Raw genomic sequence first — 54,648 nt, forward strand, 5'->3', positions numbered from 1 at the left:
GCGGCACAGGGCCGCGGCTCCGGCTCAGACGACGAGCCCGTCCATGTGAGGGACGCGGCACTCCAGCAGGAGGACGGCAAGTGACCACTCACTACCTGGTGCTCTCCGCGCTGCTGTTCGCGATCGGCGCCGTCGGTGTGCTGGTGCGGCGCAACGCGATCGTGGTGTTCATGTGCGTGGAGCTCATGCTCAACGCCTGCAACCTCGCGTTCGTCACCTTCGCCAGGCAGCAGGGCAACCTGGACGGCCAGATCATCGCGTTCTTCGTGATGGTGGTGGCCGCGGCCGAGGTCGTCATCGGCCTCGCCATCATCGTGATGATCTTCCGAACCCGCAGGTCCGCGTCGGTGGACGACGCCAACCTGCTGAAGTACTAAGAGGTGGCCGTGGAACCCGCTGAGATCATCCAGCATTCCGGGGGCGTGATCGGAGTCTCCTGGCTCATGATCGCACTCCCGCTGCTCGGCGCCGCGGTCCTGCTGCTGGCCGGGCGTCGCTCCGACCGCTGGGGTCACCTCCTCGGCGTCGCGATGTCCCTGGGCGCCTTCGTGGTGGCGGTCGTCGCCTTCGTCGAGATCCTTGGCCTGCCCCCGGCCCAGCGCCGCCTGGGCGTCCCGCTCTACCAGTTCATCCCCGGCGTCGCCGACATGGGGCTGCTGATCGACCCGCTGTCGATCAGCTTCGCCCTGCTGATCACCGGTGTGGGATCGCTGATCCACATCTACTCGATCGGCTACATGTCGCACGACGTCGACCGGCGCCGGTTCTTCGCGTACCTGAACCTGTTCGTCGCGGCGATGCTCCTGCTGGTGCTGGCCGACAACTACGTCGCCCTGTTCATCGGCTGGGAGGGCGTGGGCCTGGCCTCGTACCTGCTCATCGGGTTCTGGCAGTTCAAGCCCTCGGCGGCGGCCGCGGCGAAGAAGGCCTTCATCGTCAACCGCGTCGGCGACTTCGGCCTGCTGATCGCGATCTTCACCGTCTTCACGACGTTCGGCACGGTCGCCTTCAGCGACCTGACCGGTGAGGTCGTCAAGGGGGCGATCGCGTCCGGCGGCGCCTCGCAGGGCACGATCACCGCGATCGGCCTGCTGCTGCTCCTGGGCGCCTGCGGCAAGTCGGCCCAGCTGCCGCTGCAGTCGTGGCTGCTGGACGCGATGGAGGGCCCGACCCCGGTCTCGGCCCTCATCCACGCGGCGACCATGGTCACCGCGGGCGTCTACCTGGTCGTCCGCTCGGGCGCGTTCTTCGAGGCCGCCCCGACCGCGCAGCTCGTCGTCACGATCGTCGGCGTGGCCACGCTGCTCGCCGGTGCGATCATCGGTTGCGCCAAGGACGACATCAAGAAGGGCCTCGCGGGCTCGACGATGTCGCAGATCGGCTACATGATGCTCGGCGCGGGCCTCGGCCCGGTCGGCTACGCGTTCGCCATCGCGCACCTGATCGGGCACGGCTTCTTCAAGGCCAACATGTTCCTCGGGGCGGGCTCGGTCATGCACGCCATGAACGACGAGGTCGACATGCGCAAGTACGGCGGGCTGTTCTCGGTGATGAAGGTCACCGCGGCCACCTTCATCGTCGGCTACCTCGCGATCATCGGCTTCCCTCTGCTGTCCGGTTACTTCACCAAGGACGGCATCATCGAGACGGCGATGCACCACAACCCGATCCTGGGCTGGCTCGCGGTCCTGGGCGCGGGCATCACCGGCTTCTACATGTCGCGGATGGTCTTCATGACCTTCTTCGGCAAGAAGCGCTGGGCCGACGACGCGCACCCGCACGAGTCGCCCTCGGTGATGACCGTGCCGCTGATCCTGCTGGCGATCGGCTCGATCTTCCTGGGCGCCTTCATGATCCTGGACAACCGGCTCATGACGTTCCTCGCCCCGGCGGTCGGCGCGCCCGAGAAGCTGCCCGAGTTCCACTTCGTCAGCCCCGCCGGATTGACCACGCTCGCGCTGGTCGCCGTCGGTGCCGCCTTCGCCTGGTTCCGCTACGGTGCCGCCGAGGTGCCCCGGGTCGCCCCGCGCGGCTCGTTCGTCACCACCTTCGCCCGCCGTGACCTGTACGGCGACGCGCTGAACGAGGCGCTGTTCATGCGCCCCGGCCAGTGGCTGGCCCGCATCGCGGTGTTCTTCGACAACCGCGGCATCGACGGGCTGGTCAACGGCCTGGCGGCGGGGATCGGCGGGACCTCCGGGCGGCTGCGCCGCATCCAGACCGGCTACGTGCGGTCCTACGCGTTGTCCATCCTCTTCGGTGCCGCCGTGGTCGTTGGCGCGCTGCTCTACGTAGGGAACATGTGATGCCCTGGCTCTCGACCCTGATGGCCGTGCCCGTTCTGGGCGCGGTGGGTGTCTCCCTTGTCAAGAGTGACAAGCTCGCCAAGCAGCTGGCCCTGGTGGTCTCGCTGGTCGTGCTCGCGCTGACCGGCGCCATCGCCGCGCAGTTCAGCCCGGCCTCCCCGGCTCGCTTCCAGTTCGTCGAGGTCTACGAGTGGATCCCGCGCTTCGGCGTCCACTACGGCGTCGGCGTCGACGGCATCGCCCTGGTGCTGATCGCGCTGTCGGCGATCCTCGTGCCGATCGTGATCCTCGCCTCCTGGCACGACGCCGACGGCTCCGGGGCCGAGGCCCCGCCCAAGCGGTCGGTGAAGACCTACTTCGCGCTGCTGCTGGTGCTGGAAGCGATGATGATCGGCGTCTTCGCGGCGACCGACGTCTTCCTGTTCTACGTCTTCTTCGAAGCGATGCTCATCCCGATGTACTTCATGATCGGGTCGTACGGCGGGGCGCAGCGGTCCTACGCGGCCGTGAAGTTCCTGCTGTACTCGCTCTTCGGCGGCCTGCTCATGCTGGTCGCGGTGATCGCGCTCTACGTGGTCGCCGGGAAGAACACCTTCATGTTCCCCGAGCTGATCGCGGCCGTCCAGGACCCGACCACGCAGAAGTGGCTCTTCGCGGGCTTCTTCATCGCGTTCGCGGTCAAGGCGCCGCTGTGGCCGTTCCACACCTGGCTGCCCGACGCCGCCGCGCAGGCCCCGGCCGGCGCCGCGGTGCTGCTGGTGGGCGTGCTGGACAAGGTCGGCACGTACGGGATGCTGCGCTTCTGCCTGGAGCTGTTCCCCGAGGCCTCGAAGTTCTTCACCCCGCTGGTGATCGTGCTGGCGGTCGTGGGCATCGTCTACGGCGCGATCGTGGCCATCGGCCAGACCGACATGAAGCGCCTGATCGCCTACACCTCGATCTCGCACTTCGGCTTCATCGCGCTGGGCGTCTTCGCGATGACCCCGAACGCGGGCGCGGGCGCCACCCTCTACATGGTCAACCACGGCTTCTCGACCGGCGCGCTGTTCCTGATCGCCGGCTTCCTGATCTACCGCCGGGGTTCCAGCCGGATCGCCGACTACGGAGGCGTGCAGAAGGTCGCCCCGCTGCTCGCGGGCACCTTCCTGATCGCCGGCCTGTCCGGGCTCTCCCTGCCGGGTCTGTCCACGTTCGTCAGCGAGTTCATGGTCCTGCTCGGCACCTACCAGCGCTACCCGGTTCCGGCGATCATCGCGACCAGCGGTGTCGTCCTGGCGGCCGTCTACATCCTGTGGATGTACCAGCGCATGATGACCGGCGCCCCGAAGGAGCCGGCGTACGCCGTACCCGGTTCCCCCGGGGAGGCGGCGCACGTCCTGCCCGACTCCCCGAAGGAGCCCGGCTCCTCGAAGAAGCCGGCGCTGAGCCTGCCCGACCTCAACCGGCGCGAGATCTTCGTGGTGGCCCCGCTGGTCGCGGTGCTCCTCGTGCTGGGCTTCTACCCCAAGCCGGTGCTTGACGTGATCAACCCCGCGGTGGACAAGACGCTCAGCAGTATCAACATCGAACAGCCCAAACCCGCCGTGGCGGACCAGAAGGGGGCCGGGCAGTGAACGACGCCATCATCCAACCCCCGACGATCGAGTACGCGCTGCTGTCGCCGATGCTGCTCGTGTTCGGCGCGGCCATCATCGGCGTGCTGATCGAGGCGTTCGCGCCCCGCTACCTGCGCAAGTCGATCCACATGCCGCTCACGCTGCTGGCCCTGGTCGGCGCGTTCCTGATGACCGTGCTCAACGCCGTCAACGGCCTGCCGGACGCCCCGGCGGCGATGGGCTCGGTCGCGGTGGACGGTCCCTCCCTGTTCATCTGGGGCATCATCCTCGTGCTGGCCCTGGTCAGCACGCTCCTGATCAACGACGAGGAGCAGTTCGTCGCGCAGGCGGCGGCGGTGCCGGGCAGCCCCGACGAGGAGGACGCGATCCTCAGCGGGTACGCCCAGACCGAGGTTTACCCGCTGCTGCTGTTCTCGGTCGGCGGCATGCTGCTCTTCGCCTCCGCCAACGACCTGCTGATCATGTTCGTCGGCCTCGAGGTCATGTCCCTGCCGCTGTACCTGCTCTGCGGCCTGGCCCGCCGTCGCCGCCTGCTCTCGCAGGAGGCCTCGGTCAAGTACTTCCTGCTCGGCGCGTTCTCCTCGGCCTTCTTCCTGTACGGGATGGCCCTGATCTACGGCTACGCCGGGTCGGTCGACCTGCGGGCCATCAGCGACTCGCTCAGCTCGGTCAGCGGTCAGGAGACCCTGCTGCTGATCGGCACCGCGATGCTCGGCATCGGCCTGCTCTTCAAGATCGGAGCCGCGCCGTTCCAGGCGTGGAAGCCTGACGTCTACCAGGGCGCGCCCACCGCGGTCACCGCCCTGATGGCCTCCACCGTGCTCGTCGCGGCCTTCGGAGCCGTTCTCAGGGTCTTTTGGGTGGCTCTGGGTGGCCTTGAGTGGAACTGGAAGCCGGTCATGTGGGGCGTCGCGATCCTGACGATGATCGTCGGCGCGGTCCTGGCCATCACCCAGACCGAGATCAAGCGCATGCTCGCCTACTCCTCGATCGCGCACGCGGGCTTCCTGCTCACCGGCATCGTCGCGGTCGGCGCCGCCGAGCAGAACGCCCAGGCCCTGTCGGCCATCCTGTTCTACCTGGCCGCGTACGGCTTCACTACGGTCGGCGCCTTCGCGGTCGTCACCATGGTCCGCGACGCGGGCGGCGAGGCCGGGCACCTGTCCCGGTGGGCCGGCCTGGGCAAGCGATCCCCGGTCCTGGCGGGCATCTTCGCCTTCTTCCTGCTCGCCTTCGCCGGCATCCCGCTCACGAGCGGTTTCTTCGGCAAGTACGCCGTCTTCTCGGCGGCGGTCGCCGGGGACGCGCTGCCGCTCGTCGTCGTGGGTGTGGTCAGCTCGGCGATCGCGGCGTTCTTCTACGTCCGCGTCATCGTGCTGATGTTCTTCAGCGAGCCTGCCGCCGACGGGCCGTCCATCGCGGCTCCCACGGTGGGCACCTCGGCTGTGGTCGCCCTCGCGGCAGCGGCTACGGTAGTGCTCGGGGTCTTCCCGCAGCCGGTGCTCGATCTCGCGGATCAGGCTGCGTCCGCGCTGTTCATTCGCTAGAGGAGTAACGTTTCATGGCTGCGCCACCGGTTGTTGATCTGCCGTTCGTCGACGAGCGGCTGGCGCAGGACGTCGCGACCGGACTGGCAGAGGTCGAGAAGCTGCTGCGGTCCTCGGTGCAGAGCGACGACGCCTTCGTCACGGAGGCGTCCAAGCACCTCATCGAGGCCGGCGGCAAGAGGTTCCGGGCCATGCTGGCCCTGCTCGCCGCCCAGTTCGGCTCGCCGCAGGCCGCGGGCGTGGTGCCCGGGGCCGTGGTGATCGAGCTGACCCACCTGGCGACGCTCTACCACGACGACGTGATGGACGAGGCCCCGGTCCGCCGGGGCTCCCCGTCGGCGAACGCCCGCTGGGACAACACCGTGGCCATCCTGACCGGCGACTACCTGTTCGCCCAGGCGTCGGAGATCCTCGCGGACCTCGGTGCCGACGTCATCAGGATCCAGGCCCAGACGTTCTCCCGCCTGGTGCGCGGCCAGATCCGCGAGACCATCGGCCCCCGCCCCGGTGACGACCCGGTGGCCCACTACATCGGGGTGCTGGCCGACAAGACCGGTTCGCTGATCGCCACCTCCGGCCGGTTCGGCGCCATGCTCAGCGGGGCCTCGCCCGAGGTGGTCGAGCGGCTGACCCGGGCCTGCGAGGCGATCGGGGTGGCGTGGCAGCTCGGCGACGACCTGCTGGACGTCGCCTCAGAGACGGTCGAGTCGGGCAAGACTCCCGGAACCGACCTGCGCGAGGGCATCCGGACCCTGCCGGTGCTCTACGTCCTCGCCTCGGACGCCCCCGAGAGCGCCCGCCTGCGCGAGCTGCTGGCCGGTCCGGTGGCGGAGGAGGACATCGAGGAGACCCTGGGTCTGCTCCGCGCCGACCCCGCCATGGGACGCGCCCGCGCCGAGCTGCTCGCCTGGGCCGACCGCGCCCGCGAGGATCTGGCGAGCCTTCCCGACATCCCGGCCCGTGCCGCCTATCTGGCACTGTGTGACTACGTGGTGGAGCGTTCCGGCTGACCGCGGTTTGTCCGGCATCGTTTTCCCGACGCTGTTCCCTCGGCTCCCTCGGCGCCGTTTTCCTGGCGCCGTGTGATCACGTCGTGATGGTCCGGCCGGCCGTCGCCCGCCGGGCGGTGTGCGACCGCCTCGTGGAGTGGTCCGGCCGGCCCCGTTAACCTGGAACCGTGCGACCACGTCGTGAAGCGTTCCGGCCGGCCATCGCAGGCATGATCATCCGGCTCTTCCACCCGGTCCGACCGGGTCTATCGTATGTTTTTCACGATATTTATTGCATGTAAAAGCAAATATTGTATGTGCATGTAGACTCCTGCCGATAGAACACTCCAGGAGGAATCACCATGTCGTGGGATCGTTTCGCCCTCTTGCACGCGCGCGTGGAGGCGGAGTTGACCAAGGCACTCCAGCGCGGACACGGCCTCGGGCTGTCGGAGTACCGCGCGCTGGGACGGCTCGCCACCGCCCCCGGCGGCTGCATGCGCATGCAGGAACTCGCCGAGTCCGTAGGGCTCAACCAGAGCTCGGTGACCCGTCTCGTCGCCCGCCTCGAGGAGGCCGGGATGACCCGGCGCGACCTCTGCTCGGACGACCGCCGCGGCGTCTACTCGGTGATCACCGACGAAGGGCGGACCCGGCTGGCCGCGGCCACGCCCACCTACGAGCGCTCCCTGGCCGCGGCCCTGGAGCAGGCCGGCATCGACCCGGACCTCACCCCGCTGGTCCTCGCCGTCCGCGGCTCCTGACCCCCGGTTGACCCCCGGTCGCCTCGGCGCGGTCACTTCGCGGCCCTTGGCGCCACCATGTGGCGCCAAGGGGTCTTATGCGGGTTCTTGTACGGGAACGGGATCAGGGGCCGCCCGGCGGGCCTGGGCGGCCGTCCGGAGGCTGTCCCAGGTGAAGACCGACAGCGCCAGCCAGATGACGCCGAACCCCAGCCAGCGGCTGGGCGGCATGACCTCCCCTATGACGAACACGCCGCACAGGAACTGCAGGATCGGGGCGATGTACTGCAACAGGCCGATCGTGGTGAGCGGTATCCGGATCGCGGAGGCGGTGAAGCAGAGCAGCGGGACGGCGGTGACCACACCCGCCCCGGCCAGCAGGAGCGCGTGGCCCGCCCCCGCGTTGCCGAACGTGCTCGTCCCCTGCTGTCCCAGGTAGACCAGGTAGCCCAGTGCGGGGAGCAGCAGCACCAGCGTCTCGACCGTCATGCTCTCCGCCGCGCCCACCCCGGCGATCTTCTTGACCAGCCCGTACGTGCCGAAGCTGGCGGCCAGCACCAGCGCGATCCACGGCGGGCGCCCGTAGTCGACGGTCAGGATGACCACCGCCGCGGTGCCCAGCCCCACCGCGACCCACTGCCACCGTCGCAGCCGCTCCTTCAGCAGGAACACCCCGAAGAGCACGCTGACCAGCGGGTTGATGAAGTAGCCGAGCGCGCTCTCGACCACGTGCCCGCTGTTGACGGCGTAGATGTAGAGGCCCCAGTTGACCGTGATGATCATCGCTGCCAGGACGAGGAGGCCGAGCTTCCGCGGGGTGCGCAGGAGCTCGCGGAACCAGGACCAGTGGCGCCGTACCGCCAGGATGGCGACGACGGCGACCAGGGACCACGCGATGCGGTGTGCCAGGATCTCCAGGGCGGCCGAGGGCTTCAGGAGCGGCCAGTACAGCGGGAACAGACCCCACATGCTGTAGGCGGCGATGCCGTACAGAACTCCACGGCGCGTTTCAGGCATGATGCCTATCTTCGCTCCTTACCAGATTTAATACAATTTAGTAGTACTTTCCGCTCTGTTAAGAGAGTCTTACGGGAACACGGGGAGGTCGCCGACGGTTGCCTCCTGGTGAGAACGTGTCAGGAGGAGGTTCACAATGGGCTGGTTGTTCGGCAAGGACAAGACGACGATGGTGTCCCCGGAGAACGCGCTCCCGGGCCGCCCCACGCCGATCACGGCACCCGGCCGCCACGCGGTCCTCGACGCCCCGCTCGCTCCGCCCTACCCCGAGGGAAGCGAGATCGCCGACTTCGGCCTCGGCTGTTTCTGGGGCGCCGAGCGCATCTTCTGGCAGACCCCGGGTGTGATCACCACCTCGGTCGGCTACGCGGGTGGCTACACCCAGAACCCGACCTACGAGGAGGTCTGCACCGGCCAGACGGGTCACACCGAGCTCGTCCGCGTCGTCTTCGACCCTGCCAAGGTGTCGTACGAGGAGCTGCTGCGCGTCTTCTGGGAGGCCCACAACCCCACCCAGGGCATGCGCCAGGGCAACGACGTCGGCACGCAGTACCGCTCGGCGATCTACTTCCACTCGCCCGAGCAGGAGAAGTCGGCCCTCACCTCACGTGACGCCTACCAGAAGGTGCTCACCGAGTCGGGCTACGACCCCATCACCACCGAGATCGCCCCGGCGGGTGACTACTTCTTCGCCGAGGAGTATCACCAGCAGTATTTGTTCAAGAACCCGGGCGGCTACTGCGGGATCGGCGGGACCGGGGTGTCGTGCCCGGTGGGGCTGACCTCCGGCGAGGCGTAGACCTGCGGGTTTGGTTAGATCCTGGCCCTTGATCGCCCGGCGCGTCCGGTGCGGATCTCGGGCCAGAGCCGTTTCCGGCGACAAGTATCACTACAAGGGCTAGGAGCGGGACGGTAGCCTGGTCCGGCGGCCGATCGGTTGGCCCCTCCAGATCATCGAGGCGGATCATCGCAGCCCCGTATCGCGGTAGTCGTAGCAGTCCACGCAAAGGGGTTGCCCCACTTGGGGGGCATCGCTGTCATGGCGTGCGCCGCGGCTTTCCGGTCGCCTGTGCTCGCGCACCGGACGATCACGCCGAGGACGGCACGGCAACGGCTTGCCGTTCTCGCCTGACCGGTGTGCGTGGACCACACCGAAGGACGGGACGGTGAAGGTGGCGAACATGCGAGGATGCCCGCTCACCTCCTCGGGGACGCCCTCACCACCGTCGCCGGCCCACAGTCCGAGGATGTCGCGCTCACCGTCGAGGGTGACCGCCATCGCCACATGGATCGGCCGGTTGGCAACCTGACCGTCACAGATCTTCACGTGGATCGCATCGATGAAGATCACCGGGCAGACCGGATCCAAAGGCCGGTTCTGCCGCTCGGCCATACCGTCGATGACCTTGCCGGTGATGGCGGAGATGGTCTGCCTGGACACCTGTGCGCCGTAGACCTCGGCCAAGTGCGCGGAGATCTCCCCGGTGGTCAGCCCTTTGGCGGCCAGCGAGATGATCATCTCATCGACGCCGGACGGGCGCCGCTGCCGTTTGCGGAAGTTCTTCGGCTCGAAGCTGGCGTCCCGGTCCGCGGCACCGCGATCCCCACCGGTCCCACGTCGGTGATGACGGTCTTGGTGCGGGTGTCGTTGCGGGTGTTGCCGCTGCCGCGTTTGGCCGCCTCGTGCTTGTCGTAGGCGAGGCGGTCGGTGATCTCGTCTTTCAGCGCCGACTCCAGGACCAGTTTGGTCAGCCGGCCCAGCAGCCTGTTCTCACCGATCAGATCCAGTCCTTCGGCGCGGGCCTGGTCGACCAGTTTGCCACCAGTTCGCGATCCGAAGCCTCGTTGTTCCGCGTCACCGCGGGCTCCTCCAAGTCCATCGCTGCGGATGACTGGATCACGGTACTCGTCACAGGTGTCTCCTTGATCAGGAGTTACACATTGTTTGTGCAGTCCCACGGCGGAACAGTCCGGCTGCCCGCAATGTGTAGCGATATAGCTACATCGATGGTCGTTAAGTATCACAATGGAACGGTGAATAAGCGTTCAGGAAGCCGTTGGCGGCCAATTGGCGCCTTTTTCGCTCTTGGCATCCTGTTAGCCGTTTTCGGAGTCGTGTTGCGGGCGGGGGACCTGTCGACTGCGGCCAACATCGCTCAGTTGGTGTCTTTGCTGCCGATAGCTGCCAGCGTGATCGGCTGGGCCCGCAGCAGAGGATCGGAGACTGAGGTCCCGACTGATTCCTCCACTGATTTGGCGGCGTTGGTGCGGACGATAGGTGAGGCGACGGATCGTGTCGAGCAATCTCTTGATCGTCAAAATCGCCTGGGTGCGGGGTTGCTGGAGATCCGGGATCGGCTGACGCGGGCGGCGTCTCGTTTGGCGGCGGAGCGCGAGTCCCTGAGCGGTGAGCTCGCCTCTCGTCAGCCGGGCGCGAGATCGGCGGGCCTGGGCGAGGGGGAGCGTGAGCGGCTGAAGGTCGAGGTCGGGCGGTTGCGTCGGGAGTTGCGGGATACCCAGGATCGGTTGGAGGCAGCCGAGCGGCTTCGTGTGGAGGTTGAGAGGCGGCTTGCCAGGGCGGAGGACCAGCGTACGGAGGCCGAGCGGTTGCGCCGTGAGGCTGTGGAGCAGGCCACGCGAGCTCGGCGCCATCTGGAGGAGTCGGACGTCCGCCCGACTCTGGTGAGTTCATCGCGGGTGGGGATGACGCGGCCGAGTATTGAGGCCGTGCCGCTGTTGGGGGAGACCGACCAGCAGGCGGCGGCGGAGATCCTCGGTCATGTCGATCAGATGCTTCGTGATGAGGCGACTGCGCTGGATGAGGTTGGTGAGGAGCTGGCACGAAGTGCTGATGCCGTTGGCGGGTTCGCATCGCCTCCCACGCCTGGCACTCGGCAGAGTGGTCACAGAGACAGCCGTTTCGCGTTTCGCGTGATTCGTCCACTGAGTGTAGGCGTAATTTTAATTAGTGCCGGCGCTGTGCTGGTCGCCGCCTATCTTCTACGGTTTCCCATCGGCTTCCCGGAGTCGGACTCGACGACGGGCAAGCGTCCTGGAAGCGCGGATCCGACTACGACTCAGGTCTTGCCCTGGACCTACACCACCGGCGGCGACATTCACTCCGTCCGAGCGGTCGCCGGCGGCCTGCTCTACGTCGGCAGCGCCGACAACAAGATGTACGCCCTGGAGGCGGCGACCGGGAAGGTCCGCTGGACCCACACCACCGGCGACATTCACTCCGACCCAGTGATCGCCGGCGGCCTGGTCTACGTCGGCAGCGCCGACAACAAGGTGTACGCCCTGGAGGCGGTGACCGGCAAGGTCCGCTGGACCCGCACCACCAGCGTCGTCCACTCCCTCCTGTCAGTTGCCAACGGCCTCGTCTACGTCGGCAGCGCCGACAACAAGATGTACGCCCTGGAGGCGGCGACCGGCAAGGTCCGCTGGACCCGCGGCATCGGCGGCACATTTGCCTCCAACCTGGATGTCGCCAACGGCCTGGTCTACGTCGGCAGCGCCGACAACAAGGTGTACGCCCTGGAGGCGGTGACCGGCAAGGTCCGCTGGACCCGCACCATCGGCGACAGCGTCCCCTTACCGGATGCCGTCAGCGGCCTGTTCATCGGAAGCGCCGGCGGCCTGCTCTACGTTGGCAGCGTCGACGGGAACGTGTACGCGCTGGACGTGGCGACCGGGAAGGTCCGCTGGACCCGCACCATCCAAGACGTTTACTCCGGCCCGGCGGTCGCCAACGGCCTGCTCTACATCGGCAGTTTTGACGGGAATGTGTATGCCCTGGACGCGGCGACCGGGGAGGTCCGCTGGACCCACAGTATTGGCGGCGACGTCGCCTCCACCCCCTCAGTCGGCAACGGCCTGGTCTATGTCGGAAGCACCGACAACAAGGTGTATGCCCTGGAGGCGGCGACCGGGAAGGTCCGCTGGACCCACACCACCGGCGGCAACGTCGCCTCCACCCCGTCAGTCGCCAACGGCCTGGTCTACGTCGGCAGCGCCGACAACAAGGTGTATGCCCTGGACGCGGCAACCGGACCCGGGTAAGCACCGGTCGAGGTCGGTGATGCCTCTGCGCGCGGGCGGCGCCGGCCCGGACCGGCCGAAGAGCCGCAGCCGGGCCAACTGGCCGACCGGCGCGCGTGCGGGGCGCGCAGCGGTCTGCGCTCGCGATGCCGACAAGCTGAAATGCCTGATCCAGGCCATCGAGTATCGCGAGCAGGGGCATCAGAACATTCAGCTGTGGATCGACAGCTCGCTCGCCGCGTTGAAGACGGCGTCCGCGAAGCGCCTCGCGGACGAGGCGCTCAGCACGGGCTCGCTGGAGTGGATGACTCGCGTCCTCAACGGAGATTGAGACACCTGACACTCATCGAGGATCGAGCTCTTTTCGACTGGCAGGGCTATGACCAGTGTTTTGCTACTTCCAGTAGTAAGATGATTCCATGAGTATGCCTGAGCGGGAGTTCGCTCCGGGAGACGGGCCGGCCGCCAAGGTCAGTGTGTCCCTGAGGGCGGGTAACATCCGCGCCGTCAAGGAGCGGGTCGGGGCCCGTGGATTCTCCGCCTATGTCGACGCCGCCGTGGAGCGCCAGATCGAGCGGGATCTCCTGGAGGAGGCCCTTCAGGAGAATGAGGCTGCTTCCGGTCCGATCCCCCAGTCCTTGCGTGACGAGGCGGCGGCGCTGTTTCGCCGCGTCAGGTCGGCGCCCGAACTTCAGGAGGAGGACGGGTGACGCGTGCACGGAGCAGGCTGAGCGCGGGCACTGTGGTCCTCGACTGTGAAGGGCTCGTGAAGTGGTGCGAGGCCGACCGGAGGGTGACCGCGTTCGTACGGGAGGCCCAGGACAACGATTTTCGGGTTGTGGTCAGCGCGATGACACCGATCGAGGCGCTCGACGTTCGCGTCAAAAGCGATCGCCTCAGGTGGTACCTGTCACGCCTGAAGATCGAGCCTGTGACCGAGGACATCTCGTCACGGGCGATCGAGCTTCTCCGGGACGCACGTCTGCATGGTCACAAGTACGCCATCGACGCCGTGGTCGCGGCTACCGCGCTGAGCTCGGTGCGCCCAGTCGTCGTTCTGACATCCGACGATGACGACATGGGCAAACTGTGCGGGAAAACCGTGGAGGTGGTCCATGTTTGAGACTGCCTGCGAGGTGACCGCCGGGCGCTGACGTCCGGAACCATTTTTCCACGGCGGGCACGGCGGCTAGCGCCGAGTGGAAGTTTCACGGCGGGGCGGGGCGTCCCGCCACCGGGCGGAAGTGGTCTTCGCAGGAGACGAGCGGGGACGGGCCGGCACGGAAGGATCATGCCGTGGGCAACCGGTTGCCCGGATTTTGCGGCTGTATAAGGATTCTCGCGTGACTGATCGCGCGCCCGCCGGGCCGGTGGAGATTACGGAGCCGGAACCGGCCGACACGGAACCCGGCGCACGTCCCGGCAAGACTTCCAGCGAGACTTACAGCGAGACGACCGGCGAAACTTCCAGCGAGACGACCGGCGAGTCAACCGGTGAGGTGGCCGGGCGGCGGTGGGTGCCCAGGTTCCTGACCGACCCCGGCGACCGGCTGGCCCTGCTCCTCTGGGCGCTGTCGCACGTCGGTGTGCTGATCTACGCCTACCTGGCCGGCCCTGGCCGGACCACCGACCCCTTCCTCAACCGGTTCACCCGCTGGGACGCCGAGAACTTCATCGCCATCGCCCAGTTCGGCTACGACGGCCCCCCGGGCATGCAGGACGCCGAGAAGCTGCCGGCGTTCTTCCCCGGCATGGCGATACTGATCAAGGCGATGTGGCCGGTCGTCGAGGACGGCCGGCTGGCCACGATGATCATCTCGCTGGTGGCCAGCGCGGTGCTCGCGGTGGCGCTGTCGCGGCTCGCCGAGACGTACGCGGCAGGCAGCGGCCGGTACGCGGTGGCGGCGCTGTTCCTCAGCCCGTTCGCCGTGTTCCTGTACTCCGGCTACTCGGAGGCGCTGTTCCTCGCCCTGGCCGTCTCGGCGTGGTTGCTCGCCAGGAACGGCCGCTGGGAGGACGCCGCGCTGTGCGCCACCGGAGCCGCCACGGTGCGCATCTCCGGCCTGTTCCTGGCCTTCGGGCTGCTCGTCATGTTCCTGGTGGCGGAGAACGGCCGCAAACGCCCGGGCGGGTGGCGCCTGCTGCCCTGGCTCGCGCTCCCCGGTGTGCCGCTCGTGCTGTACAGCGTCTACCAGTGGACCCGCACCGGCGACTGGCTGGCCTACAACTCGGTGCAGGACCGGTTCTGGGGCCGGCACGCCGTCTGGCCGTGGGAGGCGCTCGCCAACACCTGGAGCATGTCCGACGACGTCGCTTCGCTCACCACGTCCTACTACGAGGAGATCATCTCGGCCGCGGTGCTGCTGGTGCTGGCCGGCTGCCTCGCGGTACGGCGCAAGTGGCCGGAGTTCGCGTACATCGCCCCCCAGGTGCTGTCCTTCCTCACCCTGTCGTCGTTCTACATTTCGATCGGCCGGGGGTCGCTGACCTGGTTCCCCCTGTGGATCGCCATCGGCGTCGCGGGGGTGCGAAGACCCTGGGTGTGGCTGGTGAGCATGGCCATCATGATCCCGGTCATGGCGATCAACACCGGGAACTTCACCACCGGCGCGTGGATCGGCTGACACCGCCCGCGCCCGGCACTCCGCCCGCGCCCGGCGGTCCACCGGCGGGCGTCAGGGCGGGCGCGGGGCGGCGGGTGCCGTCAGGGCCAGGAGGAGTCCTGCTCGGGGTCGCCACCGTCCGCCGACCACGGCAAGACTCCCAACCGCATTATTCGGGCGGTGCGGTGCTGGTCGTGTTCTTGTCGCTGCTTCGGCGTGATGAGACGGACCGTTATGCCTTGGCGCGGAGGACGCTGCGTCCGGTTGGATGGGGCTCATGACTGCCCATGACGTGGCCCGGCTGTTGCCCGATGCCCCGGTGCTTCGCGACGCGTGCCGGTCCATGGCGGTGCTGGAGGCCGTCCTGAGTCCGGAATGGTCCAGCCGCTACCACTTCTTCGGCGCGGGCTGGAGCCCCGGGGAGGAGATGGCCTCCATGGAGAACGGCTCCGGAGACGAGTACTCCATCGTCTTCTCGGCGGCGGGCGCCTACATCCGCGGTTTCGACCATGAGGCGGTGATGAGCCCGTACGGCAACGACGGGCCGTGGCCGGGGGTGCTCGACTCTGTTCCCGAGGTCTTCCGCCACTGCGTGGCCGAGCCCGCGTTCTGCGACGAGGACGGCATGCCGGTCGTGACCGCCTGCCTGTGGCGCGAGATCGGCGATGACCGCTGGCGGGTGGGCGAGATCGACTACCCGGACGGCGCCGGCGACCCCGACGGCGCGACGCACCTGTTCGCGCGGCTCGTCGACCCGTCCGCGGAGGCGTTCCAGCGGTTCGCCGAGGACTACTACGACATCCCCGTGGACCTCGACGCGGTACGGCACGTCTACGCCCTCCGCCCGTTGACGCAGGCGGTGGTCACCGCGCTGAACGCCGACCTCACCATGCAGGACCTCGCTGAGGACCTCACGGCGGCCCGGTACCCATCAGCCGCCGGTTGAGAAGACGGTTCGCCCATATGGCGGTGATCGTGCAACGGCTCACGCTCTTCGATCTGGACGACACGCTCGTGGACCTGGACGAGGCCATCACGTCGCCGCAGTTCCAGCGGGAACCGGAGGCGGCGCCGAACGAGGAGGTCACCGCCGACCAGATGCGTGGTGTTCCGGAGCCGGCGGCGGAGATGGTGAGCGGCGCGGTCGGCGAGTACGAGGAGAAGACCAGTCTCGAAGCCATCTGCGCCCGGGACGCCGACAAGCTGGAATGCCTGATCCAGGCCATCGAGTATCGCGAGCAGGGGCGCCAGAACGTTCAGCCGTGGATCGACAGCTCGCTTGCCGCGTTGAAGACGGCGTCCGCGAAGCGCCTCGCGGACGAGGCGCTCAGCACGGGGTCGCTGGAGTGGATGAATCGTGTCCTCAACGGAGACTGAGACACCTGACGTTCATCGAGGCTCGAGCTCGCTCCGACTCGCGCGGCTACAGCTCGCCGTGCTGCGGACGGCCAGGCTCGCTCTGTTTTCGGAAAGGGCGGGGAAGCCAGGGGAACCTAACGGATGCTTGCTTCGTCGACAGACAGCGGAGCCCTGGCCGGCATGGTCTTACGGAGGGTGTTTGTCGACCGCATGTCCCTGAGAAGGCGCTGCCGACGTCACTTACGTTTATTTCGTTTGTTGCGGATACTGCGAAGAGGAGGTCGTGATGGCAGATGTGCAGGCGAAGCGAGTTCAGCCCGGGAGCATCGACGCCGAGATGGCCGGTCGCGCCGTACGCCGGATCAAGGACTACCTCATGCAGTATCCCGAGCAGTCGGCCGTGCGGGTCGCCGGTGAGCATGGGGGTGAGGACCCGTTGGTCTTGCCTCGCGGGGCCGTGAGTCTGCTCGCTTTCATCCTCTGGTCGAAGGGCTGAAGCTTCCCGACCCGGATGACCGGCATGTGCCGGCCGCGGCGATCAAGGTGAGAACGCAGATCATCGTCAGGTCGAACCTCAGGGGCTTTCCTCCAGAGCACCTGGCGTCCTGGGACATCGAGGCGAAGTCTCCCGATGGCTTCGTACTGGACCAGATCGACCTTGACGGGCGAGTCGTCTGGGCCTGCGTGCAGTAGATCGCGGACTCGCGCACCAGCTCGCCGGAGACCGTGGACGATGGGCTCGAGGCCTTGGAGAAAGCGGGCCTCGTTGAGTCGGTCGCCGCTCTTCGAGCCGGCTAGCCGGTCACCGTGGCGTGCAGATGGTGGCGAGCCGTGATTTATCGCCCGAATCGAATCGCTATCACCGGCAGTACCTGTACAAGAACCCGGGCGGCTACTGCGGGATCGGCGGCACCAGCGTCAAGCTGGGTGACCCGTCCGATTGGCTCGGTGATCGAGGCGCTCGGCCTCGATGATTGTCATTCTATATAGTTTTCTATATAGTTTTTGCATGGCTGTTCTTCATGACGCGACCGAGCTCACGGTCACCGAGGCCGCGCAGCGCGGAGTGGCTCGTCTGGTGGCTGATGCGGAGCAGGGGGCGGATCTGGTGGTGACCCGTCGGCACCAGCCGGTCGCAGCGGTTGTGAGCATGCGACGTCTCAACGAACTGGAAGAGGCCGCGGCCGATCTGCGGGATCTGGCATTGGTTCTCGTCAGAGCCGCCACCGACAGCGGACGGCGGACGTCGATTGACGATGTCCTTTCCGCTTTCGGGCATACCCGTGAATCGCTGGCCGTGCTCCCGGATGACGACGAGTAGCGATGCCCGACGTCGTATTCACCGACCCGGCCGTTGATGATCTTCGTCGGATCGGCCCGGACGCCGTACCCGAGGTCCTGAAAAAGATCCTCCTGTTGCTGGAGAATCCCGAGGCCGGCTACCCGCTGGGCGGTGAGTTGACCGGGTTCCGCAAGCTCGTCGTCGGACGAAACACGTGGCGGGTCGTCTACCGGATCACCGACGACAAGGCGGTTGAGATCTGTGAGATCTGGGCGGTCGGAGAAAGGGCCGACGCCGAGGTCTACGCCGAAGCCAAAGCGCGAGTCCAGGCGGCCGGCGGTTCGCGTCCTGACGTTGTGCGCCTCGGCGAGGTCATCGACCGTTTGGGAACTCTGACCGATCGTATCCATGTCGACGAGACGCCCGCGCGAGAGCCTGTTCCTGACTGGCTCGCCGATCGGTTGATCTATACGGTCGGCATGGCCCGCGAGGATGTGGCCGCACTTGACCTGGAGGAAGCCGTCGATCTCTGGACGGAGTTCCGCTCGGGACCGCGTTAGTTCGTCGTCGTCGTTCACGGGCTGGAACCGTGTACGGCGAGAGCCGTCCGATGCTGGGCTACTGCGACGACGGTGACACCAACGTCAAGCCAGGTGACCCATCCGAGTGGTCCTGTCCGACGGGCCTGATGGGCTCGGAGAAGTAGGCACAGCAGTGGGGAGATTCTCGTGCGGACTCAAGGCGGTACCGAGGACACCTGCCTCTTCGGCCTCATGGCCGGCGAAGTGTGACCTGACACGTAGCCTGGCCCAGGAGCGTCCCACGATGGTCTTGAGCTGTCGCCGTCCCCGGTGATGATCTTTACTGCAGGGTGTATCTCAGCCGATGAGGCGTTTGCGCCAGTCGAGGGGAGTGATGGTGATGGTCTGCCGGGGATCACCGTTCCACTCCACCGGAAGGCCGGTTTTCTTGAGTGCGGCTACGATTTCTCGGCCAATGGACGCCGTCGTATCCAATGAACCGTCGAACCTGCCGTACAGGAGTGCCAGTCCGTGGCCGGCTGCGGCCGAGTCCGTGCACTGGCTATGGAAGTAGACATAGCCGCGGGCATCCGGTGAGCCGGCCACTGCGATCTCCGCCTGACCGCAAGTACGGCAGCAGGCGAAGTTCTCCCTTGCCGTGATGTCTGTGGCTTCCAAGGCGGTGAAGGCCCGGCTGAGCAGTTCCGGGTCCTTCTCCCCCTTCCAGGAGGCTTGCTCCTCGACGCGCTCCAGCCACATTCGGTCCACTAACCGGCGTGCCTGTTCGGGAGAGACCGGTCGGCGGTCTCCTGACACGAGATAGTCCTGTGCGATCTCGGCCAGTTGTGCCCGCGTCGCGTAACCGCCCACGATCACTTCACGGATGCGCGCATCGAGCCTCTTGCGCTCGTCCTCGTCAAGTTCTAGAGGCGGTAGAGGTTCGGGGAGGCCCAGGTCCAACGGGGTCCAATTCAGTCCGGAGCCCCATTCGTCCTCCAGGCACGCCCAGCGGGTCATGGCCGTGATCACCGACTCGGGCCTGTCGAGTATCGCCTGGAAGTGCCGGTCGGGTGCCCCGTCGCGGTGTTCCAGCACATAGTCGCCTCCATCCTCGTGCCATACCTGGATGAAGACTTCGGGTAGATCGGGAATCCGCTGGACGACCAGGAACCTATCGTCCTGACCGCCCAGCCGGTTGACCAGTTCGGTGAGTTTCCCGGCGCTTGCCCGGACGTGCCGGTGACCGTCCTCTGTCAGTACGGTGATCGCGAGCATGCCGGTCACTCTGACACAGAGCGCGGACAGGTGACCAGCGCCCAGAGGAGCGGAAGCGCTTGCCGGGCACACGGCTTGCGGAGATCGTCGACTACCCGGCGTCGGTTTGTGATCGGAGGGCTCTCGCGGAGAGTTCCCTCATGGCGCAAGCCACCGAACAGCTACTGCGGCCTCAGGGGGATCGGGATCGGCTGCCCGGTCGGTCTGACCTCCGGCGACGCGTAGCCCTGCCGGCTCGATCAGATCCTGGCCCTTGATCGCCCGGTGCGTCCGGTACGGATCTTGGGCCAGAGTCGTTTGCTTCGACCTCAGCAGGCCGGTGCGCACGGTCTCGTAGGGGCGGTTCAGCCTTCGTACGGATGCGTCGGCGGTTGGAGCTGCTCGGGTGGTGCGCCGTAGGCCTCCGCAGGAGGAACGGCCGTGAGCGCACCGGCCAGCTGGGGCAGCGAGGAGACGACGGCCGAGCCGCCGGTGACGGCGAGATGCTTGCGCTTGGCGTGTTTGCTGACCACGCCGATCGCCTGGGTTCCGGCGTCTTCCGCCGTGAACATGTCCTGGGGAGACAGGCTGACCAGCGTGCAGTCGGATGGTTTCGCACCGAGCGTCTTCACCGCCTGCCGGATGAGGGCGACACCGGGCGGCTCCTTTGAGGAAGGCCATCGCTGTTCGCGTCCGATGACCGGCCCGGCCAGGTGCCGCAGACCGTGCGCGTCGAGGTAGGTCTCCATGGCTGCGTGGCAGGTGTCTCCCACCACGACGACGCGCCTGCCGCTGGCTTGGCAGGCTTGCAGTACTTTGTGCATCCCCGGCGTGGGTGTGGCCGTTGTGGCCGCTGCTATCTCTGCGTTCCGGACGATCTCCTCGGCTTCTGTGCCGTAGGCCAAGCCGGTGTGGTGGGCGTATGCCAGCATCTCCAGCGGGTCGGTCACGATGGAGGTCAAAAGCGACATCCGGTGTCCCCGATCGGAAAGCCGGGCTCGGATTCTTTCGGCGATCACGGCAGTGTCCATGCCGGCGAAGAGGTCGCAGACCGTGCCGTCGAAGGGGAGGAGCACTGCGCGGGTGTGTTCCAGGGCGCGGACGACATGGGGGCGTACCCTCGTACTCGCCAATCGAAGCCCTCCTGACCATGGCGTCACGGCCGATCGTATGTGTGCGACCGTACGACCTCGGAAGCGTTCGGGCGAGCGGTGTTCGGCGACGCCGCTTGCACGGTCACACGCCATCAGCCCCCGGCAACCGCCGACCACGGCAAGACTCCCAACCGCATTATTCGGGCGGCGCGGTGCTGGTCGTGTTCTTGTCGCTGCTTCGGCGTGATGAGACGGACCGTTATGCCTTGGTGCGGAGGATGCTGCGTCCGGTTGGATGGGGCTCATGACTGCCCATGACGTGGCCCGGCTGTTGCCCGATGCCCCGGTGCTTCGCGACGCGTGCCGGTCCATGGCGGTGCTGGAGGCCGTTCGCGTGGCGATGAACATCGGGTGGCACCGGGGTCTCATCTCGGGGCGCCGGGCAAACGGGAGTGGTGGCGGATCGCCTACACGCACGAGGGCGAGGTGGCAGGTATGGCGATTCCCTCGGCCACGCCGTACAGCGTGAACGTGGGGTATCTCGGGGTGGTGCCGGAGTTGCGGGGTCGCGGTTACGTGGACGAGGTGCTCGCCGAGATCACCCGCATCCACGCGGCCAACGGAGAGACGCGCGTCACCGCCACCACCGACGTGGGCAACGCGCCGATGGCGGCAGCGTTCCGGCGCGCCGGATATCGCAACACGGAGATCCGGATCAACCTCTCCAACGACCTCCGGCCCTGAGAACCGCTGCCAGGAGCGAAGCGCCGACACCAGCGGCATCGGTGAAGCCTCAGTTGATGATTGACGGATCAGTGCCGGCGACGAGTATCGCTACAGGGTCAAGGCTGCCCGCCTGCGGCGGTTGGCGCGCGTCGCGGCGGTCGCCGGCCACGCCGCGGCTCTCCGGCCGGTCGCGGCCACGCCGCCCACGTGCATGACCACCGCCACGAAGGACCCGAGACGGCGAAGCCCAATGACGGAAGGGACATCAACTCCGGTATCGCATTTCCAGCTCGTCCATCGCGAGGTCCCAGAAGGACCGGTAACGCTTGGCGCCGGCCAGCCATGGCGCGAGATACCAGGCTTCCCACTCACCTTCAGGAGTTTTGACGTGGGGGTTGAGGAGAACGACTCCGTCGTCCCAATATCCGGCCAGAAGGGTGTCGGGCACATACTCCCCTCTCATGTCGCCGGAGACTTGCTCGTGTCCGTAGACGAAGTAGAGCTCGTCGGGCACGCTCCATGAGTTCTCGGGCTTGGGTTCCGACCAGCTCCCGGCGACCGAGGGGTCGGCATCACGGAGCCAGCCGACTTCCTCGATGCGCAGCAGGCGGCAGTCGTCGTCGCCGCCCCACCCGTTGGCGAACAGGAGAAACCGCCGGTAACTCGGCGGCAGCTCCACACCCAGCCGCTCTTCAAGCTCGCGGACCTCTGCTTCGGTAGCCGGAGGATACAGATCGCCGAGTGGGCTGACCGCCGGGTGATCGGAACCCCCGGTCACCGGACGCCTTGCGGGGAAGCGTTCAGACCATGCGTACTGGGCGCTCATCGTGAAGAGGACATCCCCGTTTCGAGTGGCTGCCGCACGTGCGGCACGAAGTTAGGACTGCCCCTCCCGACGACCTCCAGGTGTGGGGCACACACGAGACGATCAACGTACGGCATCTGTCGATGCTTGGCATCCCCGCAGGTCACGCGGCACAACGGTCGCACGTCGAGCCGGCTCGTCCAGGAAGACGGTGAGGATCCCGCCGATCCTCCGGGGCGGAGCCGACGCTGCGTGAGCTACGGGCGCAAGCTGTCAGGCTCGTGGAGCACTCTGTCCGCCAGACGGTGCGGGAACATACGTTTGACGCTGTCCGCGTAATCCCCACCGTCGGCGGGTTTCCTCACTTGATCTCCGTCCACCCGCACCGGCATGGAGACGCCTCCCGATGGGACGTCGGCCGTTGGCGTCATGCTGCAGGTTGCCCAGGCGAATGATGAAGAACCCTCTTTGCCGAGCAGCCGGACATTGCAGGTACCCGGGCCCCAGAGCAACTCGTCCGGCAGGCGCGCGGCGAGGCGTTTCTCCTCGGCCTGTACAGCCGGCGTGTTGCGGTCAGGCAGCCGGTAGGGCGGCTCGGAGCAGCCGGACACCACCGTGACCATCACTCCGATGCCGACGATGCCGACGATGTATCGACGATACATACTCCCGATGATGTCATCTCCACACCGCACACTCGTGAGGTCTCCGACACTTGGCACAAGCTGAGCTTCCTCCCGTAGGACGGACGACCTCACGGGACCTGGGCCGAAAGTACGCCCTGTCGGTGGACGATCGGCCGGCGCAGGTCGGACCGTTCTCCCGATGAGCCGCCGGCGTCTCGGCCGTCACGATCGGGTCATGACCGATGAGCGCTCGACGGGACACTTCCCGTCCCCCCGGTTGCCGCGAAGCGGCCGGTCGGCGGATGACCGGAACGCGGCGGGGGTTTTCGCCGTCCGTGGCCACGACGTCGCCACGGCCTCCTCCGGCAGGCCGGGCCGGCTCCTGCCCGCCGCGCTGATCCTGCTCAGCGCCGTTCCGCTGATCGCCGGAGCCGCCCGCCTGACCGAACTGACAGCCGGCGCGGAGGTCACGCCGGGAAACGCACGGTTCTTCGCGACGCCTGTGCCGGTGGTGCTGCACATTCTCACCGTCAGCGTGTACAGCGTTCTGGGGGCTTTCCAGTTCGACCCCCGCTTCCGCCACCGGAGGCCGGGCCGGCACCGCGTCGCCGGGCGGGTCCTGGTCCTCTGCGGCATCGCCGCCGCGCTTTCCGGTCTGTGGATGACGCTGTTCTATCCCCGGCCTGACGGTGACGGTGATCTCCTCGCCGCGTTCCGGCTCGTGTTCGGCTCGGCCATGCTCCTGGCCATCGTTCTCGCCTTCGCCGCGATCCGGCGGCGGGACATCGCCCGGCACCGCGCCTGGATGATCCGCGGTTACGCGATCGGCCTGGGCGCGGGCACGCAGGCGCTGACCCACCTGCCCTGGTTCCTGATCTTCGGGACGCCCGGCGAGTTCCCCAGGGCACTGCTCGTGGCCGCCGGCTGGGTGATCAACCTCGCCGTGGCCGAATGGTTCATCCGCAAGCGTCCGATCGGCCGGGGCCGCATCTCCGCGAGCCGTACCGCCGCGGGTGGTCTCGCCGGCAGGTGAAGGCGGCACTTGGTGTCCGACGAGCTCCGGCACGCTTGCGGGATGTCCGCTCCGGGCCGTGGGAACATCGTGCGGGAAATCCTCCGAGACCGCTCGCGAGGTGACCGGGCGCGCTCTCCGGCGGGCCTCGCCGGCTCACGCCGCGGCCGGGCCGTGCGACCCTGACCGTCGAAGGTCTCTAGCCGTCGCCTGACCCGTGCCTTCTTCGCCGCCGATCGCTCCGGCTGAAACAAACCGCAAGCGCCAGCAGCGTCAACAGTCCGCTGAGCACATAACTGTCCGTCAGCAACATCAGCCACATCCCAGCGTGGGACGGATATATCAGAAGTATCGCCAGGGCGATGTATCCAGGCAGGAGAAAGACGAACCACAAGAACCCGACGCCCACCTTCTCAAGCGTGGCCTCTGTGCGCTGAGCGCGCTGTGCCCAGAGCACCAGGAGTGGTATGCACCAGACCCAATGGTGCGGCCAGGAAACGGGTGAGACAAGCAGCCCCACGATGGCGCAGGCGGTGATCCCGGCGAGCTCGCCCGCCTTCTTCGCGGTCCGTGCGGCGACCAGAAGCCCACCCGTGCCGACTACCGCGCACAGGGCGAGCCACAAAGGCACGGTGGGCCAGGAGCCGGGCATGAGCATGAGCACGCCGCGAAGCGATTGATTGAAAAAATCCGCACCCTGCTCGGCGGCCACCCGTTGCGTGTCGAAAAATGCGCCGCCCCAGTAATCGCGTGAATCGGCCGGCAGCAGCAGGAAGCCGAGGACCACTGTGCCGAGGAAACCGAGGCCGGCCATCAGGGCGGCCCGGAAACGACGCGTGACGAGAAGATAGGGGATGAATATCAGTGGGGTGAGTTTGATGCCGGCGGCAATGCCCGTCCCTATGCCGCGCCATTTTTCCTTGCCGTGCGTCAGATCCACAACTATCGCCAGCAGCAGAATAATGCCTATTTGCCCGTTCCACAGCGTGAGCGTCACCGGGTACAGGGGAAGTATCGCGACGACGGCCAGCAACGTGTGAGTCGCCCGGCGATCACGGCGCTTCACCGTGGTACGGCCGATGAGAACCCATATCACCGCCTCGAGGGCGAGTATGGAGATCAGCACCCAGAGGGCGACGGCGATCTCCATTCCGACCAAGGCGAGAGGCGTGAACAGCATTGCCGCGAACGGCGAGTAGGTGAATTTCAGCCACCTTTCACCTACGACCAGGTCGTAGACAGAGGTACGCCGCAGTACCGCCGCTCCGCCTTCCCGGTAAACCTCCAGATCGATCCAGCCCTTCGCGTAGATCGCGCTGAAGGCGAAGGCCGCCAGCGCGCCACTCAACGCGATCAACACTCCACATGCCATCTGGAAGGAGCCGCCATCTTTTTTGCCCGAACGAATTCGCGGACCGGCTGACACCGAAGAAAGCATGGCGACTCCAGACTTGGCTACGCTGCACGCTAGCCACGCCGGCTTGTCCAAAGCTTGTCGCGCTTCGCCTGTGCCGGCCGTTCGCCGGTCAGGGCTCTGGCGTGACGCGGGCTCACGGGGAATCCCTCCGCCGGCTCCGGGGTGGCCGTTGACGCCGGTACCGAGCGTGCGAACCCCTGGGGCTCCGGGAAACCAAGGTCATTGTTCTCTGTTGGAACGTGACATATGTTCCGGACAGACACCGCCGATACCAGGGAGAAGTCGTGCCCGAACTCGTGGCTCCCCAGCTCGTCGTCAACAGCCGGATGATCTACTTCGGCTGGGTGCCGGCCGACCCCGAGGCCGTCGCGGCCCTGGTCCCCGACGGTCTGAAGCCCATGGCCAACCGGCAGGTCTTCATGAACCAGTACGTCGTCGACCGGCCCGAGCAGACCTCGGGCTTCGGCGCGTACTCGCTCACCTACATCGGGCCGGACCTGGAGGACACCTACGCTCCCGACGGCGTGACCCCCGGCCGCTGGTGGACGCACTACTTCAACTCCAGCGAGGTGGTACGCGAGTACGCGGCCGCCCGAGGCGTGCCCGCGAGCGTGGGCCGTACCACGATCGAGGTCGGGGACGGGAAGCTGGTCGCGACGACCGAGTCGGACGGTGTGCCGGTGATCCGCGCGACCGCTCGGGTCGGTGAGACCGGTACGGCGGTCAACCGCGGCCAGCTGCGCTACATCACGGAGGTCGACGGGCAGCGGCACAGCGGGCTCTATCCGTTCGTGGCCGAACCGGTCGACCCGTTCGAGGTCGTGTCGCTGGAGTTCCTGGAGCCGGGCCACTCCGTCTACGCTCTCCGCCCCGCCGATCCACTGCAGATCGTGTGGGGCTTCTACTCGCCCCGGTCGTCCTTCACCTATCCCGGCGGGGAATCGGTGATGGCCTGACGCCCGTCACCGGGGGAGCGGCGAGGCCGGGCCGCGGCGGCCGGTGGGAACTCGGTCCCACCGGCCGCGACCTAGTCCTCTGAACGACGTCCCCCGCGCATGACAGGGCTGCGCGTCCGGGGTTCCTCGGGGTCGGCCGGGACGTGGAGGAGGGCCAGCAGGCGGCGGCGGAGGTCGCTGAAGCCGGGTACGTCGACGGAGCGGGGACGGCCGAGATCGACCTCGATCTCCTCGGCGATGCGGCCCCTGTCCAGGACGAGGATCCGGTCGGAGAGAAGGAGCGCCTCCTCCACGTCGTGGGTGACGAGGAGGGCGGCGAAGCCGTGCCTGGCGCGGAGCCTGCCGAACAGGGCCTGCATCTTCAGCCTGGTCAGCGCGTCGAGCGCGCCGAAGGGCTCGTCGAGCAGGAGCAGGTCCGGTTCGCGGACCAGCGCCCTGGCGAACGCCACGCGCTGGGACTGCCCGCCGGACAGTTCCGACGGCCAGGCGTCACGCCGGTCGGCCAGCCCCACCTCCTCGAGGGCCGTCGTCGCGCGCTCCTGGGCGTCCCGGCCGCGGACGCCCAGCGCCACGTTGTCGGCCACCCGTTTCCACGGCAGCAGCCGGTGCTCCTGGAACACGACGGCCTTCGACCCGGAGGTCGTGAAGTCGCCGGAGGCCTCCTCGTCGAGGCCCGCGAGGATCCGCAGGAGCGTGCTCTTGCCCGATCCGCTCTCTCCGAGCAGGGCGACGACCTCGCCCCGTTCGATCCGCAGGTCGACGCCGTCCAGGACCGTCGTGCCGGCGAAGACCCGGCGTACCCCGGTGGCGGCTATGACGCCTGCAGGCCGCGTCGCCATGACAGCGTTCTCCTTTCCGCGGTGCGCAACGCCAGGTCGGACAGCAGGCCGAGGGACGCGTACACGACCAGGCCCAGCACGACGATCTCCGTCTGGCTGAAGTCGCGGGCCTCCATCATCATGAAGCCCAGGCCGCTCTGCCCGTTGACCTGTTCCCCGACGACGAGGCTGAGCCAGCCCGCGGCGAACGCCAGTCGCAGGCCGAGGAACAGGGACGGCATCGCGCCCGGCAGCACGACGTGCCGGATCCGCTCAAGGTGGGTGAGGCCGCAGGTCCGGGCGGCCTCGACCAGTCTCTCGTCGATGTCGCGGATGCCGGCGTAGGTGTTGAGATAGATCGGGAAGAACGCGCCCAGCGCCACCAGCGACACCTTCAACGACTCCCCGATGCCCACCCAGATGATGAGCAGCGGGACGAGTCCGAGGTGCGGCAGCATCCGGGCCGCCTGGACCGGCGGGTCCACGAGGTCGTCCCCGATCCGGAGCAACCCCGCGAGCGCGCCCAGGACGAGGGCGAGCGAGCCTCCGATGAGCAGCCCGAGGGCGGCCCGCTCCAGGGATTCCAGCAGGTGCTGGCCGAGGGATCCGTCCAGGGACAACCGCCAGGCCGCTGCCGCGATCTTGCTCGGCGGGGGGAGCTTGTCGGGCGAGAGGAGGCCGAGCTGCGCGGTGGCCTCCCATCCGGCGAGCAGCACGATCGGTGTGATCAGCCGCCGTGGCCTGAACCTCACTTCAGGACGTCCGAGAAGCTCGGGTCGACGAGGCTCTTGACGTCGACCTTGCCGGGAATGAGCGCGAGGTCGGCGAAGCCGTCCGCGATCTGCTGGAGCTCGTCGCCGATCGTGGCGTCCACCTGCGCGAGCGGCTGGGCGCTGCGCTCCAGGGCGCGGCGGGCGACGTCCTCGGGGATCTTCAGCTCGGGGGCGAGCAGCTTGACGCGCTCCTCCGGGTTGGCGATGCCCCAGTCCGTGACCTCGCGGTAGACCTTCAGGTACTCACGTACCAGGCCGGGCTTGTTCCGCAGGGCTTCGGGTGACACCAGCAGGTACTCGCGGTTGTTGGCCAGGCCGGTGGCGTCGGCGAGGACCTTCACGCCCGGCTGCTCGGCGAGGGAGAAGTACGGGTCCCAGATGATCCAGGCGTCGACCTGGTCGTTGTCGAACGCGGGACGGGCCTCGGCCGGCTTGAGGTACTGGACCTCGATATCGGTGATCTTCATGTCGTTGGCCTCGAGCAGCTTGACCAGCAGCCAGTTGACGTTCGACCCCTTGTTGAGCGCGACCTTCTTGCCCTTGAGGTCCTTGAAGGAGGTGAAGCCGTTCTTCTCCTTGACCAGGACCGCCTCGCCCTTCGGCACCGGCTCGGAGGTTGCGATGATCTTGAACTTGGTGCCGCCGGCCGCGGCGAAGATCGGCGGCGCCTCGCCCGTCTGCCCGATGTCGATGGCACCGGCCTTGATCGCCTCGGTCAGGGCGGGACCGCTCTCGAACAGCGACCAGGAGGCGTTCGGGGCGAGCCCCCTGGCCTTGAGCAGGCTCTGCCCGCCGAACCGCTGGTAGCCGACGCGCAGTTGTTCCTTATCGGCCTTCGTCTCACCTCCTCCGCAGGCGGTGAGGCTGCCGATCAGGATGAGCACGCCAAACAAGGCAACAACGCGGCGCATAAGGGGCTCCTCGGGGAACGAAGCAAACGGCCGCAAGTATGCCTACTAATCCTACCTTTTGTATAGGGTTAATGGACAGGCGGTCCGGACCCCACGAGCGGGGCGACGGCGTCCCGGGGGTGGCGCGGCAGGCGGCCGAGCTCCACGGCCCGGGCGGCGACACCGAGCATCCGGGGTGCGACGACCTCGGCCACTTCCTCGTCTTCCTCGTCTTCCTCGTCTTCCTCGTCTTCCTCGTCTTCCTCGTCTTCCTCGTCTTCGGCGTCGGTCGGCGCGAGGTCACCGGAGCCGCCCTTGACCGGGTGCGCGGGCAGGCCGTCTGGGCGGCGGCCGGTATCGTCCTTTATCGGGCCGCGAGTCCTCCGGCTCGCCGCTGACTATGGGAAACACGAGGGAGAAGGCGATGGACACCACCGCCGACCGGATGGCGGCGGCGTACTTCGACGCCATCGAGTTCCTCTGCGGGGTGACGCCGACGGGCTGGTACGCCGAGCGGGGCACCGCCCGTGCGGCGGTGACCGGCGCGGGCGTCGCGACGTTGAACGCCGCCTACGACACGGAACCGGAACCGGATCGCGAGTCGCTCGACGAGATGGCGACCGAGGTCGGCGGGCGGGGCGTGCCATGGTCGATCATGGTTCGGGGCGAGGCGGGCGGCGAGATCGCCGACCTCGCGGCCCGGCACGGGCTGGCCGAACGCAGTGATCTGTGGTTGCTGGCCTGCGCCACGGGCGACGTCGTGTTCCGGGCCGACGCGGCACGGCGAAAGCCGGTACGCCAGGTCGGCGCGACCGAGAGCGACCTCTACACCGAGGCTCTCACCCAGGGCTTCGAAGCTCCCGAGGGCGTCTTCGGCTCGTTGATGGGCGGCGGTGTGCTCGACGCCGGCCCCGTCACCGGCTATCTGGCTGAGGAGTACGGACGGCCCACCGGCACCGGGCTCGGGATCCGGGGCCCCGGCGTGGTCGGCGTGTTCAACATCGCCGTCGTGCCGGACGCGCGGAGCCGTGGCCTGGGCCGGGCGATCACCGAGACCGTGCTGCTGGACGGCGTCGCGGCCGGAGCGGGCGAGGCCTACCTGCACACCAGCGCGATGGGCCGGCCGCTCTACGAGTCGATGGGTTTCCGCCCCGTGGAGAAATGGACCGTGTTCGAAGCACGGTGACGGACGAGACCGTCCAGCCGAGGAAGAGGATCGAATGAACTTCAGCGAGAGCGTGCGCTCGGCCTTCCGGCGCGGTGAGAGCGACGCCGTGGTGCGCATGAGCGAGGCCGAGATCGAGCGGGCCCGGGCGGCCGGCGACCCGGCGGGCGAGGTGGAGGCCCGCTACAGCCTGGCCCGGGTCGCCATCCGCGGCGGTGACCTGCCAGGCGGGGAGGCCCGGGCCCGCGAGGCGCTCGCGGTCGCGCTGCGCTCCGGTGACCGTGGCCTTGAGGAACGGCCCAGGCACGTGCTGGCCGCCGTGGCGCGCATGTCCGGCGACCTGCTGCGCGCCCGGGATCTGTACCGGGAGAGCATCGCCCTCAACGAGGCGCTCGGCCGGCCCGAGACGGTCAACTCCGAGTATCACAACCTCGCGTTCTGCGAGCTGGGCCTGGGCAATCTCGACGTGGCGGGGAAGCTGTTCGCCGAGGGCCGTGAGCGGGTGTTCCGCAACGGCTGGGCCGACTTCGTGCCGTACGTCTGCGTGGCGGGCGCCGCGTACGCCTCGGCCGAGGGCGATCACGCGAGGGCGGCGCGGCTGGCCGGAGTCGCGGACGGCGCGTTCGCGTCGCTCGGCCAGGTACCGGATCCCGACGACGCGGCCGACCTCGCCAAGGTGCGCGCCGCCGCCGTCGAGGCGCTCGGCCCGGACGCCTTCGACGAGGAGCACGCGCGAGGCCGGCTCCTCGATCCGCGTGCGGCCTTCGCCGACGACCGGCGCTGACGCGACGGTCCTTCGCCGACCGGCGGGATCGCGCGGGCGTGGGCGACCGGTGCGCGGGGGCCGTCGGTCGCGATGGAACAGCTCGGGTACGTCCTTCACCCGCCGATCGTCCTGTGGTCCGGCGTGCTGGGCCGGCGATGCCTGCGTGCCGGGTGACCAGGGCGACGCGGCTCGGGCGCCGGCTCCGGTCAGCGCGCGATCAGCCGGCCTTCCAGGGGAAGCACGGTGGTCCTGGCGACCCGGCCGTTCTTGATCCAGAGAATCCGGGTGGAGCCTCCGTCGGTGGTGGCGAGTTCCGGGACGGTGTCGCCGTCCACGTCGAGCAGCGCCACGTTGGCCCCGCCCTTCCCGACCCAGTCCGGCCGGCGCGGCCCGGTGGCGGAGCCGTACAGGAGGGCGACCTCGCCCCGGCCGCGAGCTCCCGCGACGAGGTCGGTGTACCCGTCCTTGTCGACGTCGCCGGCGGCGAGCGAGCCGGCGTGGTCGTTGGCCGGGTCGCTCGTCCCGGTGATGCCGGGCAGGGCCAGCGTCTTCAGCCGGTGCTTGTCGACGCCCGCGGGACCGCCTCGCAGGACGAGAAGCCTGCCGGTACCGATTCCGACGATCACGTCGGCGTGCTTGCCGCCGTGGAAACGGCCGACCCGCACCGACCAGCCGAACGGCTCGCGCGTGCACCTGGCGGTGTTCGCCTTGTTGTCGGCACCGTCGGGACCACCCGCGCACGCCTGTGTGTCCATGGTGCGACCGTCCACGTTTCCGCTGGTCACCATGGTGTCTCCGGTGGTCGTCACGCCTCTGGCCGACCCCTTGAACACGTGGACGGCCCCGCCGATGTCGTATCCCGGCCGTCCGGACGGCGCGGTGACCACCAGGTCGTTGTATCCGTCTCCGGTCACGTCGCCGGCCGCCAGCGCGGCGCCGAAGAGGCGGCTGTGCTGGCTGAAGCCGACCACTCCCGGCGTGTTCTCGCTGAGCCTCAGTGCTCCGGAGGAGGTGAGACCGCGGCGGGAGCCGTACAGGACGACGACGGCGCCGCCGTGCGTCGCCGCGCCGTCCAGCGTGGTCTCCGGCGCCCCTACGGCGAGGTCGGTGTAGCCGTCGCGGTCGAGGTCGGAGGTGGTCAGCGCGTTGCCGAAGCCGTGGCCGGTGCCGAGCCGGGGAACACCGCCCTGGCCGGGGGTGAATCGGCCGGTCCTGCCGACATAGCCGTCCGCGCGCCGGCCGTACAGGACGGTGACCGTGCCGCCGGCGCCGACCGCCACGTCCGCGAGGCCGTCCCCGTCGAAGTCGCCCGTCGACAGCGCGGTCGCGTGCTGGTCCCGGACCGCCGCCCTGCCCTTCAGCGGCTGGATCGTGAGCGGACCGGCGCCGCCCACCACCAGGTCGGCCCCGCCGTCCCCGTTGACGTCCCCGCGGACGGAACGGGGAGGAAACGCGGCTCCGGTAGCGAGCACGGCCGCCAGCACTATGACCACTATGCGAGGGGACATGCAGGGATGGTACGGGAAGGTCTCGTCCATGGGCAGGGGTATTGAAACGTGGTCCGGCGCTCACGACCGGTCGGCGGGCCGCGGGGGTGCCGGTGCCCGGATCAGTCGCGGACGGCGCAGAGGAGACGGTTGTTGCCGCGCTGCCAGAGGGTGCCGATCTCGGCGAACCCGGCATCGCGGAGGGCGTCGACGTGTTCGGAGAGCAGGGAGGACTCCGAGCCGTGATGGTCGGCGCCCGCGGTGGTGCGTGCGGTGCGGAGCTCGGCGAAGGCGGGATCCGCGTCGACCGCCTCCCACCACTGGCGCCAGCCCTCGGGGTGGCCTCCGGCGAACGCGCGCCGGGTCTCCCGGTCGTGCACGGTGCGTTCGAGGCGGGCGAGGGCCGGAGTGGTGTCGTCGGTGTCCATGTGGTCGCCGTTGAGCAGGAGCCCGCCCGGACGCAGCACGGTCGCCAGCTCGGCGTACATCTTCCGGAGGTCCGGTCCGGAGATCCAGTGCAGCGCGGTGGTGCTCACCGCGACGTCGGCCGGCCGGTCCAGGCCCAGGGACCCGGTCCATCCGGGGGTGCGCAGGTCGAGGGAGACGAAGGTGAGGTGCGGGTAGGCGGCCCGGCCGAGGCCGAGCAGCAGGGGGTCCGCGTCGACCGAGATCACTGTCGCCCCGGGCAGCCGTTCCAGGAGGCGGGCGGACAGCGAGCCCGGTCCGCAGCCGAGGTCGACGACCAGCGGATCGGGGCGGTCCGTCGCTTCGACGGCGTCGATCAGCGCGGTGAAGCGCTCCTCGCGGTCGGGCAGGTAGCCCTCCTGCTGGCGGTCCCAGCGTGCGATCCACTCGAGTGCGGCATCGTGGGTGAGCACCATAGTCTCCTTGTAACTGCCGTATAAGCTTATGACAGTTACAAGCTAGAACGCGAGGATGTAACTGGTCAAGTGGATTTCAACAGTCACGCTGATGCGATCGTCCGGGTGGCGGTGGGGTTGGTCAACGAGCTGACCCCGGGAGAGAGGCGGGGCCGCGACCTCCCGCCGCCGCGAGATCTCGCCGCCGCCGCCACGGAGGGTCTGCGCACCGGATACCCGGGCCATCGGGAGGTCACCGAGGTGGAGGCCGGTGAGCTCGTCGAGATCGCGGCGCGGCTGCGCACGGTCTTCGACGCCGTCACGACGGGAGACGTCGACACCGCCGCCCTGCGGGTCAACGCTCTTCTGGAGGAGACCCGGGCCCGGCCGATGCTCGAACGTCACGACGGGGAGCCGTGGCACCTGCACTTCCACGGCCCGGGTGGCACCATGGCGGGCGACTGGGCGGCGAGCTGTGCCACCGGTCTCGCGATCGTGCTGGGGAGCGAGTATCACGACCGTCTCGGCGTGTGTACGGCGCCGCACTGCGACCGGGTCTACGTGGACGTCTCCCGCAACGGTACCCGCCGGTTCTGCGGCACCAGCTGCCAGAACCGCGTCAAGACCGCGGCCTTCCGCGCCAGGGGCAAAGGCCCGTGAAAGCGCGCTCCCGACGGCCGCCGATCGCGGACCACGGGCGCCGGGACACCGGGCAGGCCGGGTGCGAGGCCGAACTGCCCGGTGTCCCGGCAGGCCGGGTGAGAGACCGGCACGCGGGCGCGTTCACCTTTTCGCTCGAACGATTTCGAGCGTGAAGCCGAGGGTTCATATTCGAGACGGAGCCGTGATCTTCCTTTGGAAGGATTCCCTTCCCCTCGCTGCTCATCAAAGTCAAAGACGCGAACTACACCTCGGGCGGTGAACTGGTCGGCAGGCTGCCGCTGGGCAAGAACTGGGTGCGCAGCCGGTGGCCGGAATCCAGTCCCGCGGATGTCACGGTCGATCTCCTCCATCCCGGCACGCTGCGGGCGCTGCTCGCAACCGCCTCCTCCGTCGGCCCACGTGCCGCCAAGGGCACCGTCCGCACCTCCAAGATCCCTGGTCTGCCCTTCGGCGGTCTCCCGTCGGAGCGCGGCGAGAAGGTCGCCTGGGCGCTCTGGTTCGACGCCAAGGGCAGGGTCACCCGCCTGACCACCACGACCTCCCAGCAGACGAACGACGACTACGAGCTGGGCCTCAGCTCCGACCTGCGCTTCACCGGCTGGGGCGCCAGGGTGACCATCGAGCCGCCGCCCGAGGACCTGGTCGTCGAGGCGGAGGACCTTCCCGAGGTCGACCTGTTCGGGGAGTCGCCGATGACGATCGAAACCCCTCCGAAGGGAAACTGAGGTCCGGGGCGCACCGGCCCCTCGGCGGTCCGCCCCTACCGGTGATCGGGAAAGCACGTCGGCCCATCGGGTGATACCCCATGACCGACATTCGCTCCCGAGAGGTCCTCGATGACAACCACGCCGGTCGAACGACCGCCAGAACGGTCGCTCGACGACTTCTCCGCGGTCTTCGACGCATACTTCGGCGAGATTCACGGCTACGTCACCCGGCGACTCGGCCCCGGACATGCCGAGGACGTGGTGGCCGAGACGTTCCTGACGGCGTTCCGCAAGCGAGCGCGGTACGACCCCGCCAGGGCCGGCGTCAGAACCTGGTTGTACGGCATCGCCACCAACCTCATCGGTAAGCACCGCAGGGCCGAGGTCCGCGCGCTGCGCGCCATGAACAGGTACGGCCCCCCGGCCGACTCACCCGGCCACGAGGAACGGGTGGCGGACCAGGTCAGCGCCGAGAGCCTGCGCCCCGCGCTCGCCGAGGCCATCGCCCGTCTCGGGCGGGGCGAGCGCGACGTACTGCTCCTGACGGCCCTGGCGGGGCTGAGCCACGAGGAGATCGCCGCCGCGCTCGGCATCTCCTACGGCACGGTCGGCTCGCGGCTGAGCCGTGCCAGAAGCAAGATCCGCGCCGCTCTGGGTGCCGACCCGACGAAGGAGAATCATGGATGAGCTCACCAAGGTCCGTGAACTGTACGGCCGGCCCGCCCACGACCCGTTCGCGATGGCGAGGGTGCAGGCACGCGTGCACGCGGCGACCAGGCGGCGCCTGCCATGGCGGGCCGGTGTCGCGGGACTCGCCGCGGCGGCCGCGGTCGCGGGGGTGATCCTCGTGCCCGGCCTGGACACCTCCACCCCCGCACTGCGCCCCTCCCAGCCCGGCACGGCCGCCCTGTCCGGCCCCTCGATCCTGCTGGCCGCCGCGACCAGGGCCGAGGCCGCTCCCGAGGGCGCCTACTGGCACGTCAAGCGGCTGAACACGATCCGGTGGGCCAGGCCGTACGGCAGGAAGGGCGACACCTATCAACTGGAGAGCTCCACCATCACCGAGGACTGGATCTCCGAGGAGGGCCGGGCCTGGACCGGCTACAGGAAGCTGGCTACGCGCCCCCTCGATGTGGAGGCCTGGCGCCGCGACGGCTCGCCGACCGAATGGAAGGCGGAGCGCGGTGACTCCTCCGTCTCGCCGGGCGAAGGGAGGACGGAGTACGGCGCCTTCTCCACCTCGCCGGGCGAAGGGCATCTGGGCTCGTACAAGAACAGGAAGAAGTTCCGGTTCGGCGGCGAGCAGCTGACACTGGAAGAGGTCAAGGCGCTGCCCGCCGACCCCGAGGCTCTGAGGAACCGGACGCTGGAGGCCATCCACGTCGGGGTCGAGCGCTCCGCGGACGACCACCTGCCGATGGCGCTGGCGTCACTGCTGTACGAGCTGCCCGCCTCTCCTGAGGTGCGGGGCGCCGCGTACCGGGCGCTGGCGGCGCTGCCCCTCGTGCGGGCGGAGGGCCACACCAGGGACCCGCGAGGCAGGCCGGGCGTCGCGATCGCGTTCCCCGGCATGTACGACCGGTCCACCCCGAACAGGTTGATCATCGATCCGGACACCTCGATGGTGCTGGCCTTCCTGAACGCCGGCGTGCCCGGCGGGAGCAACGGCACCGAGGTGGTGCTGGAGGCCGGCTGGACCGACTCCGAGCCGGTGGCGCCCTCGGCCGGGTAGGGGATGCCCGTGCCCGGCCACGGATGCGGGGCACGGTGGCCGGGCACGCTCGCGGTTCGCGGGCGACCGGCGAGAATGAGGTCGTTTTCGCCGAGCTCAAGGCCCGGTCATCGAGCCGGCCGGCCTCAACCCGGTGCTCAAGGAACCGGAGGGCCGGGCGGAACCCTGTCCCGCTCGGCTCCGGTGGCCAAGGTCGCGGTACGACAGGCCCGCGGGCCTGTCACACCGCGGTGGACGCGGCGAAGGCGGCGATCGCCCGGGCGAACTCCTCGGGCTCCTCGAGGTGGCCGAAGTGGCCGCTGTCCTCCAGGATGAGCAGCTCGGAGCCGGGGATCAGCTTGTCGAGCTCGTGGGCCCAGCGCACCCCGCAGATGACGTCGTACCGGCCGACGATCACCAGGGTCGGCGTGGTGATCGCCCCCAGTAGCTCCCGGTCGTCGACGACGTCGGGGGCGAGGTGCTCGTCGAGGCCCGAGATGTGTGATCCGCTCACCGAGGCCCTCATGGGCGCGAACTCCTCCGCGCGTCCCCAGTAGTCGGCGAGGTAGGCCGGGAGCAGCCCGCGGATCGTGGCGGTGAACTCCTCGTCGTTCGAGATGGCGGGGATCGACCCGAAGGCGTCGAGGACCTCCTGGAGCTCGGGGTTGCCCGCGTTCCTCCGGGTGAACTCCTCCAGGTTGCGCATGGCCTCGGCGAAGTGCTCGGCCCCGGTGACCGGTGCGCTCTCGTACAGGATGATCCCGGCGAGCCGGTCGGCGTGGCGCAGGGCGTAGTGCTGCACCACGAAACCGCCGTACGAGTGGCCGAGGAGGTACACCTTCGGGAGCGCGAGGTGGCCGATCAGGTTGTCGAGGGCCTCCGCGTAGCGGTCCCGCGTGTAACCGTGGGGGTGCGTCTCGAGGCGGCCCGATCCGCCCGTGCCGATCGGCTCCACGTACACCATGGTCAGGTGCCGCTCCACCGCCGGCATCCTCATGTACTCCCAGAACACTCCGGGGCCACCGGAGTGTGCCAGGCACACCGGTCCGGTGCCGTGGACGTGGTAGCGCTGGACGATGCCGTTCAGGTCGAGGGTGTGGGTGCCGGGCGACAGCGGGTTCGTGCCGAGGGCGTTCATGGGATCTCCGGTCTTGTGGTGTCGTCACTGACACCGACAGGACGCGGGGGCGGCGGGTAAGTTCGATCCGGCCCCTGTGATCGTGGTCACAGCCGTGGACGCGGGCGGAGCCGCCGTTCCGTGCTCGGGCCGGTTCGTTCCGCGCTCGGGCCGGTCCGTTCCGTGCTCAGACCGGTTCGTTCCGCGCTCAGACCGGTCCGGAGGGCCGCGGGTCGTGAAGGGCCGTTCCGGAGGGCTGCGGATGGTAGAGCCGCAGCTGGCGCACCCGGCCCTTGTCGAGGGACATGAGCCAGGTCACGGCGGGCGGGCAGTGTTCGGGGCTCTCCGCCGGATTGACGATGTCCATCTCCCAGATGGTGATGTCACGGCTGGCGACCACGTGGGCCAGGTGCTGGCGGACCCCCGCCTCCAGATCGCCCTCCATTCCCCTGAGCAGGAATTCGCGCCCGATCCTCGGGCGCTCCCCGCTGAGCAGCGCGACCTCCGGCGACCACCGTTCGGCCAGGACCTCGGCGAACCTCCCCCGCACGGCCGCGTCCAGGGTCTCCAGGGCCTCCCGGCGGCTCGCCGCGGCCAGCTCGGCGGCGTCGCCGTGCGCCGAGTCCGCGGTCGCCCGCAGGGCCTCGGCCAGCTTGGCCCTCCCCTGGCTGAGCCGGCTGCGAACCGTGCCCACGGGCACCGCGCAGGCCGCCGCTATCTCCTGGTAGGACGTGATACCGCTGCTGAAGTGCCGCAGCATGACGGCCATCCGGACGGGCGGGGGCAGCTCCTCGATCGCCCGCCAGATCCAGTCGCGCAGCGCGTGCCGTTCCAGCGCCTGCTCGGGGGTCGCGTCGGCGGAGGGCGGCGCCGGCTCGTCGAGGAACCGGACGTCGTGGACGGACCGGAGACGCGTCCGGCACGCGTTGCGGACGATCATCCGCAGCCACGGCCCCACCGCCGCGGGGTCCCGGACATCGCCGATCCGCCGCAGCGCGACCAGTGCCGCGTCCTGTACGGCGTCGTCCGCGTCCGGCCCGTGCCCCAGCAGGCTCAGCGCCACCGCGCGCATGCCCGCCTGGTGGCGCTCCAGCAGCAGCCCCAGCGCCGCGACGTCCCCGGCCTGGGCGGCGAGGGTGAGTTCCGGGTCCGAGGTCCCGCCGGGCGTCATGCTGGTCCACCTCTTGCTCCGGCCGCTCCCACCGCTCTTGCCGCTCCACGGTCCGGCCGATGCCTCTCGTGGCCGCGATCCCGCAGGTGGCGACGGCCGCATCCATGATCGTCGATCGCCCGTGCTCGGTCCCGCACGGGCGCCCAGCATACTTCGGGGTGCCGGATGCGCCGGGCATGTTCCGGGGTGCCGGATGGTGATCGTCGTACGCGTGGTGGGCCCGTTGCGTCAGAGCGTGACGACGACCTTTCCCGGTACGTGTCCCTTCTCCTGGTATTCGACAGCCGCCCGGATCTCCTCGAACGGGTAGAGCCGGTCGATGACCGGGGTGATCTTCCCGGCCTCGATGAGCTCGGTGAGCGTCACCAGGTTCCTCTTGTTCTCCGTGCATCGGACCACGTCCGTCCTGACCGTCCGCTGGGACACGAACGGCGCGGTCGCGAGGGCCGAGACCATGTGACCGACGGGCCGCAGCCATCGGCCGCCCGGTCCGCCGACGATGACGTAGGCCCCTTTGGGAGTCAACGTCCGGCGGCAGGCCGACACCGGGCGGCCCCCCGCGACGTCCAGCAGGAGGTCGTAGCGCCGCTCCTTCCGGGTGAAGTCCTCCTTGGTGTAGTCGACGACCTCGTCGGCGCCGATCGACCGGACCATGCCCACGTTCCCCGGGCCGCAGACGCCGGTGACCTCCGCGCCGAACGCGCGGGCGATCTGCACGGCGAACGTCCCCACCCCTCCCGAGGCGCCGTTGACGAGGACCCGCTGCCCCGGCTGGATCCGTCCGTCGTCGCGCAGGCCCAGCAGGGCGGTGCACGCCGCCATCGGCACCGACGCCGCCTGCTCGTACGACAGGTTCTTCGGTTTCGGCGCCAGCTCGTCCTCACGGACGCACACGTACTCGCCGAAGCCGCCCTCCTCGAGCAGCGCGAACACCTCGTCGCCGGGGCGGAACGCCGTCACTTTCGCGCCGACCGCCTCGACCTGCCCGGCCATGTCGGCGCCCAGGATGCGGAGCTTCGGGGCGCGAAACCCCAGGGCGCCGGGCATCAGGCGCGCGACGTACGGCTCGCCTCTCATGTTGTGCCAGTCGTAGGGGTTGACGGAGGTGGCGCGCACCCGGACGAGCACCTCGCCGTCGCCGGGGACGGGTGTGTCGATCTCCGTCAGATCGAGGACGTCGGGGGAGCCGTACGAGCGCAGGACGAACGCTTTCAACGCATTCTCCTCATCCATCGCGGGTGGGATACGGGTCTGCCGGGGCGCTCTGCTCGCGAACCGGCGTCGTGGCCGGTGGCGGTGGATCGGAGGCGTCGCCGGCCAGGTGGCGTCGAGGATGTCTCGTGCCACGAGAACCACGGTAGAAGCCCCCCGCGAGGGACTCATCAGCCGAAAGTACGCCCGGTCGATGGACGATCGGCGGGCTCCGGGCGGGCCGTTCCGCCGATGGATCGCCATCAACCGGGCCGTTCCCCGCGCCGCCCGGCGGCGCCGCGCGCGGCTCAGTTCCTGACGCGTTTGGTCTCGTAGGCCCACATGGCGATCTCGACGCGGTTGCGGGCACCGAGCTTGGCCATCAGGCTCGCGATGTGGGACTTGACGGTGCTGAGGGAGATGTGGAACTCGTCGGCGATCTCGCTGTTGGTCCGCCCCCGCGCCACGGTGACGAGGATCTGTTCCTCACGGTCCGTGAGCGCCTCGACGGGGTGCAGCGAGGGTGAGGCGGGCCCGGTCTCGGCGAAGGCGCCGAGCAGCCGCGCGGTGACGCTCGGGGCGATGAGCGCGTCACCGCCGGCGGCGGCGTGGACGGCCTGGGAGAGCAGGACGGTGCCGGCGTCCTTGAGCAGGAAACCCCGGGCGCCGGCCCGCAGCGCGGCGTAGACGTACTCGTCGAGGTCGAACGTGGTGATGACGACGACGGCGAGGGGGTCGTCGACGCCCGGCCCGGCGAGGAGGCGGGTGGCCTGGATGCCGTCGAGGCCGGGCATGCGGATGTCGAACAGGCACACGTCGGGACGCAGGCGCCGCGCGAGCTCGACGGCTCGCCGCCCGTCGGCGGCCTCGCCGACGACGTCGATGTCCGGCTGGGCGTCGAGGATCATCGCGAGCCCGGTGCGGACGATCTCCTGGTCGTCGGCGACGAGCACCCGGATGCTCATGCCGCCACCCCGGCCCGGGGCAGTACGGCGGTGACGGTCCAGCCCCGACCGGGGTCCGGGCCGGCCTCGCAGGTGCCGCCGAGCAGCTCGGCGCGTTCGATCATGCCGATGAGCCCGTATCCCGGCGGCGCGGGCGGGCGGGCGGAACCGGTGTCGCCGTCGTCGCTCACGCGCAGGCGCACCGACGTGTCGTCGGCGGTGACGCGGACCTCGACGCGGGTGGCGTGACGGGCGTGCCGCAGGGCGTTGGTGACCGACTCCTGGGCGAGGCGGTAGATCGCGGCCTCGACCGACGGGGGAAGGTCGCCGAGGTCGTCCGGGATCTCCACGTCGACGGACGGGCCGGACGTGCCCCGGCTCGCGAGCTGCCGGAGGTCGGTGACGCGCCGGCCGGGTGCCAGGTCGGCCGGCTGGTCCCGGCGCAGGACGCGGACCATGGCGCGCATCTCGGCGAGGGCGCGCGACGCCTCGGCCTCGATCACGTGGAGCGCGTCGGTCGCGGCGTTCGGCCGCGACGCCGACGTGGCGATGCCCGCCTGGGCGCGGATCGCCATCGCCGAGACGTGGTGGGCGACGATGTCGTGCAGGTCGCGGGCGAGCTGCTCGCGTTCGAGCATCTTGACCTGGTCGAGCTCGCGCATCCTCGCCCGCGCCCGGTACCGGAGCGCCCCGCCCAGGGCGACGGCGGAGAACGTGACGGCGAACGTGGCGACCACGTCGGCGGGGGCGAGGCGGTCGGAGACGATCGAGAGGTGGATCGCGACGAGCATGATCGCCAACCCGATCACCGCCTCGCGCCCGGACCCCCACCGGACCAGCGCGTACACCACGAGCAGCAGATAGCCCATCGTGTACGTCTCCGCGGAGTCGCCGCCCGTCAGCAGCGGGACGAGGCTCGTGGTGCCGAAGACGATCATGACCACCGGCAGCGGTCTGGTCCGGCGCCACAACAAGGTGGGGACCAGCCCAACGGTGACCGCCACCGAGACGACCCGCCACGGAAGGTCCGGCCGCAGCACCCCTTCGAGCAGCGCGATCGGCACGAGCACCCCCACGAGCGCCCAGTCCCGCCACACCCGCCGCGGCGGGTCGGGGGGAGGGGGCTCGTCCCACACGGAGCGAACGAGAGGGAGCACCTCCTCATGGTACGAGAGCCCGTATCACTCTGTACCGGCCCAAAGTACGAGAGCATGCTCCCGGTTCGGCGGTTCGGGGGTCGCGACGCAGCCCGTACGGCTCCGGGGGTCGCCGCTACCCCGCTGCGGGGTCGATGCCGTTCACGACGGCTCTCAGGCCGGCCACCACCTGGGCCGCGGACGGGGCCTGCTCGGGATCGAGCAGCCACTGCGTCATGACGCCGCCCATCAGGGCCAGCTGCACCGTGCCCAGGGTGCGCGTCACGTCGTCGCCGACCGTGTCCTCCGGGACCCCGGCCAGGATCGCGGCCAGCCCGCGGCGGCCCTCGGCCTGGCCGCGAGCCAGATGCTGCCGCAGTTCGGGATAGTGCTCGGCCTGCAGGAGCGCCTCGAAACTGGCGATCCACAGCGGCCGGTGCGCGGTGAAGGACTCGATGATCCTCGCCCACATGGCCTCGTACTGCTCGGCCGGGGTCGCGCCAGGCTCGGCGTAACCGGACAGGGTGCGGCCGGTCTCGGTGCCCCACTCGTCGATGGCCTCGATGAGGGCCGCGTTCAGCAGCGCCTCGCGCGAGCCGAAGTGGTAGCCGATGGCGGCCATGCTGACCCCGCCCGCGGCGGCCGTGATGTCACGGATGGTGGTGCGCGCCCATCCCTTCTCCTCCAGGCAGCGCCGGGCCCCGGCCAGCAGGTCTTCGCGATTTCCCATGCCCGGCATGCTATCCGCGCCTGGGACGAGCGAATTAGGCATGTGCCTAAGGCAATCGCCTTGCGCAATTGCCCAAATCCGCACTACGGTCGTCGTATCCCAGACGACGACCCTCGGGAGACCCGCCATGACCGGCCCCACCCGCGCCGAGCTGCACATCGACGGCCGCCGCCTGTCCTACCTCGACTTCGGCGGCACGGGCCGCCCCCTGCTCGCCCTGCACGGCCACCTGTCCGAAGGCGCGAGCTTCGCCGGCCTGGCCGCCGGGCTGGCTCCCGGCTGGAGGGTCATCGCCCCCGACCAGCGCGGCCACGGCGACTCCGAACGGGCGGCCGACTACTCCCGCCAGGGCTACCTCGACGACGTCCTCGCCCTGCTGGACCATCTCGGCATCGACCGGATCGCGATCCTGGGACATTCGCTGGGCGCCGTCAACGCCTACCAGTTCGCCGCCCGCCACCCCGGCCGGGTCGAGGCCCTCGTCAACGCCGAGGGGCCGGTCCGGCTCGACCCGCACGGTCCCAACCCGCTGGCCTTCGTCCTCGCGCTGCCCGACCAGGCCCCCACCCGTCAGGCGCTCGTCGAAGGGCTCGGCGAGATGGCCCCCTTCTTCGCGGGCACGTTGCGGGAGAACGCCGACGGCACCTGGCGGCTGCCCTTCCATCCCCAGGACATGGTCGACTCGGAGGACCTGGTTCACGGCGATCACTGGGACGACTGGCTGGCCTGCGCCTGTCCCGCCCTGCTGGTCCGAGGCACCCGGGGCGTCATCCCCGCCGACCAGGCCCGGGCCATGGTCGAGCGACGTCCCGGCACCCGCCTCGCCGAGCTGGACGCCGACCACTTCGTCCACGCCGGTGACCCCGCCGGATTCCTCGGGGTCGTCCGCGAGTTCCTCGCCTCGGTGGCCGGCCCGCCGGGGGTTCGTGGCGACGCGCCCGTGTCAGGGACCGTCGGGTGACGCCAGGCGGGCGGTCTGGGTCTTGAGGACCGCGATGGTGTTGGTGACGTAGTCGAGGATCGCGGCCAGTTCGCGCTCGTCGTACTTCGCCATGAAGGCCCCCATCTCGCGGCCGAGGTCGGCGAAGATGCCGCCGAGGTCGGGAGCGTTCCCGGTGACGGCGGAGACGAGCACGCGGCGACGGTCGCCGGGGTCGGGGGCGCGCCGGATCCTGCTGCTGTACGTGATCGTGAGGCTGGCGATCGTCGACGATCCCGAGCTCGGGCCGCTCGGCCGCGACGCCCGCCGGAGGCGGCTGAGGGCGTTCGCCGAGCGCGGGAAGTCCGGCCTCGTCGTCCAGTTCCTCGTCCTGGGAGCGGCCTTCTTCGTGCTGGACGTCCTGCCCGGCCTGGCCATCGAGAACTGGGTCGCGGAGGACCGGCGGGAGCTGGTGTCGTCGATCCTCGTCTCCGCCAAGAACCCGACGGTGATCGCCTTCACGCTCGTCTGGATGGTCGGGGTGGCCCGACAGATGATCCTTTCCGGCGGGCCGGGAGAGGCCGCCGCTTCTTCGGCGGGTCCCGGCGCCCGCGGTTGACGGCGGGCGGACGTCCGGCCCGTCACCCGTGGCGGTCGAGGCGAGGATCACCGGGCGAGCGTCTCGGCCGACACCTGCCAGAGACGGGCCGCCGCCTCGGGGTCGAGGGCGTACGCGGCGACCCCGTTGCGGGTGCCCGGCCGGTTCCGGCCCGCCTCGTTGCAGTCCTCGAAGTAGCGCCCGCCGACGCCTTCGAGCAGCGGCGACGTCGCGACCAGCACGGACGTGGCGGCACCCTGCTCGGGCGTCTTCCACGTGATGCCCGCGCCGCCGGCCGCGGCGACCGCCCGGTCGAGCTCCTCCTGGGAGACGTGCCGCTGCAGGTTGGTCCGGATGCCGCCGGGCATGAGCGCGTTGACGGTGATGCCGTCGCTCTCCCAGCGCCTCGTCGCCTCGACCCCGAACAGCACGTTGGCCGTCTTGGACTGCCCGTACGCCGACCACGGCTCGTAGGCGCGCTCCCTGAAGTGGATGTCCTCGAAGACGACCGGCGAGCGCAGGTGCGCGCTCGAGCTGACCGACACGACGCGGGCGCCGCCGGCCGCCGCGAGCGCCCGGTGCAGCCCGGTGGCGAGCGCGAAGTGGCCGAGGTGGTTGGTGGCGAACTGCAGCTCCCAGCCCTCCGGGGTGCGCGCCTCGGGCGACGCCATGACGCCGGCGTTGTTGACGAGGATGTGCAGCGGGCCGTCCCACGCGGCCGTGAACGCCGCCACGGACGCCTGGTCGGCGAGGTCCAGCGGTGCGACGAGGACCTGCTTGTTGCCGGTGGTCGCGACGATGTCGTTCGCGGTGCGCTCTCCGGCGCCGAGGTCGCGTACCGCCAGCGTCACCTCCGCGCCCGCCCCGGCGAGCGCCCGCGCCGTCTCGATGCCGATGCCGGACGCCCCGCCGGTCACGACGGCGCGGCGGCCGGTGAGGTCGATGCCCTCCACGACCTCGGCGGCGGTGGACGCGGCGGTGAACGGCGTGGTGATACGTGCGGTCTCAGTCATGATCGTGCCTGTCCTGTCGGCGATGTGCCCGGCTGTGCGAAGGGGGATCCGGCCGGTACGATGTGAAACGGAGGAGCCTCCACTACGAGTCACTGTAAGCGGAGTTTCCTCCGCTTAGCAAGTCACCCCCCGGCGTACAGCGCGCCGGCTACCCCGTCCGCAGGGACTGACGAGGAGAAACCGTGTCGGCCACCGGCCCCCGACCGTTGCGCGCCGACGCGCGGCGCAACCGCGAACGACTGCTGGAGGTCGCCGTGCGCGCGTTCTCCCACGACGGGCCGGACGTGACGCTCGACGCGATCGCGAAGGCCGCGGGCGTCGGCATCGGCACGCTCTACCGCCATTTCCCCACCCGCGAGGCGCTCATCGAGGAGGCGTACCGCAGCGAGCTGAACAGGCTGTGCGACGTCGTGCCGGACCTGCTGGAGGCGATGCCGCCGGACGAGGCGACGCGCACCTGGATGGATCGCTTCGTCGACTACATGACGACCAAGCGCGGCATGGCCGACGCGTTGCGCGTGGTCATCGCGTCCGGCGGGAATCCGTACGCGCAGAGTCGCGACCGGCTGGTCGAGGCGATCACGACGCTGCTCCGGGCGGGGGCCGCCGCCGGGACCGTGCGGCCGGACGTCGATCCGGTCGACGTGCTCGTGAGCATGGGGGGCGTGTCCCTCGCTGCGGGGGAGCCCGAGCAGCGCGACCAGGCCCGCCGCCTGCTCGACCTGCTGATGGACGGCCTGCGCTACCGCGCCGCCGCCCCCTGAAGACGGTGACGCCGTGGGCCTCCGCGGCGGCGGAGACCCACGGCGTGGGGTGGAACGCCTGATCAGCGAGGAGAGCGCTGTAACCACCGCTGATCAGGCGGGCTCAGGACCTCAGGGGTAGGAGACGAGCTTGGACGGGATCGTCGCGGTGCCGAAGGCGGGACCGCCCACACCGTTGATCACGTGGTTGATCCGGCCGTTGCCGCCGAGGGAGACGGTGAGCAGGCTGTGGAACTTCACGCCCGGCTTCACCGGCGCCTCGAAGCCGTTCTCCACCTCGATCGTCGGGTCGACGTTGAAGTAGACGTAGCTGCCGAGACCCCAGCCCTCGTGGGTGTTGACCGCGGGGCCGACCTTGTAGGCCGCCCATCCCTTGCTGGTGCCGTTCATGTAGGCCGCCTGGTTCGGCGGGTCGTACGCCTTCTCGTTCTGGAAGAAGATCGTCCGGCCGCGCTCGCCGTACCACTCGACGTCGTACTTGCGGTAGTGCTCGACGAACAGGCCGGTGGCCAGGACGTCGTCGCCGTTGACGATGAGGCCGGTCTCGGCGGTGTTGACGTTCCAGCCGATGCCCTCGCCGTGGTCACCGCGCCACAGCCAGGTGTGGTCGATGATCACGTCGTCGCTGTTGACGACGACGCTGGTGGTGGCGTTGCCGGCGAAGGCGCCGCCGATGCGGACGAAGACGTCCTGCAGGGTGGTCGGGTTGGCGGCGTGGTCCGCGCTCGACCCGGCCGGGCCGACCTCGATGAGCACGTCGGACTTCTGCGTGCCGGCGTCGACCAGGAAGCCGGCGAGCTTCACGCCGTCCACGTCGGCCACCTTGACCGCGGTGGAGCCGCCGCCGGGGATGATCGTCGCGAGACCGAGGCCGAGGACCACGGTGTTCGCGCGGGTCACGTTGATCGGCTGGCTCAGGTGGTAGATGCCGGGGGTGAGCAGCAGGTGCAGACCCTGGCCGAGCGCGGCGTTGATGGTCGCGGCCGAGTCGCCGGGCTTGGCGACGAAGAACTGGCCGAGCGGGAGCGAGGTGCCGGGGGTGGAACCGTTCGCCCAGCTCACGCCGCGCGCGTTGGTCCGCAGGGCCGGGACGAACACCCGGTAGGCGCCGCCGCCGTCCACGTAGAGGTACGGCTTCTCGCGGCTGATCGGGGTGTTCTCCAGCGTGGTGTAGGACTGGTCGAGGAAGTTGGTCGCGGGAGCGCCCTGCACCCCGGAGAAGACCATGTTCCACACACCGTTGACCCAGCCGCCGACGGAGCTGTCACGGGTGTACCACTGCTGCTGCGAGTACGGGCCGACGGCGCCGTCGATCTTGCTGTCGGCGATGTAGCCGCCGCTGGCCCAGCCGTAGCCGGTGGGGGCCAGGTTCAGCGCGCCCTTGATGTGCATGCGGCGGAACGGCGCGGCCTGGGAGACGGCCCACTGGTTGGTGCCGCCGGGCGGCTGGACCGACAGGTTCTCCGTCGAGCGCCAGAAGTTCTGGGTCGCGTTGCCGTTGAACCAGCCCGCGTCGACGGTCACGCCGTTGAGGGTGACGTCGTCGGGGTTCTGGCCCAGACCGATGATCGAGGTGTAGAAGCCGACCTTGGCGTTCACGTTGTAGGTGCCCGGCTTGAACAGGAAGGCGTGGCGCCCGGTGCCGAACTGGGCCGACTCCTGCTGGGTGAAGACCGCGTCGAGCTGGCTCTGGATGGTGGCGCTGGACATCGACGGGTCGAAGACGTGGACGTTCGGGCCCAGCGGCCCGCCGCCGGGGATCTCGGGACCGGGGTCGTCCGACGTGGTGTACACCGCGAACTCCCACAGTGAGTAGCCGTAACCGGTGCCCCGCGCGCTGCCCAGCATCCGGACGTACCTGGCGGAGCCGGTCACGTCATGCGACTGGACACCGCCGGTGGAGCCGGTGACGGTCTTCAGGTCGGTCCAGGTCGTGCCGTTGGTCGATCCCTGGAGCTTGAAGGCGCTCGCGTACGCGGCCTCCCACCTCAGGTCGATCTTGCAGAGGGTCTGCGCCGAGCCGAGGTCCACCTGGACCCACTGCGGGTCGGCGGCCAGGCTGGCCCAGCGGGTCCCGTTGTCGCCGTCGAAGGCGGCGCTCGCCGGAAGGCCGGCGCCTTGGATCGACGAGGCGCTGGAGGTCTTGTTCAGCGCGGCGTTGGTGGTACCGCACGCCTCGCCGGGGTTGGAGCCGCCGTCGGGGCCGAAGACCTGGAACTCCCAGAGGGAGTAGCCGTAGCCGGTGGCCCGGGTGACCCCCTGCATCCGGACGTACCGGCCGGTGCCGGTGACGTCCCAGGTGTCGATCCCGCCGTCACCGCCGGTGACGGTCTTCAGGTCCGTCCACGTGGTGCCGTTCGTCGAGAGCTGGACCTTGTATCCGCTGGCGTACGCGGCCTCCCAGTTCAGCACGACCTTGTTGACGCTGGTCGAGGCGCCGAGGTCCACCTGGAGCCATTGGGCGTCGGTGGCGGCACTGGACCAGCGGGTGCCGGCGTTGCCGTCGACCGCGGCACTCGCGGGGGTTCCGGCGTTCTCGGACGACGAGGCCGTCGCGGTCTTGCCCTGCGACAGCAACGTGTCGGCGAAGGCGGGGGTCGACGGTACTGCGAGCAGAGCTGCCGCGACTGCCGTGGCAGTCCATAAGGCGGCAGGACGGAACAGACCTCTCATGCATGTCTCCACTGCGGATCCGGGGGGTGGAAGGTCTAACTGCAGGTGAAGGGCGACTTACGGGGAACGGTAAATCAACGCCTTATTTCTACACTTAATTTAACTTGTCGGAAACATGGCGTCAATGGGTCGAAAGTCATGGATGGCCGTTTTGGGAGGGATCCGCAATCCCGCTGGCCACGGGCCCGCGCGCGGGCCGGGGACCGCTCCGGGCCCCTTTGCGGCAGGGCCCGGGCGGACGCCGTCAGCCCTCGTCGGCGGGCATGGCGAAGAGCCGGATGTGCATGGGGCGCGCCCCGGGGGACGCGTCCTCGGGCAGGGGGCTGTACTTCATCAGCAGCGCGACGTAGGCCTCGAAGAACTCCTTGAACTCGGCCTTGGTCATCCGGCCCAGGCCGCGCGATCCGGTGGCCCACTCGGGGTCGCGCAAGTAGGCCTCGGGGAACCGCTCGATCAGCTCGCGGTCCTCTTCCATGCCGACCCGGTGGAACTCGGCGAGCGCCGGACGGTCTTCGGGGGCGAGCTGCTCGGGCGTGGGAAGCCGCAGGTCGCGCGGGCCCCTGGCCTTGCGCCACCAGCGCTCCCTGCCGGTCGAGCGCTCCGGGACCTCCTCGATGAAGCCGTACTTCTCCAGCTGGCGCAGGTGGTAGCTCGTCGTGCCGGTCTTCGCGCCGAGCAGCTCGCCGAGCGTGGTGGAGGTCGCGGGGCCGTGCACGTTGAGATGGCGCAGCATGAGCCGCCGCATGGGGTGGGCGAGGGCCTTGAGCTTCCCGGGGTCGTCGAGCAGGAACGGCTCGTCATCCTTCATGAGGAGCAGCCTAGTCCTGCAGAACGATATCTGCAGACAAAGCTTTGCCGAGAACTCTCTGCAGAGTACGTTCGGCATATGAGAAGAATCCCCCCGGTCTCCCTGGGACTCCGGGCGGTGGTCGCCGCCACCGCCCTCTGCCTGCTCGCGGTTCCGGCGGCCGCCGCCACGCCCGCGGCTCCCGCTGTCACCCAGGCCCCTGTCACCCCGGCCCCTGCCGCTCCGGCCCCTGCGACTCCGGCCGCGGCTCTCACCGCCACGGCCCCGACGAGCGCCGCGCCCCCCGGCGTCCCGCCCGACCTCGCGGCGACGGAGGTGGGTTTCCGCGGTGGCGGGGGCCTCGCCATGCACGGCACGGTCGTCTCGCCCGCCGGCGCGGGATCCGCGCGGGCCGGCATGGTCCTGGTGCACGGCGCGGGCACCGGCACGCCCCGCGAGAAGCTGATGGGCGAGGCCGTCGCGTTCGCCCGTCAGGGGATGTCCGTGCTGATCTACGACAAGCGGTCGGTGGGCTACTCGCTCTTCGAACGGTCCTACTCGCTGCTCGCCGACGACGCGCTCGCCGCCCTGGCCGTGCTCCGCTCCCAGCCGGGCGTCGACCCGGCGAAGGTCGGCATGTGGGGGCTCAGCGAGGGCGGCTGGGTGGTCCCCATCGCGGCGGCGCGGTCGAGCGACATCGCCTTCGTCGTGCTCGTGGGCGCCAACGGGCTGCCGCCGCTGCGGCAGCAGACCTGGGCCGTGGCGGCCGGGCTGCGCAAGGCGGGGGTGTCGGGATCGCTGATCGACCGGGCCGAGTTCAACCTGTACCGGACGATCGCCGACGGCGGCATGTTCCCCGAGCCGTACTACGAACCCGAGCCGACGATCGCCGCGATGCGCCAGCCGGTGCTCGCCATCTGGGGCACCCACGACCTGCTGACCCCGCCCGAGGAGAGCCCGCCGATCTTCGCCAGGGCACTGGAGAAGGGGGGCAACAAGCACTACACGTTCCGCTTCTTCCCCGGTGCGGAGCATGCCGCCCACCGGAGTCCCGACGGCGGCGTCACCCGGTCGCCCGAACTCGCCCCGGGCTACGCGGACCTCGTCGGCTCCTGGGTCGGCGACGTCACGGCGGGCAGGCCGCCGGCGGCGGGAACGTCCGGGCCCGCTCCCGTGCAGGCCTCGCGGACCGTGCCGGTGGATCCTCCCGCCCCGTGGGAGTCGGCGCCGGTCCAGCTGGCGGTCCTGCTGCTGATCCTGGTCGCCTTCACCGCCTACCCGGTGATCGCGCTGGTGCGGCGCCTTCGCGGCCGGTCGCGGCCTCCGGTGACCGGGGCCGCGCGGCTGCTCAGCGCCGCGGGACTCGCGGCGGTGCTCGGATCGTTCTTCTACCTGTTCTACCTGGTGATGACCGGCGGCAAGCTGGCCGCTCCCGGGCCCGTGCTGGCGGGACGCCCGGTGCTCTGGCTGGTGCTGCAGGCCCTCGCGGTGGCCGCCGTGGCCGCGGCGGTCCTCACCGGGCTGGCCTGGCGTCGCGCCCGGGCCTCGGTGCCGCGGGAGGAGGGGGTACGGCTCGGCCTCCTGCTCGCCGGCGGGGCGATGTTCATCCCGTGGGCCCTCTACTGGGGGTTGTTGCTTCCTTGACGCAGGGCCCGGACGCAGGGCCGGACACAGGGCCCGGACACAGGGCCCGTCGCGGCGCCCGGCAGGTCACACCCGCGAAGGTGACCGTACGCCGGGCGCCGTTCGCGCGTTTCCGGCCGATGCCTTCCCGCGACGAAAGGCACCGGGTCCGCGCGCTGCCGGGACGGTCCCGGTTCGGCTGAAATCAACGGAGGGAAGTGATATAAGTGCTGATAAATTATTTATCTGCAGCAATTCTGGCATACAGGACATTTGTGGTGGTATGAGAGTTTTTATATTGTCCGTGGCGGCCGTTGGCACCCTGATCGCCGTCATCGGCTGGCTGGGGGCCATCGACGTCCGGGACACCTTCTCCGCCTCGGCCGTGAGCTCCGCCACGGGTCCCACCGCCAGTGCGGGCAGGGAGGCGATCAGAAGCTTCCTGGAGGCGGGCAAGGGGGTGAGCGGCGCTTCCGCGCTGGTGGACGGCGGGGTGAACGCCGCTCCCGCGACGCCGGCCAAGCAGGTGGTCAAGACCTCCGTGACGAGGGCCGGAGGCAAGTCCTACCTCAGGGTGCAGGTGACGAACGGATACGGAACCGCCAGGCGGTTCTCCGTGAAACAACGTGTCTGCGCGAAGAAGAAGTGCCGGACGGTGACGACCGGCCTGTCGGTGAGTGCCGGGCGGACGGCCTGGCACGAAACGTATCTCGGAACCGACACCTATAGGAAAAGCGGCAAATCCTCTGTTTCCGTGACGACGCCGCCGGCGCGGACGACTCCCGCCCCCCGGGTGACCGTCACCGTACGGCCCACCACCCCGGCCGTGACCACCACGATCACGGTGACCGAGACCGTGACCACCACCGTGACCGCGACCACGACGGCGACCGTGACGGCCACCGCGACGGCGACCGTCACCGCGACCGCCACCGCGACGGTCACCGCCACGCCCGCGCCGACAGTTACGCGGCTTCCCCCATCGCTTCCCCCGTCACTTCCTCCGTCGCTTCCCCCGCCGCCCCTCTCACCGCCACCCTCCGTGATGCCGACCGGCCCGCTCTGCGACGCGCCTCCCAACCCCTACGGGTTCACGTTCTGTCCCGCGGGGGAAAAGGTGTACCCGCCCGCGAACGGCGCCTGCCAGGTTTTCACCTGCATCGAGAACTTCCCCAACGGGAGGGGCTACCTGGTCATGTGCGTCGACAAGAAGGTGAGCATGTCGGGCGGGCTCCAGGGTGTCTGCTCCTCCCACGGCGGGTGGCTGCGGGACGTGAACCGGAACACCGCGTAGCCGGGGCGGCCGATCCCCGCGGCCCCGGCGCCGATGGCCCGCGCGGCGCTTCGCCCCGCCGTGTCCTCCCGCGAGTCTCGCGTACGTTCCCGCGAGCCTCCCGTACGTTCCCGCGAACGGCTCCCCGCGACTGTTCCCACACCGGCGGGAGGCGCGGTCACCCTCACCGTGACCGCGCCTCCCACCGGTACGGGGGTACGCCCCGTACCCGTTTCTCGGGTGCTCGCCGGGTCAGTCGTGCTTGTTCCGTCTGGCGGGGGTTCGTTGATCCGCCTCGTCGGCCAGCTGATCCTCGACGATGGCGCACCAGCGGTGCCACCGCGCCAGATCCAGATGCTCGTCCACATCGCCCACACCCGCCTCGGCCATGAGCTGGTGGCTGCTCGCCGCCGCCTCGTGGGCGTTGACCAGCGCGTGGTGGCCGTGGTTGGCGAGTGATTCGCTGACCGCCAGGTTCACGGCTATCTCTCCCATTGTCTTGGGCCGGCCCGAAAGTTCGTCGCCGAACCCCTTCACGGTGAAGTCGCGGCTCTCCGAATCGTCGCTCATAGCTGCTGAGTGCCCCGCAGGTTCTAGATCTATCTGTGACCTCCGATCCGATGTGGACGATTTCCCGACGTGGGAGCCTTCCCAGCGGGGAGCCGCGAGCCGGATCAAGGGCGGTTCCCATGTCCAGGGCGCGATTCGCTTACGGGCGTGTTGCGGTTGGCCGGAGAGCGTCTTCTCACCAAGATCTTTAAAATAGCCTCGGTGCAACCGGCGTAAGGATTGTGGAGGATGACGACGCGGCTTGATCTCTCGGTCCGCAGGCACGAAGGCGCCTCTGTGATCGCGCTCGCCGGTGAGTTGGACAGGCTGTCCAGCCCTCGGCTGCGTGACGTCATGGTCGCGCAGCTGGACGACGGGGCGTGCCACCTCGTCCTCGACGTCGCCTGCCTGAGATTCTGCGATTCCACCGGCCTGTGGACCATGCTGGAACTCCAGCGGCGCGCGAACGCGGCGGGGGGTTGCCTGCGGCTGGCCGGTGTCCACGGGGTCCTGGAACGGATCCTGACGATCACCGGCCTCGCGGGCGCGTTCTCCCTCGACCCCGATGTCCCCGCGTCGCTGCGGGCCGTGTCCTCCTCCGCTCCGGACGCGAAGCCTCCGGCGGCGTCTCCGTCCGCTCCGGACGCGAGGCCCGCCCCGGACGCGAGGCCCGCCCCGGACACGAAGCCCACCTTGGACATGAAGCCTCCCGCCGGCCCGGGGTGAGGCGAGGCCCCCCTTTCCACCCGCCGCCGCACCTCCCGTACGCGCGACGGTTCGCGGGCCTTCCCACCCACTGGTGCAGACTTGTCCCTCGGGTGACCGCCGCCTCCCGGGGCGGTGGCCCGGCCGCGCGGGCCGTATCGGCGCGCGGCGTGGTGTCGAGAGAAGGGCGGGGAGCCGGTGTCGGGTGAGGTGCCCGGGGTGGATGTCCCGGATGGGCGGGGTCGTACGGGACTGGACAGGGAAGGGCTGGATCTGACCGGCAACCCCCGGGTCCGGGTGCGGGAGGTGCGGCTGCTCTCGTCCAGCTGGTACGTGCTGCGCAAAACGACGTTCGACTACCGGCGCAGGGACGGCGGCTGGAGCACCGAGCAGCGGGAGACCTACGACCGCGGCAACGGCGCGACGGTGCTCCTCTACGACACCGAGCGGGCGACCGTGCTGCTGACCAGGCAGTTCCGCTACCCGGTCTACGTGAACGGCCACCCCGACGGGCTCCTGCTGGAGACGGCGGCGGGTCTGCTCGACGACGACGACCCGGAGACCGCGATCCGCAGGGAGGCCGCGGAGGAGACCGGTTACGACATCGGGGAGGTCGAGCACGTCTTCGACGTCTACATGAGCCCCGGCTCGGTGACCGAGCGCGTCCACTTCTTCGCCGCCCCGTACAGCGCGGACCGGCGGACCTCCGACGGCGGAGGGCTGGCCGACGACGGCGAGGACATCGAGGTGGTGGAACTGCCCTTCGCGAAGGCCCTGGACATGATCGCCTCGGGTGAGATCGCCGACGCGAAGACCATCATGCTGCTGCAGTGGGCGGCGCTGTCCGGTCCGTTCTCCGGCCGGGGAAGGTGAGCGGTCCGGTGTCGGCGCACTTCACGGGCCGGTCACCGGGCGTTACCCTGCACGGATGACGGAAGTGGAGTTGCGCGGATGGCGGCCCGACGACATGTCGGTCGTGCTCGACGCGTTCAGCTCCCCGGACATGGCGGAGCAGGCGGCCCGGCCCATCGACACCGCCCAGGCGGCGCTGGAGTGGATGGGGGTCTGGGGGTTCCGCGACGACGCGCGGGCGTTCGCCGTGGTGTCCAACGGCGAGGTCGTGGGCAACGTCGCGGTGAGCAACATCGACGCGCACGGCACCGGCTGGGTCTCCTACTGGACGCTCCCGCGCGCCAGGGGACGGGGCGTGGCCGTGGCCGCCGTCAGGGTGATGGCCGAGTGGGCGTTCGGGGAACGAGGGCTGTTCCGCCTGGAGCTGGGGCATCGGGTCGGCAACGAGGCCTCCTGCGCGGTGGCCACCAGGGCCGGATTCCTGTTCGAGGGAATCGAGCGGGCCAAGCTGAGCCACGAGGGCGTCCGCTACGACGTGGAGCGGCACGCCCGCCTGGCCACCGACTGAGTCCGGACCTCGAGGCCGAGCGAGCAGGGCGGTGATCCGGCGGCACCCGGGGCGCGTCGGCGGTCTTCCGGCTGCCGGCAACGGTCTTTCGACTGCCGGCAAGACGACGGCGCACCGGTGAGCGGTGCGGGATCAGAGGGTTCGAAGACCGGCGAGCAGGTCGCGGAGCAGGCTCTCGCGGGGAACCGCCGACGGGGGCGCGGGGGGCCGTACGGTGATCAGGCCGCTGTCGCGCAGGTCGCCGAGGAGCACCCGGAGCACCCCGACGGCCAGGCCGGTCC

At 69.4% G+C, this 54,648-nt stretch carries 61 protein-coding genes and 1 pseudogene (2 of these 62 only partly in view); 37 read left to right on the plus strand and 25 right to left on the minus strand.

What is annotated here, in order from left to right; genetic code table 11:
• The 7 genes from AB0F88_RS27960 to AB0F88_RS27990 all read left to right on the plus strand — a co-directional run.
• Positions 1-84 carry the end of an NADH-quinone oxidoreductase subunit J gene (locus AB0F88_RS27960; RefSeq protein ID WP_362690203.1) on the plus strand. 753 nt of this gene lie to the left of the window's left edge, so only the last 84 of its 837 coding nucleotides appear in the window; the start codon falls outside the window, past its left edge; its stop codon occupies positions 82-84.
• Complete coding sequence (nuoK, locus tag AB0F88_RS27965) at positions 81-377, plus strand: NADH-quinone oxidoreductase subunit NuoK (RefSeq protein ID WP_329089089.1); 297 nt, start codon at positions 81-83, stop codon at positions 375-377. Before AB0F88_RS27960 ends, nuoK begins: the two co-directional genes overlap by 4 nt.
• Positions 378-443: 66 nt before the next feature.
• On the plus strand, positions 444-2,306 hold the full coding sequence (gene nuoL / locus AB0F88_RS27970; protein ID WP_362690472.1) for an NADH-quinone oxidoreductase subunit L: 1,863 nt from the start codon (positions 444-446) through the stop codon (positions 2,304-2,306).
• On the plus strand, positions 2,306-3,919 hold the full coding sequence (locus AB0F88_RS27975) for an NADH-quinone oxidoreductase subunit M (protein ID WP_362690206.1): 1,614 nt from the start codon (positions 2,306-2,308) through the stop codon (positions 3,917-3,919). The genes nuoL and AB0F88_RS27975 overlap by 1 nt, the downstream gene beginning before the upstream one ends.
• A complete protein-coding gene (nuoN, locus tag AB0F88_RS27980; RefSeq protein ID WP_362690209.1) occupies positions 3,916-5,469 on the plus strand; it encodes an NADH-quinone oxidoreductase subunit NuoN in 1,554 nt (517 codons plus the stop codon). The genes AB0F88_RS27975 and nuoN overlap by 4 nt, the downstream gene beginning before the upstream one ends.
• Before the next feature lie 14 nt (positions 5,470-5,483).
• A complete protein-coding gene (locus tag AB0F88_RS27985) occupies positions 5,484-6,479 on the plus strand; it encodes a polyprenyl synthetase family protein (protein WP_362690212.1) in 996 nt (331 codons plus the stop codon).
• 341 nt (positions 6,480-6,820) lie between these two features.
• A complete protein-coding gene (locus AB0F88_RS27990; protein ID WP_362690215.1) occupies positions 6,821-7,222 on the plus strand; it encodes a MarR family transcriptional regulator in 402 nt (133 codons plus the stop codon).
• Between the two features lie 75 nt (positions 7,223-7,297).
• Here AB0F88_RS27990 and rarD read toward each other — a convergent pair whose 3' ends face one another.
• The gene (gene rarD / locus AB0F88_RS27995) at positions 7,298-8,218 is read right to left on the minus strand and encodes an EamA family transporter RarD (RefSeq protein WP_362690218.1); all 921 of its coding nucleotides are present in this window, start codon (positions 8,216-8,218) and stop codon (positions 7,298-7,300) included.
• Between the two features lie 136 nt (positions 8,219-8,354).
• Here rarD and msrA point away from each other — a divergent pair, with 136 nt between their 5' ends.
• Positions 8,355-9,017 carry a peptide-methionine (S)-S-oxide reductase MsrA gene (gene msrA, locus AB0F88_RS28000; RefSeq protein ID WP_362690221.1) on the plus strand — a complete coding sequence of 221 codons (663 nt, stop codon included), beginning with the start codon at positions 8,355-8,357 and terminating at the stop codon, positions 9,015-9,017.
• Positions 9,018-9,182: 165 nt separating this feature from the next.
• Here the strand turns inward: msrA and AB0F88_RS28005 are convergent, their stop codons facing one another.
• Together AB0F88_RS28005 and AB0F88_RS28010 are read right to left on the minus strand one after the other, a co-directional pair.
• On the minus strand, positions 9,183-9,497 hold the full coding sequence (locus tag AB0F88_RS28005) for a replication initiator (RefSeq protein ID WP_362690475.1): 315 nt from the start codon (positions 9,495-9,497) through the stop codon (positions 9,183-9,185).
• Positions 9,498-9,500: 3 nt separating this feature from the next.
• Positions 9,501-10,243, minus strand: a pseudogene (locus tag AB0F88_RS28010) (transposase); the annotation flags it as partial.
• Between the two features lie 138 nt (positions 10,244-10,381).
• Between AB0F88_RS28010 and AB0F88_RS28015 the strand changes: the two are divergent.
• From AB0F88_RS28015 to AB0F88_RS28065, 11 genes are all read left to right on the plus strand, one after another.
• Positions 10,382-12,280 carry a PQQ-binding-like beta-propeller repeat protein gene (locus AB0F88_RS28015; protein ID WP_362690478.1) on the plus strand — a complete coding sequence of 633 codons (1,899 nt, stop codon included), beginning with the start codon at positions 10,382-10,384 and terminating at the stop codon, positions 12,278-12,280.
• A gap of 19 nt (positions 12,281-12,299) precedes the next feature.
• Positions 12,300-12,590 carry a hypothetical protein gene (locus tag AB0F88_RS28020; protein WP_362690224.1) on the plus strand — a complete coding sequence of 97 codons (291 nt, stop codon included), beginning with the start codon at positions 12,300-12,302 and terminating at the stop codon, positions 12,588-12,590.
• A gap of 88 nt (positions 12,591-12,678) precedes the next feature.
• Positions 12,679-12,969, plus strand: a complete 291-nt coding sequence (locus AB0F88_RS28025) for a hypothetical protein (protein WP_362690227.1) — start codon at positions 12,679-12,681, stop codon at positions 12,967-12,969.
• On the plus strand, positions 12,966-13,382 hold the full coding sequence (locus AB0F88_RS28030) for a PIN domain-containing protein (protein WP_362690230.1): 417 nt from the start codon (positions 12,966-12,968) through the stop codon (positions 13,380-13,382). Before AB0F88_RS28025 ends, AB0F88_RS28030 begins: the two co-directional genes overlap by 4 nt.
• Before the next feature lie 220 nt (positions 13,383-13,602).
• Entirely contained in the window at positions 13,603-14,883 is a 1,281-nt protein-coding gene (locus tag AB0F88_RS28035) for a mannosyltransferase family protein (RefSeq protein ID WP_362690233.1), read from the plus strand.
• 256 nt (positions 14,884-15,139) lie between these two features.
• Complete coding sequence (locus AB0F88_RS28040) at positions 15,140-15,808, plus strand: hypothetical protein (protein ID WP_362690235.1); 669 nt, start codon at positions 15,140-15,142, stop codon at positions 15,806-15,808.
• Between the two features lie 17 nt (positions 15,809-15,825).
• Positions 15,826-16,239, plus strand: a complete 414-nt coding sequence (locus tag AB0F88_RS28045) for an HD domain-containing protein (protein ID WP_362690238.1) — start codon at positions 15,826-15,828, stop codon at positions 16,237-16,239.
• A gap of 268 nt (positions 16,240-16,507) precedes the next feature.
• Positions 16,508-16,717 carry a hypothetical protein gene (locus tag AB0F88_RS28050; RefSeq protein ID WP_362690241.1) on the plus strand — a complete coding sequence of 70 codons (210 nt, stop codon included), beginning with the start codon at positions 16,508-16,510 and terminating at the stop codon, positions 16,715-16,717.
• 47 nt (positions 16,718-16,764) lie between these two features.
• Positions 16,765-16,914, plus strand: a complete 150-nt coding sequence (locus AB0F88_RS28055; RefSeq protein ID WP_362690244.1) for a hypothetical protein — start codon at positions 16,765-16,767, stop codon at positions 16,912-16,914.
• Positions 16,915-17,230: 316 nt separating this feature from the next.
• Positions 17,231-17,542 (plus strand): hypothetical protein, encoded by a 312-nt coding sequence (locus AB0F88_RS28060; RefSeq protein ID WP_362690247.1) that lies wholly within the window; start codon positions 17,231-17,233, stop codon positions 17,540-17,542.
• A 2-nt stretch (positions 17,543-17,544) separates the two neighbouring features.
• Positions 17,545-18,063, plus strand: coding sequence for a type II toxin-antitoxin system RelE/ParE family toxin (locus AB0F88_RS28065; RefSeq protein ID WP_362690250.1), 519 nt, complete (start codon positions 17,545-17,547; stop codon positions 18,061-18,063).
• Between the two features lie 318 nt (positions 18,064-18,381).
• On the opposite strand, the gene AB0F88_RS28070 is transcribed toward AB0F88_RS28065, so the two are convergent.
• Entirely contained in the window at positions 18,382-19,299 is a 918-nt protein-coding gene (locus tag AB0F88_RS28070; RefSeq protein WP_362690253.1) for a hypothetical protein, read from the minus strand.
• A 344-nt stretch (positions 19,300-19,643) separates the two neighbouring features.
• Complete coding sequence (locus AB0F88_RS28075; protein WP_362690256.1) at positions 19,644-20,354, minus strand: HAD hydrolase-like protein; 711 nt, start codon at positions 20,352-20,354, stop codon at positions 19,644-19,646.
• A gap of 429 nt (positions 20,355-20,783) precedes the next feature.
• On the opposite strand from AB0F88_RS28075, the gene AB0F88_RS28080 reads away from it, so the two are divergent.
• Positions 20,784-21,116, plus strand: coding sequence for a GNAT family N-acetyltransferase (locus tag AB0F88_RS28080; RefSeq protein WP_362690259.1), 333 nt, complete (start codon positions 20,784-20,786; stop codon positions 21,114-21,116).
• 247 nt (positions 21,117-21,363) lie between these two features.
• Here the strand turns inward: AB0F88_RS28080 and AB0F88_RS28085 are convergent, their stop codons facing one another.
• Both AB0F88_RS28085 and AB0F88_RS28090 read right to left on the minus strand, forming a co-directional pair.
• Positions 21,364-21,924, minus strand: a complete 561-nt coding sequence (locus tag AB0F88_RS28085) for an SMI1/KNR4 family protein (RefSeq protein ID WP_362690262.1) — start codon at positions 21,922-21,924, stop codon at positions 21,364-21,366.
• 236 nt (positions 21,925-22,160) lie between these two features.
• Positions 22,161-22,568 (minus strand): hypothetical protein, encoded by a 408-nt coding sequence (locus AB0F88_RS28090; RefSeq protein WP_362690265.1) that lies wholly within the window; start codon positions 22,566-22,568, stop codon positions 22,161-22,163.
• Positions 22,569-22,764: 196 nt separating this feature from the next.
• Between AB0F88_RS28090 and AB0F88_RS28095 the strand changes: the two genes are divergently transcribed.
• Positions 22,765-23,562, plus strand: a complete 798-nt coding sequence (locus tag AB0F88_RS28095) for a DUF2306 domain-containing protein (protein ID WP_362690267.1) — start codon at positions 22,765-22,767, stop codon at positions 23,560-23,562.
• Between the two features lie 178 nt (positions 23,563-23,740).
• Here the strand turns inward: AB0F88_RS28095 and AB0F88_RS28100 are convergent, their stop codons facing one another.
• Positions 23,741-24,979 (minus strand): glycosyltransferase 87 family protein, encoded by a 1,239-nt coding sequence (locus tag AB0F88_RS28100; protein ID WP_362690270.1) that lies wholly within the window; start codon positions 24,977-24,979, stop codon positions 23,741-23,743.
• Positions 24,980-25,242: 263 nt separating this feature from the next.
• Between AB0F88_RS28100 and AB0F88_RS28105 the strand changes: the two genes are divergently transcribed.
• Positions 25,243-25,914 carry a hypothetical protein gene (locus tag AB0F88_RS28105; RefSeq protein ID WP_362690273.1) on the plus strand — a complete coding sequence of 224 codons (672 nt, stop codon included), beginning with the start codon at positions 25,243-25,245 and terminating at the stop codon, positions 25,912-25,914.
• 71 nt (positions 25,915-25,985) lie between these two features.
• On the opposite strand, the gene AB0F88_RS28110 is transcribed toward AB0F88_RS28105, so the two are convergent.
• The 3 genes from AB0F88_RS28110 to AB0F88_RS28120 are packed head-to-tail and all read right to left on the minus strand — an operon-like array spanning position 25,986 to position 28,416.
• Positions 25,986-26,753 carry an ABC transporter ATP-binding protein gene (locus AB0F88_RS28110; RefSeq protein WP_362690276.1) on the minus strand — a complete coding sequence of 256 codons (768 nt, stop codon included), beginning with the start codon at positions 26,751-26,753 and terminating at the stop codon, positions 25,986-25,988.
• Entirely contained in the window at positions 26,726-27,484 is a 759-nt protein-coding gene (locus tag AB0F88_RS28115; RefSeq protein ID WP_362690279.1) for an ABC transporter permease, read from the minus strand. Before AB0F88_RS28115 ends, AB0F88_RS28110 begins: the two co-directional genes overlap by 28 nt.
• Positions 27,481-28,416, minus strand: coding sequence for an aliphatic sulfonate ABC transporter substrate-binding protein (locus AB0F88_RS28120; RefSeq protein ID WP_362690282.1), 936 nt, complete (start codon positions 28,414-28,416; stop codon positions 27,481-27,483). The genes AB0F88_RS28115 and AB0F88_RS28120 overlap by 4 nt, the downstream gene beginning before the upstream one ends.
• 71 nt (positions 28,417-28,487) lie before the next feature.
• On the opposite strand from AB0F88_RS28120, the gene AB0F88_RS28125 reads away from it, so the two are divergent.
• From AB0F88_RS28125 to AB0F88_RS28135, 3 genes are read left to right on the plus strand one after another with little or no spacing between them, the layout of a single operon-like run.
• Positions 28,488-28,793 carry a hypothetical protein gene (locus AB0F88_RS28125; protein WP_362690285.1) on the plus strand — a complete coding sequence of 102 codons (306 nt, stop codon included), beginning with the start codon at positions 28,488-28,490 and terminating at the stop codon, positions 28,791-28,793.
• A 26-nt stretch (positions 28,794-28,819) separates the two neighbouring features.
• Positions 28,820-29,581 carry a GNAT family N-acetyltransferase gene (locus tag AB0F88_RS28130; RefSeq protein ID WP_362690288.1) on the plus strand — a complete coding sequence of 254 codons (762 nt, stop codon included), beginning with the start codon at positions 28,820-28,822 and terminating at the stop codon, positions 29,579-29,581.
• A 34-nt stretch (positions 29,582-29,615) separates the two neighbouring features.
• Complete coding sequence (locus tag AB0F88_RS28135) at positions 29,616-30,344, plus strand: hypothetical protein (protein WP_362690291.1); 729 nt, start codon at positions 29,616-29,618, stop codon at positions 30,342-30,344.
• Between the two features lie 188 nt (positions 30,345-30,532).
• Here the strand turns inward: AB0F88_RS28135 and AB0F88_RS28140 are convergent, their stop codons facing one another.
• Entirely contained in the window at positions 30,533-31,834 is a 1,302-nt protein-coding gene (locus AB0F88_RS28140) for an FG-GAP-like repeat-containing protein (protein ID WP_362690294.1), read from the minus strand.
• Positions 31,835-31,935: 101 nt separating this feature from the next.
• Positions 31,936-32,691 (minus strand): class I SAM-dependent methyltransferase, encoded by a 756-nt coding sequence (locus AB0F88_RS28145; RefSeq protein WP_362690297.1) that lies wholly within the window; start codon positions 32,689-32,691, stop codon positions 31,936-31,938.
• A gap of 72 nt (positions 32,692-32,763) precedes the next feature.
• Between AB0F88_RS28145 and AB0F88_RS28150 the strand changes: the two genes are divergently transcribed.
• From AB0F88_RS28150 to AB0F88_RS28165, 4 genes are all read left to right on the plus strand, one after another.
• Positions 32,764-33,333, plus strand: a complete 570-nt coding sequence (locus AB0F88_RS28150; protein ID WP_362690300.1) for a CGNR zinc finger domain-containing protein — start codon at positions 32,764-32,766, stop codon at positions 33,331-33,333.
• Between the two features lie 296 nt (positions 33,334-33,629).
• Entirely contained in the window at positions 33,630-34,061 is a 432-nt protein-coding gene (locus AB0F88_RS28155; protein WP_362690303.1) for a hypothetical protein, read from the plus strand.
• 111 nt (positions 34,062-34,172) lie between these two features.
• A complete protein-coding gene (locus AB0F88_RS28160) occupies positions 34,173-34,730 on the plus strand; it encodes an RNA polymerase sigma factor (protein WP_362690306.1) in 558 nt (185 codons plus the stop codon).
• On the plus strand, positions 34,723-35,775 hold the full coding sequence (locus AB0F88_RS28165) for a CU044_5270 family protein (RefSeq protein ID WP_362690309.1): 1,053 nt from the start codon (positions 34,723-34,725) through the stop codon (positions 35,773-35,775). The genes AB0F88_RS28160 and AB0F88_RS28165 overlap by 8 nt, the downstream gene beginning before the upstream one ends.
• A 220-nt stretch (positions 35,776-35,995) precedes the next feature.
• Here the strand turns inward: AB0F88_RS28165 and AB0F88_RS28170 are convergent, their stop codons facing one another.
• The 6 genes from AB0F88_RS28170 to AB0F88_RS28195 form a co-directional block, all read right to left on the minus strand.
• Positions 35,996-36,892, minus strand: a complete 897-nt coding sequence (locus AB0F88_RS28170) for an alpha/beta hydrolase (protein ID WP_362690312.1) — start codon at positions 36,890-36,892, stop codon at positions 35,996-35,998.
• A 187-nt stretch (positions 36,893-37,079) separates the two neighbouring features.
• Entirely contained in the window at positions 37,080-38,042 is a 963-nt protein-coding gene (locus AB0F88_RS28175) for a sigma-70 family RNA polymerase sigma factor (protein ID WP_362690314.1), read from the minus strand.
• A gap of 228 nt (positions 38,043-38,270) precedes the next feature.
• A complete protein-coding gene (locus AB0F88_RS28180) occupies positions 38,271-39,275 on the minus strand; it encodes an NAD(P)-dependent alcohol dehydrogenase (RefSeq protein ID WP_362690317.1) in 1,005 nt (334 codons plus the stop codon).
• Positions 39,276-39,541: 266 nt separating this feature from the next.
• Positions 39,542-40,198: a response regulator transcription factor gene (locus AB0F88_RS28185; protein WP_362690320.1), complete on the minus strand. Its 657-nt coding sequence runs from the start codon at positions 40,196-40,198 to the stop codon at positions 39,542-39,544.
• On the minus strand, positions 40,195-41,334 hold the full coding sequence (locus tag AB0F88_RS28190; RefSeq protein ID WP_362690323.1) for a sensor histidine kinase: 1,140 nt from the start codon (positions 41,332-41,334) through the stop codon (positions 40,195-40,197). Before AB0F88_RS28190 ends, AB0F88_RS28185 begins: the two co-directional genes overlap by 4 nt.
• Before the next feature lie 115 nt (positions 41,335-41,449).
• On the minus strand, positions 41,450-42,043 hold the full coding sequence (locus tag AB0F88_RS28195; protein WP_362690326.1) for a TetR/AcrR family transcriptional regulator: 594 nt from the start codon (positions 42,041-42,043) through the stop codon (positions 41,450-41,452).
• A 127-nt stretch (positions 42,044-42,170) separates the two neighbouring features.
• Here AB0F88_RS28195 and AB0F88_RS28200 point away from each other — a divergent pair, with 127 nt between their 5' ends.
• The gene (locus AB0F88_RS28200; RefSeq protein WP_362690329.1) at positions 42,171-43,004 is read left to right on the plus strand and encodes an alpha/beta hydrolase; all 834 of its coding nucleotides are present in this window, start codon (positions 42,171-42,173) and stop codon (positions 43,002-43,004) included.
• Here the strand turns inward: AB0F88_RS28200 and AB0F88_RS28205 are convergent.
• Positions 42,987-43,178: a hypothetical protein gene (locus AB0F88_RS28205; RefSeq protein WP_362690332.1), complete on the minus strand. Its 192-nt coding sequence runs from the start codon at positions 43,176-43,178 to the stop codon at positions 42,987-42,989. The two genes, AB0F88_RS28200 and AB0F88_RS28205, sit on opposite strands and share 18 nt — an antisense overlap.
• Between AB0F88_RS28205 and AB0F88_RS28210 the strand changes: the two genes are divergently transcribed.
• The gene (locus AB0F88_RS28210; RefSeq protein WP_362690335.1) at positions 43,159-43,581 is read left to right on the plus strand and encodes a hypothetical protein; all 423 of its coding nucleotides are present in this window, start codon (positions 43,159-43,161) and stop codon (positions 43,579-43,581) included. The genes AB0F88_RS28205 and AB0F88_RS28210 overlap by 20 nt on opposite strands.
• Positions 43,582-43,628: 47 nt before the next feature.
• On the opposite strand, the gene AB0F88_RS28215 is transcribed toward AB0F88_RS28210, so the two are convergent.
• On the minus strand, positions 43,629-44,573 hold the full coding sequence (locus AB0F88_RS28215; RefSeq protein ID WP_362690338.1) for an SDR family NAD(P)-dependent oxidoreductase: 945 nt from the start codon (positions 44,571-44,573) through the stop codon (positions 43,629-43,631).
• Between the two features lie 182 nt (positions 44,574-44,755).
• Between AB0F88_RS28215 and AB0F88_RS28220 the strand changes: the two genes are divergently transcribed.
• Positions 44,756-45,337 carry a TetR/AcrR family transcriptional regulator gene (locus AB0F88_RS28220; protein WP_362690341.1) on the plus strand — a complete coding sequence of 194 codons (582 nt, stop codon included), beginning with the start codon at positions 44,756-44,758 and terminating at the stop codon, positions 45,335-45,337.
• Between the two features lie 111 nt (positions 45,338-45,448).
• Here the strand turns inward: AB0F88_RS28220 and AB0F88_RS28225 are convergent, their stop codons facing one another.
• Together AB0F88_RS28225 and AB0F88_RS28230 are read right to left on the minus strand one after the other, a co-directional pair.
• Positions 45,449-48,010 (minus strand): discoidin domain-containing protein, encoded by a 2,562-nt coding sequence (locus AB0F88_RS28225; RefSeq protein WP_362690344.1) that lies wholly within the window; start codon positions 48,008-48,010, stop codon positions 45,449-45,451.
• Positions 48,011-48,254: 244 nt separating this feature from the next.
• Entirely contained in the window at positions 48,255-48,818 is a 564-nt protein-coding gene (locus AB0F88_RS28230) for a helix-turn-helix domain-containing protein (protein ID WP_362690347.1), read from the minus strand.
• A gap of 78 nt (positions 48,819-48,896) precedes the next feature.
• Between AB0F88_RS28230 and AB0F88_RS28235 the strand changes: the two genes are divergently transcribed.
• Both AB0F88_RS28235 and AB0F88_RS28240 read left to right on the plus strand, forming a co-directional pair.
• Complete coding sequence (locus AB0F88_RS28235; protein ID WP_362690349.1) at positions 48,897-50,441, plus strand: prolyl oligopeptidase family serine peptidase; 1,545 nt, start codon at positions 48,897-48,899, stop codon at positions 50,439-50,441.
• A 283-nt stretch (positions 50,442-50,724) separates the two neighbouring features.
• On the plus strand, positions 50,725-51,714 hold the full coding sequence (locus AB0F88_RS28240; RefSeq protein WP_362690352.1) for a hypothetical protein: 990 nt from the start codon (positions 50,725-50,727) through the stop codon (positions 51,712-51,714).
• A gap of 231 nt (positions 51,715-51,945) precedes the next feature.
• Here AB0F88_RS28240 and AB0F88_RS28245 read toward each other — a convergent pair whose 3' ends face one another.
• Positions 51,946-52,263: a hypothetical protein gene (locus tag AB0F88_RS28245; RefSeq protein ID WP_362690354.1), complete on the minus strand. Its 318-nt coding sequence runs from the start codon at positions 52,261-52,263 to the stop codon at positions 51,946-51,948.
• A gap of 228 nt (positions 52,264-52,491) precedes the next feature.
• Here AB0F88_RS28245 and AB0F88_RS28250 point away from each other — a divergent pair, with 228 nt between their 5' ends.
• From AB0F88_RS28250 to AB0F88_RS28260, 3 genes are all read left to right on the plus strand, one after another.
• Entirely contained in the window at positions 52,492-52,968 is a 477-nt protein-coding gene (locus AB0F88_RS28250) for an anti-sigma factor antagonist (RefSeq protein WP_362690357.1), read from the plus strand.
• Between the two features lie 198 nt (positions 52,969-53,166).
• Positions 53,167-53,820, plus strand: a complete 654-nt coding sequence (locus AB0F88_RS28255; protein ID WP_362690360.1) for an NUDIX domain-containing protein — start codon at positions 53,167-53,169, stop codon at positions 53,818-53,820.
• 55 nt (positions 53,821-53,875) lie between these two features.
• On the plus strand, positions 53,876-54,367 hold the full coding sequence (locus tag AB0F88_RS28260; RefSeq protein WP_362690363.1) for a GNAT family protein: 492 nt from the start codon (positions 53,876-53,878) through the stop codon (positions 54,365-54,367).
• A 132-nt stretch (positions 54,368-54,499) separates the two neighbouring features.
• Here AB0F88_RS28260 and AB0F88_RS28265 read toward each other — a convergent pair whose 3' ends face one another.
• Positions 54,500-54,648: the final stretch of a DUF742 domain-containing protein gene (locus AB0F88_RS28265; protein WP_362690365.1), read on the minus strand. 292 nt of this gene lie beyond the right edge of the window; the window shows 149 of its 441 coding nt (coding positions 293-441); the start codon falls outside the window, past its right edge — the gene reads right to left on this strand; it ends in the stop codon at positions 54,500-54,502.

It is taken from the genome of Streptosporangium sp. NPDC023963 (genome assembly GCF_040639135.1).
Taxonomy (GTDB): domain Bacteria; phylum Actinomycetota; class Actinomycetes; order Streptosporangiales; family Streptosporangiaceae; genus Streptosporangium.

Excerpts from the sequence above, each read along its gene's own strand:
- AB0F88_RS28235 (WP_362690349.1), top strand. The coding sequence starts at position 48,897 with ATGAGAAGAATCCCCCCGGTCTCCCTGGGACTCCGGGCGGTGGTCGCC.
- AB0F88_RS28225 (WP_362690344.1), bottom strand. The coding sequence starts at position 48,010 with ATGAGAGGTCTGTTCCGTCCTGCCGCCTTATGGACTGCCACGGCAGTC.
- AB0F88_RS27990 (WP_362690215.1), top strand. The coding sequence starts at position 6,821 with ATGTCGTGGGATCGTTTCGCCCTCTTGCACGCGCGCGTGGAGGCGGAG.
- AB0F88_RS28025 (WP_362690227.1), top strand. The coding sequence starts at position 12,679 with ATGAGTATGCCTGAGCGGGAGTTCGCTCCGGGAGACGGGCCGGCCGCC.
- AB0F88_RS28200 (WP_362690329.1), top strand. The coding sequence starts at position 42,171 with ATGACCGGCCCCACCCGCGCCGAGCTGCACATCGACGGCCGCCGCCTG.
- AB0F88_RS28215 (WP_362690338.1), bottom strand. The coding sequence starts at position 44,573 with ATGACTGAGACCGCACGTATCACCACGCCGTTCACCGCCGCGTCCACC.
- AB0F88_RS27985 (WP_362690212.1), top strand. The coding sequence starts at position 5,484 with ATGGCTGCGCCACCGGTTGTTGATCTGCCGTTCGTCGACGAGCGGCTG.
- AB0F88_RS28050 (WP_362690241.1), top strand. The coding sequence starts at position 16,508 with ATGGCAGATGTGCAGGCGAAGCGAGTTCAGCCCGGGAGCATCGACGCC.
- AB0F88_RS28045 (WP_362690238.1), top strand. The coding sequence starts at position 15,826 with ATGGCGGTGATCGTGCAACGGCTCACGCTCTTCGATCTGGACGACACG.
- AB0F88_RS27975 (WP_362690206.1), top strand. The coding sequence starts at position 2,306 with ATGCCCTGGCTCTCGACCCTGATGGCCGTGCCCGTTCTGGGCGCGGTG.
- rarD (WP_362690218.1), bottom strand. The coding sequence starts at position 8,218 with ATGCCTGAAACGCGCCGTGGAGTTCTGTACGGCATCGCCGCCTACAGC.
- AB0F88_RS28245 (WP_362690354.1), bottom strand. The coding sequence starts at position 52,263 with ATGAGCGACGATTCGGAGAGCCGCGACTTCACCGTGAAGGGGTTCGGC.
- AB0F88_RS28185 (WP_362690320.1), bottom strand. The coding sequence starts at position 40,198 with ATGAGCATCCGGGTGCTCGTCGCCGACGACCAGGAGATCGTCCGCACC.
- AB0F88_RS28175 (WP_362690314.1), bottom strand. The coding sequence starts at position 38,042 with ATGACGCCCGGCGGGACCTCGGACCCGGAACTCACCCTCGCCGCCCAG.
- AB0F88_RS28180 (WP_362690317.1), bottom strand. The coding sequence starts at position 39,275 with ATGGATGAGGAGAATGCGTTGAAAGCGTTCGTCCTGCGCTCGTACGGC.
- AB0F88_RS28090 (WP_362690265.1), bottom strand. The coding sequence starts at position 22,568 with ATGTATCGTCGATACATCGTCGGCATCGTCGGCATCGGAGTGATGGTC.
- AB0F88_RS28195 (WP_362690326.1), bottom strand. The coding sequence starts at position 42,043 with ATGGGAAATCGCGAAGACCTGCTGGCCGGGGCCCGGCGCTGCCTGGAG.
- AB0F88_RS28065 (WP_362690250.1), top strand. The coding sequence starts at position 17,545 with ATGCCCGACGTCGTATTCACCGACCCGGCCGTTGATGATCTTCGTCGG.
- AB0F88_RS28165 (WP_362690309.1), top strand. The coding sequence starts at position 34,723 with ATGGATGAGCTCACCAAGGTCCGTGAACTGTACGGCCGGCCCGCCCAC.
- AB0F88_RS28020 (WP_362690224.1), top strand. The coding sequence starts at position 12,300 with ATGCCTCTGCGCGCGGGCGGCGCCGGCCCGGACCGGCCGAAGAGCCGC.
- AB0F88_RS28160 (WP_362690306.1), top strand. The coding sequence starts at position 34,173 with ATGACAACCACGCCGGTCGAACGACCGCCAGAACGGTCGCTCGACGAC.
- AB0F88_RS28260 (WP_362690363.1), top strand. The coding sequence starts at position 53,876 with ATGACGGAAGTGGAGTTGCGCGGATGGCGGCCCGACGACATGTCGGTC.
- AB0F88_RS28125 (WP_362690285.1), top strand. The coding sequence starts at position 28,488 with ATGGACAGGCGGTCCGGACCCCACGAGCGGGGCGACGGCGTCCCGGGG.
- AB0F88_RS28070 (WP_362690253.1), bottom strand. The coding sequence starts at position 19,299 with ATGCTCGCGATCACCGTACTGACAGAGGACGGTCACCGGCACGTCCGG.
- AB0F88_RS28230 (WP_362690347.1), bottom strand. The coding sequence starts at position 48,818 with ATGAAGGATGACGAGCCGTTCCTGCTCGACGACCCCGGGAAGCTCAAG.
- AB0F88_RS28120 (WP_362690282.1), bottom strand. The coding sequence starts at position 28,416 with ATGCGCCGCGTTGTTGCCTTGTTTGGCGTGCTCATCCTGATCGGCAGC.
- AB0F88_RS28140 (WP_362690294.1), bottom strand. The coding sequence starts at position 31,834 with ATGTCCCCTCGCATAGTGGTCATAGTGCTGGCGGCCGTGCTCGCTACC.
- AB0F88_RS28095 (WP_362690267.1), top strand. The coding sequence starts at position 22,765 with ATGACCGATGAGCGCTCGACGGGACACTTCCCGTCCCCCCGGTTGCCG.
- msrA (WP_362690221.1), top strand. The coding sequence starts at position 8,355 with ATGGGCTGGTTGTTCGGCAAGGACAAGACGACGATGGTGTCCCCGGAG.
- AB0F88_RS28060 (WP_362690247.1), top strand. The coding sequence starts at position 17,231 with ATGGCTGTTCTTCATGACGCGACCGAGCTCACGGTCACCGAGGCCGCG.
- AB0F88_RS28130 (WP_362690288.1), top strand. The coding sequence starts at position 28,820 with ATGGACACCACCGCCGACCGGATGGCGGCGGCGTACTTCGACGCCATC.
- AB0F88_RS28250 (WP_362690357.1), top strand. The coding sequence starts at position 52,492 with ATGACGACGCGGCTTGATCTCTCGGTCCGCAGGCACGAAGGCGCCTCT.
- AB0F88_RS28170 (WP_362690312.1), bottom strand. The coding sequence starts at position 36,892 with ATGAACGCCCTCGGCACGAACCCGCTGTCGCCCGGCACCCACACCCTC.
- AB0F88_RS28100 (WP_362690270.1), bottom strand. The coding sequence starts at position 24,979 with ATGCTTTCTTCGGTGTCAGCCGGTCCGCGAATTCGTTCGGGCAAAAAA.
- AB0F88_RS28110 (WP_362690276.1), bottom strand. The coding sequence starts at position 26,753 with ATGGCGACGCGGCCTGCAGGCGTCATAGCCGCCACCGGGGTACGCCGG.
- nuoL (WP_362690472.1), top strand. The coding sequence starts at position 444 with ATGATCGCACTCCCGCTGCTCGGCGCCGCGGTCCTGCTGCTGGCCGGG.
- AB0F88_RS28085 (WP_362690262.1), bottom strand. The coding sequence starts at position 21,924 with ATGAGCGCCCAGTACGCATGGTCTGAACGCTTCCCCGCAAGGCGTCCG.
- AB0F88_RS28040 (WP_362690235.1), top strand. The coding sequence starts at position 15,140 with ATGACTGCCCATGACGTGGCCCGGCTGTTGCCCGATGCCCCGGTGCTT.
- AB0F88_RS28005 (WP_362690475.1), bottom strand. The coding sequence starts at position 9,497 with ATGGCGGTCACCCTCGACGGTGAGCGCGACATCCTCGGACTGTGGGCC.
- AB0F88_RS28135 (WP_362690291.1), top strand. The coding sequence starts at position 29,616 with ATGAACTTCAGCGAGAGCGTGCGCTCGGCCTTCCGGCGCGGTGAGAGC.